Raw genomic sequence first — 57671 nt, 5'->3', positions numbered from 1 at the left:
AGAGATTCACCGGAACGCCTATGAAACGCAAAAGAAAATTGAGAAGCAGGAAGAAATAATCGTAGGGCTGAATAAGTTTGGGCTGGAAGAAGAAATAAATCCGGACCTGTTGAAAGTCGATGAGCAGCTGGAACAGTCCCAGGTTGAAGCGATTAAGGAACTGAGAGAAGAACGAAATACAGAAGAGGTGGAAAAAGCTCTTCATGCCATCCGCAGTGCTGCGGTTGATGAGAAGGAAAATCTCATCCCGCATATTTTAGAAGCTGTGAGGGTATATGCGACGGTAGGGGAAATATGTAATGTTTTAAGGGAAGAATTCGGAGAGTATTCAGGCATATAGAGGGGGAGTTATAGCATGGGAAAGATACGTGTATTGGTAGCAAAACCAGGCCTCGATGGGCATGATCGTGGCGCATTGGTTATTTCTCAAGCATTAAGGGATCATGGGATGGAGGTGATCTATACTGGTCTTCGACAATCTCCGGTACAGATCGCCCAGGCAGCCATCCAAGAAGATGTGGATGTAATAGGCCTATCATCATTATCAGGCGCACATAAGACACTCTTTCCAAAGGTTATAGATGAACTGGTGAAGAGAAATGCAGATGACATCCCTGTAGTGGGCGGAGGTGTCATCCCTACGGAAGATATCCCGTTTCTGCTGGAAAAAGGGGTGAAAAAGATATTCACCAGTGGATCTTCAACGGAAGCGTTGGCAAACTATATCAAGGATCTTATTCAACCCGATCGTCCCGGAGGACAGCGGCCGGAGAAGATTTCACATATTGGGATAGCGGTCGAAAATATCGATTCGGCGCTTCCTTTTTATTCAGACTCGGTAGGACTTGAACTGGAAGCTGTTGAGGAGGTACAAACGGAAGGAGTCAAAGTGGCCTTTTTAAAGATCGGTGAATCCAGAATTGAATTGCTGGAACCGCTGGATGACACGTCCCCGATCCGTAAATTCCTTGATAAGAAGGGAGAAGGCATCCATCACATTGCACTTGAAACAAGGGATATCAAAGAGCGGCTTCGTCAGCTTGCAAGCCAAGGCGTAAAACTGATTGATAACGATCCTCGACCTGGGGCACATGACACGCAAGTTGCCTTCCTTCATCCAAAGGCAGCTCATGGTGTGTTATATGAGCTTTGCCAACCGGCAGAAGGAAGTGAAGAATAATGGATATATTCGATAAGATCAATGAGTTGTATGATAAACGGCGTCAGGTGGAGCTCGGAGGGGGAGATGAACGGATTGACAAGCAGCATGAAAAAGGGAAGATGACAGCTAGAGAACGGATAGACTATCTTTTGGATGATGGTTCATTTGTCGAACTGAATCCATTCATTGAACACCGGTCGTCGGACTTCGGCATGGACACCAATAATGCAAAAGGGGAAGGTGTCGTCACCGGGTATGGAAAAATCTCTGGGAAACCAGTATATTTATTCGCACAGGATTTTACCGTCTATGGTGGAGCGCTGGGGGAAATGCATGGGAAAAAAATTGCGGCTGTAATGGATTTAGCCGCCAAGAATGGTGTTCCATTCATCGGTTTGAATGATTCCGGCGGTGCTCGTATCCAAGAAGGTGTTTCATCACTTGATGGGTATGGACAGGTCTTTTACCGGAACTCGATTTATTCTGGTGTAATCCCTCAAATCTCTGTAATCATGGGTCCGAGTGCCGGCGGTGCCGTGTACTCTCCAGCTATCACTGATTTTGTATTCATGGTGGAGAAGACCTCCCAAATGTTTATAACTGGCCCGAAAGTGATTGAAACAGTGACTGGGGAAAAAATTTCATCAGAAGGTCTGGGCGGGGCGGATATACATAATTCCAAAAGTGGAAATGCCCATTTCAAGGCGTCGAGGGAGGAAGAAGCATTAGATGCAGTATGCAAATTGATAGAGTATCTTCCAGCCAACAGTAAGGAAAAAGCTGATAAGCGGGAGACTCCTGAAATGGATGATTTCCGTCCCGACCTTACCGACATTGTGCCCTATAACGCTAGAAGCCCTTATGATGTCAAAAAAGTAATACGCCAGGTAGTTGACCAGGACAGCTTCTTTGAGATCCATAAAGACTTTGCGAAGAACATTGTTATCGGTTTTGCACGGATCAAAGGAGAGACTATCGGACTGGTATGCAATCAGCCGAAACATTTGGCAGGCGGACTAGATATCGATTCAAGCGATAAAGCAGCCAGGTTTATCCGATTCTGTGATTCTTTCAATATTCCCTTGATTACTTTTGAAGATGTTACCGGTTTCTTTCCAGGTGTCAAACAAGAGCATGGGGGTATCATCCGCCACGGTGCAAAGATACTGTATGCTTATTCAGAAGCAACCGTACCGAAAATTACTGTTATCACGAGAAAGGCATATGGAGGGGCGTATGTAGCCCTGAACAGTAAATCGATCGGAGCGGATCTGGTATATGCATGGCCGAACGCGGAGATAGCAGTAATGGGTCCGGATGGGGCTGCAAATATTATCTTTGCCAAGGAAATAGCTGAAAGTGAAAACCCGGAGCATACGAGACAGGAAAAGATAGATCTGTACCGTAAGAAATTTGCCAACCCTTATGTCGCAGCTGGTCTGGGAATGGTCGATGACGTAATTGATCCAAGGGAAACACGCATAAAGCTGGTACAGGCCTTGGAGATGCTGCATAATAAACAAGAGGAGCGGCCACAGAAAAAACACGGGAATATGCCGCTTTAATTCATCAAGTAATGGAGGAACATAGAATGGTCAGCATCAATGAAGAGAGACTGGTTGAAGAATTTTTTGACTTGGTACAAGTCGATTCGGAAACCAAAAATGAACGTGAAATAGCGGAAGTATTAACAAAGAAATTCACCGGCCTGGGAATCGATGTAGTAGAGGACAATTCCAAAGAACTCACCGGGCATGGTGCCGGCAATCTGATATGTACATGGAAGGGTACAACTCCTGGGGCGGATCCGATTTATTTCACCTCTCATATGGATACTGTGGTGCCTGGGAAAGCGATTAAACCGCAAATCAAGGATGGTTATATCGTTTCAGATGGTACAACGATTTTAGGAGCAGATGACAAGGCAGGCTTAGCTGCTATGATTGAATCCATACGTACGGTACAGGAAAATCAAATCCCCCATGGCGATATTCAATTTGTAATAACCGTCGGGGAAGAATCAGGGCTGGTAGGGGCCAAGGCGCTGGACCGTTCCCTGATTCATGCTGCATACGGATATGCACTTGATAGCAACGGAGATGTTGGGGATATTGTGGTGGCTGCACCGACACAAGCCAAAATCAATGCGATTGTCAAAGGGAAGACAGCACATGCAGGGCTGGCTCCCGAAAAGGGCGTTTCTGCCATCACTATTGCTGCGAAAGCTATCTCGAAGATGCCCCACGGTCGGATTGATGAGGAAACAACAGCAAACATTGGAAGATTCGAAGGGGGAAAGCAAACAAATATCGTTGTTGACCACGTCGAAATTTTAGCTGAAGCAAGGTCATTGAACCCTGAAAAAATGGAGCGGCAGGCAGCTAGAATGAAGGAAGCTTTTGAGGAGACAGCCCAGGATATGGGTGGATCGGCAGATGTTACGATAAAAGTCATGTACCCCGGGTACTCTCAGAAAGCTGGAGACAAAGTAGTGGAAACAGCCAGAAAAGCGGCCGAGAGCATCGGCAGAGAAAGTAAACTGCTCAAAAGTGGCGGAGGCAGTGATGCTAATATCATTGCTGGCTTCGGGATTCCTACGGTTAATCTAGCAGTGGGTTATGAAGAGATCCATACAACAAATGAGAGGATCCAAGTAGGGGAACTTGTAAAGGTGACCGAACTTGTCACTGCTATTATCAGGCAGACAGCTGAATAACAGAGATAGAAGGGCCCTTTTCCTCCGAAGGGTCCTTTTATGCTATAATAGGAAGGCGATCATACGTTTTCAAAGGGTGTTATTTACATGGAAGAAGAACGGCTGAAGAAAGGAAGGGTCATTTTTCATATAGATATGAACTGTTTCTATGCATCTGTAGAAATGGCTTTTAATCCCGAGCTGAAAGGCAAGCCTTTGGCTATTGCAGGAAATCCGCAAGAGCGGAAAGGTATTGTAGTTACAAGCAGTTATGAAGCAAGGGCGGAAGGTGTGAAAACTACGATGCCTTTATGGCAGGCGAGGAAACTATGTCCGGATTTAATTGTTATGCGCCCAAATTTTGAGCGCTACCGGGCGGCTTCCAGTCAGATATTTCAAATGCTGGCAGAAGTGACTCCTATCGTACAACCTGTTTCCATTGATGAAGGATACATGGATGTCACCAATGCTGACTGGTCTGGCACTCCCATCGGTTTGGCGGAGAAGCTGCAGGCTAAAATTCTTAAAGAACTTGGTTTGCCTTGCAGTATAGGTATTGCACCCAATAAATTCCTTGCCAAGATGGCTTCGGACATGAAAAAACCTTTAGGCATTACCATCCTAAGAAAGAGGGAAGTTGAGAAGGTGCTTTGGCCCCTTCCTGTTGCTGAAATGCATGGAGTAGGGGAAAAGACTGCAGCAAAACTGAAGGATGTATCCGTCTATACCATAGGGGACCTCGCCAATAAGGACGCTTATGCTTTAAAACAGATGCTTGGAATCAATGGGGTAAGATTGAAGGACAGAGCTAATGGGATCGACCAGCGCCCGGTAGACCCAGAGGCAGTTCATGAGTTTAAAAGCATTGGTAGTTCTCAGACTCTCCCACACGATACCGTGGATGAAAGGGAGATAAATAAGCTCCTTGGAATTTTGGGTGATAACGTGGAAAGGAGATTGAAAAGGAAGCAGGCTGCAGGGAAATCTGTCCAGTTGATGCTTAGATACCATGATAGAAGAACCATCACAAGGAGCAGAAAACTGTATGAGTATGTAGACGGGAAAGAGGAAATTGTCCAGGTTGCAAAGGAACTGCTGGACAAACATTGGGATCAGGAACCGATCCGTCTTCTTGGCATCACGTTACAAGATGTAGAGGAAAAAAAGAAGATTGCGAAACAGTTGGATATTTTCACTTATGAACAAGAAGCAGGCAAAGAGAAACTATACCAAGCGATTGATGAACTGAAAGAGAAGTATGGAAAGGACACCTTCGTCGAGAATCTACCCTCCTCATCTGAAGCTCGTTTACAGCCGGGAACCAGTCTTCAAAAGGATTTCTTGGATGATTTTAAAGTGAAAAAAAGGGAATGACGATTCTTCCCATTGCTTCTTTTTCTTAGATAGAAGACACACCTTACTAATAAAGGTGTGTCTTCTATTACTTCATCATTCTTTTTACTACTTTGTGTGTCAGTTTTCCTCCAGGATACCGGAATGGCAAGTCAAATTTTGTACTCTGTTTCAAGACACTTTTGCTGTGTGAAAAGGTTTGAAAACTGTATTCCCCATGATAGTTTCCCATACCACTCGCTCCTACACCACCGAAAGGAAGATGAGGATTCGCTAAGTGGTAAAGGGTGTCATTGATAGACCCTCCGCCGAATGACAAATATCTTATAATCTGTTCCTGAGCTTTCTCATTTTCACTGAAATAATATAATGCCAAAGGTTTTTCTTTAGTCTTGATCACTTCCACTGCTTCTTCAATATTTGAAAATGTAAGTACAGGAAGAATCGGACCGAAAATTTCGTCCTGCATAACAGGATCATCCCAGGAAATTTTATCCAGTATCGTCGGCTCGATGGAGAGTGTTTCTGAATTTGTATTGCCGCCATGAAGAATCGTACCGTTTGTTAGGTATTGCTCCAGACGGGAGTAATGTTTATGATTGATGATGCGTATGTAATCGGGATTCTTCAAAGGTTCTCTTCCATAAAAGTTTTTAATTTGTTTTTTCATCGCTTTAAGAAGTTTAAATTTCACTTTTTCATGTACGTAAAGATAATCTGGAGCTACACAAGTTTGCCCTGCATTGGTATATTTCCCCCAAACAATTCGTTTCGCTGCTAGATTAATATTAGCGTCTTTATCCACTATGACAGGACTTTTTCCGCCGAGTTCCAATGTTACGGGGGTCAAATGTTCACTTGCTTGTTTCATCACTATCTTCCCGACTTCTGTACTGCCGGTGAAAAATATATAATCAAATCTTTGTTTCAGCAATTGTTCACTAGTTTCCTTGGCTCCCTCTACAACGGTAATGTAGGAAGGATTAAAGGTGCTCTTGATCATCCTTGCAAGCAGGGAGGATGTGGCCCGGGAATACTCTGAGGGTTTGATCACAGCACAATTCCCTGCTGCTAGTGCCCCGATAACAGGGGAAAGTGCTAACTGAAGCGGATAATTCCATGGAGAAATTATCAGTGTAACACCATAGGGTTCAGCTAAAATGAAACTCTTGCTTCCTTTATGTGTAAGTGGAGATGCAGCCTTTACAGGTTCCATCCAATACCGAAGATTTTTTATCGCAAAATCAATTTCCGAATACAGGAAACCGAGCTCTGTCGTTAAGGTTTCATGTCGCGATTTATTCAAATCACTTTTCAGGGCTTGATAGATTTCGCTTTCAAATTCCTTCAGCATTTGTTTTAATTTCTGTAGCTGTTCCTTGCGTATTTCGTAGCCAAGCGTGTTTCCATGCTGGAAATATGTACGCTGATCGGCCACTATCGATTCCAATGAGTTCAAGAAAATCTCTCCTCTATCATAATGCCTCTATTTTTATGTGGGACAGGTCGGTGGCTATCTCTGTATCAGGGAATATTTTTCGGGCTTCTTCCAATAGCCAGTTGTCATCCTCCGCTTGATAACGAGAGGAAATGTGCGTGATGATCAGCTTCCTTGAGTTGCTTTGCTTTGCCAATCTTGCAGCCTGAGTGGTCGTTGAATGGAAGTATTGTTTTGCCGTCTCTTCCTTACTATGTTCAAAGGTCGCCTCGTGGACAAGCACATCTGAGTTTTTGGCAAACTCCTGGAATTTTTCTGGCAGTCGTGTATCACCAAAGATTGTGACCACCCGGCCTTTTTTCTTCTTCCCTATAAAATCTTCCCTCTTCAATAGTTGGCCATCATGTGTTTCAACTGAGTCATTCTCTTTTATCTTCTTATAGATAGGTCCTGGCATAATCCCTCGTTCCATCAATTTAGCCACAAGTAATTCACCGGGTTTATCTGCTTCCTTCACACGATATCCAAAACAGGGAATGCCGTGGTCCAATTTCTCTACTTCCACGGTAAAACTTCCCTTTGAGATACTTTGTCCTTTTTCAACTTCCTGTATGGAAAGGGGGTAGGTTAAATGTGTCCCGCTTGCCCGCAGATTCGTCTCGACAAATTCTTTGATACCCGGCGGCCCATGGATGGTCAACAGGTCATCCCCCCCTTGGAAGGAACGGCTGCTCAATAAACCTGGAAGTCCAAAAATATGGTCACCATGCATGTGGGTGATGAAAATATTATTAATTTTCCGTGGTTTGATGGAGGTGTGCAGGATTTGATGCTGTGTAGCCTCCCCACAGTCAAAGAGCCATATGCTATTCTGTTCCTCCAGCAACTTCAGGGCGATGGAGGATACGTTCCTTTCTTTGGATGGGACACCAGCAGATGTACCTAAAAATACTAATTCCATACCAACACTCCTTCAATTACTTCCATCCCCGTTTATATTGAACGGGCGCGTCCAAAGTCGTGCCAAGTTCGTCTGCGGCAGCTTTTGGCCAATAGGGGTTCCTCAGCAGAGACCGGCCGATAAATACAAGATCAGCACGATCGTTTTGGAGAATTTCTTCTGCTTGGATGCCGGTCGTTATCAAACCGACTGCTCCAGTAGCAATATCTGTTTCCTTTTTGATTCTCTCACAGCGGTTCAATTGATACCCAGGATAAGTAGGAATGGAAGCCGGTATGACCCCGCCAGAGCTACAGTCGACTAAATCGACCCCATCTTCTTTCATTCGTTCCGTAAAATAAAGAATGTCGTCCATGGAATTGCCTTTTTCATCATATTCATTGCTTGAGATACGGACAAAAATAGGACCATCCCATTCCGCTTTTACAGAGGCAATGATTTCTTCAAGGAAACGGTAGCGGTTTTTCCTGCTTCCCCCAAAGTCATCCTGGCGCAGATTTGTCAATGGAGAGAGGAATTGGTTGATCAGATAACCGTGAGCTCCATGTATTTCGATTATGTCAAAGCCAGCCTCTTTGGCTCTCCTTGCAGCATTTTTAAATGAATCGATAGTTTCCCTGATATCATTGATGGTCATCTCTAGCGGTTCTTTGAAGTCCTGATTGAACCTGACAGAGGAAGGGGCATATATGTCGGACTCCAGCTGCGCCTTTCTTCCCGCGTGTGCAAGTTGTATGGCTGTTTTCGCTCCGTATGCGTGTATTTCATCATTTAATTGTTTCAATCCGGCAGTATGTCCCTCATCCCAAATACCAAGGTCATTTGCAGATATTCTCCCTTCTGGTTGTACGGCGGTTGCTTCCACCATGACCAGGCCGGTCTGGCCCACAGCACGGGAAGCATAATGAGTGAAATGGAAAGGAGTTACTTTTCCGTCTTCGCGCTCACAGGAATACATGCACATAGGCGACATTACGATTCTGTTTTTAAGTGTTATCCCCTTAAAATCGGTAGGGGTAAATAGTTTAGACATATAGATCCTCCTTAATTACAACCATCTTTTTCTTCATAATACGTGTTTTTGTATTCCAACGCTTTATCAGGCAGATCGGTGAATATACCATCCGCCTTTAATTTCATACATTGCAGCATGTGTACTTTTTTGTTAACCGTATAAACGCGTACAGGCATTTGTTGCTTGTCCGCATGCATCATCACGTTACTGCCTAGCAACCGGTATTTGATGTGTAAGGCATCCGCTCCAAGCTTGGCTGCTTTAGTCACAGGATTTCCTTCTGCTCGAGATGTAAGCAGGGCGGCACTTATACTGTTCCCAATTCTCTTTATCTTCTTCACACTCTCCTCATTGAAAGTGGAAAGCGTGCAGTGTTTTTGCAGACCGAATCGTAATACCGTATCATAGACAATAGCTTCCAGATTGCTATAATCTATTTTATTATTTTTCAGTTCAATATTTAAATATAATGGCTTATCTACTGCCCATTCCAGAAATTCCTCAAGACTGGGAATGACTGTTCCAGTGAATTTTCTGGAAAACCAACTGCCGGCATCCAGTCTTCTGACTTCTTCAAACGTCAGATTTTTAATGAAGCCTCTGCCATCGGTGGTGCGTTTCACCTGTTCGTCATGGACTAGAACAGGTATGCCATCCTTGGTGAGCTGGACATCCGTTTCAATTCCTTCCGCTCCCAGCTCATAAGCCAGCTGGAAGGCGGGCATTGTATTTTCCGGCGCATAACCGCTCGCACCTCGGTGAGCAAAAATAGCAGTCTTCAATGTAGGCACCCCTTTATTGATTGTGTGTTATCTGCCGAAAAAAGTCAATTTACTGAAACGGGAAGTGTTGGTGGCAAGTACAGGGATTATTAGTATAATAGGACGGGTTTATTGAGGTCTTGATATAGTGGAACAACAATACTGAAGGGAGCGGACCATTCGTGGCACAGTACGGGAAAAGACCTTGCCAGTGTTTGTTAGTAATTGTTCCTCCCATCCTAAATCACTCATAATGTTTTAATAAAAACGATCAGAATGGAAGGCATATGTATGATGCGAAACAGATTGAAAGATAAAAAGGTTTTGGTCACAGGTGCATCAAGTGGCCTTGGTGCGGAATTAGCCTGGAAGCTTGCTGAACATGGTGCTGTTCCTCTCCTGGCTGCCCGTTCAGCTGATAGATTGGAGAAACTTTCGTACAGGTTGGAAAATGAGCTGGGAGCAACCAGCTATACCTATCCTGTTGACCTGACAGACCAGGAGGCAGTCTCCAGTGTTATGAGAGAAATAATGGATACTCACCCTGTTATAGATGCCTTGATCAATAATGCAGGGATAGGTTCCTTTAAATGGATAGAGGATATGGATATGGAAGAAGCTGCTTATATGCTGGAACTGAATGTCCATTCTCTCATCCGGGTGACCAAACAATTACTGCCTCACTTGCAAAAACAAGGGAGCGGGCATATTGTTAATGTGGCTTCACAAGCTGGGAAAATAGCTACTCCAAAATCAGCAGTATATGCAGCTAGTAAACATGCTGTACTCGGATTCACCAATGCTCTCCGGCTGGAAGTACAGAAAAAAGGGATTTATGTAACGGCTGTGAATCCAGGACCGGTATCCACCCGCTTTTTTGATTCAGCAGACCCTGAAGGCAACTATGTAGAAAGTGTCCAGCGTTATATGCTCGAACCTGGTGAAGTGGCTGAAAAAGTAATAAAACATCTATTTACAAAAAAAAGGGAGATTAACATGCCTTGGTGGATGGAAACAGGCAGCCGATTGTACAGCCAGTTCCCAGATATCATGGAAAAGCTGTTGAAAAGTCAGTTTAATAGGAAATAATAATCACCCACCAACGGCTACGGTTTAATCAAGATAGGTGTTGATGGTACTATCAAAAAGTAGAGAGGAGTGAGAATTTGGAGCTTACAATTACGTCAGAGGCTGCTGACCATTTGAACCGGATCAACCAGGAAGGGAAGTCATATTTGAAGTTATGGTATGATACCGAGGGGTGCGGCTGTGCAGTGAATGGGTTGCCGACCATCCGGTTCACTAATGAAAATAGCAATCGATCACTGGAAGTGAAAAGCGATAGGTATCCAGTGCTCATCGATTCGGACCAGGCAGTGTTTTTTGAAGAAAAAATGAAACTGGACGTTAGAAATGGTTCTTTCCGTCTAACCAGTCCAGAAGGTGTGCTAAATCCATTCATATCTCAACAGCAGGTGTGTGAATGGTAAGCAGAGGAATAAAAGCCGGGGGAAACCCCGGCTTTATCTGTGATTGGTATACTCTACAGGTTTGGTGATTTCTTGCAGTCTTGTATAGATGTCTTTTGGAAGTTCCGATATTTCCAGTGTGATGTTCTTCATGATTTGTTCCTTGGAACTTGCCCCAAAGACAACACTTGCTACTGCTGGGTGCTTCAGAATATAGTTGAAGGCTGCTTCTTGAATGGGTAAGCTTCCCGGAAGAGTGTTTTTCAGCAGCTCCTGAATCTCCCGCAGTTCCTCATAAGAGTAATCCAAGTAACCTTTGTTTGCTTTTTCTTCTATTTTCTCTGTGGATTGATCGGTCAAAATCCCTTTTGCCAATGGTCCTCTCGCCAATACAGAGATGGAGTTGGAATGCAGCAAGTCAAGTATCTCCTCTTCGGGTCTACGGTCCAAAAGGTTATACTGCATCATCACTGCATCAATATCAGCACGTCTTACATACTCGCGAATCACATTCGGGCGAATAGATGAAATTCCATACGCTCGGATCAACCCCTCTTTTTTCAGTTCCTCAAAAGCTTCGATGGATTCATCGATTGGATCATCAATGGTTCCGCCATGCAACATATAAAAATCGATATAATCGGTGTGGAGCCGACGCAGACTCTCCTTCAGGCCATTCTTGATATGATGCTTGGACGGATCCCAGAACCAGTCCTGCTGTTCCCTGTTAAAATGGTTTCCGACTTTTGATGTAAGGATGACCTGATCCCTTTTATCCTGGATCGCTTTACCAACAATCTCTTCATTACGACCAAAATCATACAGATCTGCTGTATCTAGGTGATTGATTCCTGCATCAAGTGCTGTATCGATCATGTCGGTAGCCTTACTCAGCTCAGTTCCGAGTGACATACATCCGAGCGTCATTTCGGAAACATAGATGCCGGATGTGCCTAATTGCCTTTTTCTCATCATGAACCCTCCGTTCTACATATGTGTTCCGTCTTTATTGTAGAATCGGCAACCGGATAACACAAATATTAAAAGGCTATGGGATAAATATGCTAAAATGTAAAAGAACTAATAGCAGTGAGGGTGAAAAATGTGGATAAATTCGAAGAAAGAACAATAAAAACAGAAAACATATTTGATGGAAAAGTGGTTCGCCTGCAGGTGGATGAAGTGGAGCTTCCGAACGGCAAAACTTCTAAAAGGGAGCTCATCAAGCATTCAGGCGCTGTTGCGGTTATTCCTATCACTAAAGACAACAAAATTCTCTTTGTGAAACAATATCGGAAGCCACTGGAAAAGACCTTGATCGAAATTCCGGCAGGCAAGATGGAAGAGGGAGAGGAACCGGAAGTAACAGCAGTAAGGGAATTGGAAGAGGAAACGGGTTATACAACCAACGACCTTTCATTAGTGACTTCCTTTTATTCATCCCCCGGTTTTGCGGACGAACTTCTGTATATCTACATCACCGACCAATTAGAGAAGCTGGACACACCTCCAGATGGAGATGACGATGAATTCGTGGAAATTATTGAGTTAACGCTCGATGAAGCAAAACGGTATGTAGAAGAGGAACGGATTCATGATGCCAAGACTAACTACGCTGTCCTCTATCTGCATGCATTGGGGAGGATGTAAATGCTGCGTGAGTATTTTGCTGATATGCATATTCATATCGGCAGGGATATGAATGGAGCTCCTGTTAAAATCACCGGGTCAAAGAGCCTGACACTTACCAACATACTGATCGAGTCAAGCAGAAGAAAAGGGATCGATCTATTAGGGGTGATAGATTGCCATGCACCAGCGGTACAACAGGAAATCAGGATGCTTATTGATCAAGGACAAGCAGTAGAGTTGGATGAGGGGGGGATCCGCTTTGAAAACGCTACGTTAATTCCCGGATCGGAGATAGAGGTATTTGACGAGAATTGCCAAGGGCCGATCCATGTCTTATGCTATTTTGAAACGCTGGACAAAATGGAAGAATTTTCACAGTGGCTCTCCGGACGTATGAAAAACATTAGCTTGAGTTCCCAGCGGTATTATGGAAAAGCGACAGAATTACAGTATAAGACAAAAGAGCTCGGAGGCTTATTCATTCCAGCCCATGTTTTTACTCCATTCAAAAGCCTATATGGAAAAGGAGTCATCCGGTCACTCGACGAAGTGCTGGATCCCGACTTGATTGATGCGATTGAATTGGGGCTAAGCTCTGATACCTACATGGCCTATGCAATAAGTGAACTGCATCCGTATAGTTTTGTTTCCAATTCAGATGCCCACTCCCTGGGAAAGATCGCTAGAGAATATCAGAAACTTCGAATGGCGGAACCTTCTTTTAAAGAATTCAGCTGGAGTCTACATCAGATCGAAGAAAGGGCCATCGTAGAGAATTACGGAATGAATCCTAAGCTGGGCAAATACCATACAACTGTATGCAGTAACTGTTTTGAAAATTTGCCTGCCCAAGCGTCGACCTGCCCGAATTGCGGCTCTACTAAAGTAGTGAAAGGAGTTGCAGAACGTATTGCTGAACTGAAAGACACAGAGGTACAAGCTGTCGGCAGACCTCCCTATCTCTATCAAGTGCCGCTTGAATATTTGCCCGGGCTTGGGCCTAAGACTTTTGAAAAACTACTGGACCGATTCGGCACAGAGATGAGTGTGATTCATGAGGCTGGAGGGAATGAACTTCAGCAAGTTGTCTCCGGAAATCTAGCGAAGATGATTCTCCAAATGAGAGACGGTAAATTGCCGATAAAAGCTGGTGGTGGCGGCAAATACGGTACAGTTGATATTAAAAAATAAGAGCGTTTGGTATTTTTAAGAGGAATCCCTCATAGATTCTAAATAGAACCTAGCAGGAATGGGGGATTCCTTTGTATAAAAACCGTATGTTAGCTTTCAACCATTTCAAGGATCACGCAACGATCTATCTCTTTATGACCATTTTATTTTTAACAGGAATTATATTTGGCGCCATTCTTGTAAACAGTATGAGTTTTGTGCAGAAACAGGATCTATTTTTTTATATGGAACGATTCTTTGGACAAGTCATTGATGGCGAGACGACGGCTAACATAGAAATATTGAAAAATAGCCTGTCCTATCACTTGAAATATCTGTTGTTGTTGTTCTTGTTGGGGCTTTCAGTTATCGGTCTGCCAGCTGTCTGGGTGTTGTTATTTGCAAAGGGAATGGTGGTGGGCTTCTCCGTCGGTTTTATTGTAAACCAATTAGGAACAGAAGGTATGCTGTTGGCTTCACTGGCAATTGCACCACAAAATATTCTGATTATCCCAGTATATATAGCTGCAGGGAGTGTCTCCATGATTTTTTCATTGACACTCCTTGGTAAACTGTTTACCCGCAAGATGTCCCAACCCGTTTTTCAGCCGTTCGGCCGGTATATGGTTTTTTTCCTCTGTCTATTGGTGGTCGCATTTCTTGCGGCTGTCCTTGAGGCTTATGTAGCAAATGAGGCGATGGAAGGCCTGATAAAATCTCTTTACCAATAATGAAAATCAAATTATAATTAGTATAAGTATAATCTGAGAAATAATACTTTGACACATCCTTGAACCGTGCATATAATAAAGGTGGGATATGAGGGAGGTTATCAGCCATGGAACATCGAATTGATCGCATAAAAAAGCAGCTGCATGCCCAGAGCTATAAACTCACTCCGCAAAGAGAAGCCATTGTACGCGTTTTACTGGAAAGGGAAGAAGAACATCTCAGTGCTGAGGAAGTTTATTTACTGGTGAAAGAGATAGCCCCGGAAATTGGTTTGGCCACTGTATACCGTACATTGGACCTGCTTTCAGAGTTGAAGATCGTTGATAAGATCAATTTCGGTGATGGCGTGTCCAATTATGACCTTCGTAAAGAAGGGGCAAAGCACTTTCATCATCATCTGGTATGTACAGAGTGCGGTTCCGTAGAAGAAATACTTGATGATCTATTGGAAGATGTAGAAAAGATTGTGCAAAACGACTGGGGATTTGAAGTGAAAGACCATCGTTTGACTTTTCACGGTATATGCAAACAATGTCAAGAAGCAACTGTTAAAGCAACCCAATAGCAGCCTTTTCTGCAGGAAGAGGCTTTTTTATTTTCTTTGAAATAAATTTGCGAGGGTCTATGCACCTATCCTTTACTGTGAAGCTCTCAGTTTTAGAGGTTTCAAAGCGGCAGGAGTTTTCCCATGCAGGCAAGTCACTATCAATAGAGTGGAAGAGCAAGGTTCGGCGAGAGTATCGGTTATTTTCATTTACAATTATTAGGAATAAGGTTACATTGAAAGGGGAATGATTCCCCATAAATTCCACATTATCCAATAATTAAGGTATAATGCGTTTCTTTTTTGGCATATCTTTTAATAGGATAGAATATTAGAAGAGGAGCCATACCTAATGAAGAGGATAATTTGGGATACATGCAAAGTTTTCATCATCTTTTCGGCTTGTACATGTCTATTTTATTTTGGTTTACAGATGATGCATGCTGAATATGAAAACTATCATCGGTACGATCCTCCAGAAGGTCCTGCAGTCAAGGTCTTCCAGGAAGAAGGGGATTTTCTCGGCCGTTTGAATCTGTTTTTTCGGTTAGGAGAGTAGTCATGCTGAATGAGGCTTTGAACGACTTTTTTCATTATCTGCAGATCGAGCGGGGGCTATCGGAAAACACGTTGAAATCTTACAAGCGTGATCTCGACAAATATATAAAATACGTAGAAAAGATCGAGCAGAAAACCTCCTGGAATCAAGTAACACGTCATGTCATCATCGGTTTTCTCCATTGGTTGAAAGATGATGGAAAGTCGTCTGCTACTATTTCCAGGCATATTTCTTCTATTAGAGCTTTTCATCAGTTTTTGATCCGGGAGCAGATTGTCAACCAGGATCCAAGCTTACATATTGAGACGCCCCGTAAAGAGAGAAAACTGCCAGATGTACTGTCCATGAAGGATATTGATGAACTTCTTTCCATCAAAGGGAAGTCTCCGTTAGCCATCCGTAACCAGGCAATGTTAGAGTTGTTGTATGCAACCGGTCTGCGAGTCAGTGAGTTAATTTCCTTGAACGTCAGTGACCTTCATTTGACCATGGGATTTGTACAGTGCCTAGGTAAAGGAGGGAAAGAACGGATCGTACCGATCGGGAAGACTGCTGAAAAGTCAATCCTCACATACTTGGAGGAAGCCCGTGGACTACTGGTCAAGCGCCGTCCGTATGAAAACACTCTGTTCGTCAATCATCATGGGAAACCTTTATCAAGGCAAGGGTTTTGGAAAATTTTAAAAGCAGCTGCAAGGGAAGCAGGCATTGAGAAGACCATCACTCCCCATACACTGAGGCATTCCTTTGCTACACACCTACTTGAAAACGGTGCCGACTTGCGAATTGTTCAGGAAATGTTGGGCCATGTAGATATTTCGACTACTCAAGTCTATACACATGTTACGAAATCACGCTTGACTGATGTATACAAAACCTTTCATCCAAGGGCTTAGTCAAGCGCTTAGTTTTTTTTATTTTTTAGTTGTCTGACATCCTACGACTTTAAAAAACAGACATAGTAATGAGACATAGTGGGAATATATTTATAGGAGGTTTTGATATGAAAAATTATAAACGTATTTTTTTAATTGTTATGGACTCTGTAGGGATCGGTGAAGCACCTGATGCAGAGCAATTCAATGATAAGGGAGCAGATACATTAGGCCACATTGCTAGCCATATGGGTGGACTGAATATGCCCAATATGGGAAACCTCGGCCTGAGCAATATCAGGGAAATTGAAGGGATAAAGAAGGTCGATGTTCCCAAAGCTCATTTCACTAAGATGCAGGAAGCATCCAACGGAAAAGATACGATGACAGGACACTGGGAAATCATGGGGTTGAACATCGAGCAGCCTTTCCGAACATTTCCTGACGGTTTTCCTGATGAACTCATTCAGGAGCTGGAGGAGAAGGCAGGAAGGAAAATCATTGGAAACAAACCAGCCTCCGGCACTGCAATTCTGGAAGAGCTGGGACAGGAACATATGGAAACAGGTGCCTTGATTGTGTACACTTCTGCTGATTCAGTCCTGCAGATTGCTGCGCATGAAGAAGTAGTACCGATTGAAGAGCAGTACCGTATTTGTGAAATAGCACGTGAGTTGACGCTTGATGAAAAATATATGGTTGGCAGAGTCATCGCTCGGCCGTTTGTCGGAAAGCCTGGCGCATTCCAACGGACATCCAACCGGCATGATTATGCACTCAAACCATTCGGGAGAACGGTGATGAATGAACTCCAAGACAGTGGCTACGATGTAATTGCCCTTGGGAAAATTTCCGATATCTATGACGGAGAAGGGGTTACTGAAGCAATCAGAACAGCTGATAATGAAGATGGTATGTCCAAACTTGTAGACTCTATGAAAAAGGACTTTACTGGACTCAGCTTCCTCAACTTGGTTGATTTTGATGCAAAATACGGCCATCGACGTGACCCACAGGGGTATGGGAACGCATTGGAGGCTTATGATGCAAGGCTCCCGGAAGTATTTGAGCAATTACGAGAAGATGATCTGCTGATTATCACGGCTGATCACGGAAACGATCCTGTACACCATGGCACTGACCATACGAGAGAGTTTGTCCCCCTACTGATTCATCATTCCGGTGTAGATAACGGCAAAGAATTGCCCATTAGGGAGACATTCGCAGATATTGGAGCTACTATAGCAGATAACTTTGATGTGAAAATGCCAGAATTCGGTAAAAGTTTTCTCTCCGACATTAACTAAGAAGGGACGATGAATGTTGAATAAAACAGAAATAGTGGAAGCCTCTAATTATATAAATGATAAATTGCCGGAACAGCCGTCAGTCGGTCTTATCCTTGGCTCCGGCTTAGGGGTGCTAGGTGATGAAATTGAAAATCAGGTGACCATCCCATACAACGAAATTCCTCATTTTCCTGTATCGACCGTTGCTGGACACAAAGGTCAGTTGGTTGCAGGTACACTGGAAGGAAAACAAGTCATTGCCATGCAAGGACGTTTCCATTACTACGAAGGGTACAGTATGAAGCAGGTAACCTTCCCGGTAAGAGTGATGAAGGAGCTTGGGATTGAATCGTTGGTAGTGACCAATGCGGCAGGCGGTATCAATGAAAACTTTGATCCGGGTGATTTAATGATTATTGAAGATCATATCAATAATATGGGAGATAACCCGCTGATAGGGAAAAATGAGGACGAGCTTGGTGTCCGTTTTCCCGATATGTCGCAGGTCTATGACCGGGAGTTCATTCAGCATGCTCATGACTGTGCCCAAAAAATAGGACTGAAAGTGCAGCAAGGGGTATATGTAGGTAACACAGGACCTACCTATGAAACCCCTTCTGAAATTAAAATGCTTCGCACTCTTGGTGGTGATGCAGTAGGCATGTCTACGGTCCCTGAAGTGATTGTTGCCGGCCATTCAGGAATGCGGGTATTGGGAGTTTCCTGTATTTCCAATATGGCTGCAGGTATATTGGATCAACCATTGACACATTCCGAAGTGATAGAGACAACAGAGAAAGTAAGAGGGGATTTTCTGAAGTTTGTCAGAGAAATCATAGATACATTACCACAATAAATGACGCTGAAAAGGTGGTTGAATTATGAGGATGTATGACATTATCGAGAAGAAACGAGATGGGGAAGAATTAACCCGGGATGAGATCCGTTATTTTATAGACGGATATACGAAGGGGGATATTCCAGATTACCAGGCAAGTGCCTTGATGATGGCCACCTATCTCAAAGACATGACGACGGAAGAACGTGCGGAACTAACGACAGCGATGGTGGAGTCCGGTGATCAAATAGACCTCTCTGCCATAGAAGGCATCAAAGTTGACAAGCATTCCACAGGGGGAGTCGGGGACACTACAACATTAGTACTTGCTCCCTTGGTTGCTTCAGTGGGAGTACCGGTAGCTAAAATGAGTGGACGTGGACTCGGCCATACTGGTGGGACGATTGATAAGCTTGAGGCTATTCCGGGATTCCATGTGGAGATCAGCAATGAGGAATTCATCAACCTTGTAAACAGGAACAAAGCTGCTGTCATCGGCCAATCAGGCAACCTGACTCCAGCAGATAAAAAGCTGTACAGTCTAAGGGATGTGACGGCCACGGTAAGCTCCATTCCACTGATTGCGAGTTCCATCATGAGCAAGAAAATTGCTTCGGGAGCAGATGCCATTGTGTTGGATGTCAAAACAGGTGCAGGAGCATTCATGAAAGATTTAGAAGATGCGAAGGATTTAGCTCAAGCGATGGTAGCGATCGGCAATCGCGTTGGACGTAAAACGATGGCGGTCATTTCTGACATGAGTCAACCCTTGGGCTACGCAGTAGGGAATGCTCTGGAAGTGAAAGAAGCCATTGACACCTTACAAGGAGATGGACCAGAAGATTTAACAGAACTATGCATCGCCTTGGGAAGTCAGATGGTCCTATTAGCCGGTCAAGCTGAGAACATGGGCGAGGCGAGAGAGAAATTAGAGCAGGCAATAGCGTCCGGAAAAGCTTTTGAGCAGTTCAAATTATTTATTGAATCTCAAGGAGGCGACCCTGCTGTCGTTGACAACCCAAGCCTATTGCCTCAAGCCGCACACAAAATCGAGCTTCCTGCTGAAAAGTCAGGCACAGTAGCTGAGATTATCGCAGATGAGATAGGTACATCCGCGATGATGCTAGGGGCTGGCAGGGCGACTAAGGAATCAAAAATCGATTTGGCCGTAGGTATTGTTCTCCATAAAAAAATAGGGGACTATGTGAAAAAGGGAGAACCTTTGTTGACCATTCATTCGAATCAAGAAAAAATAAGTGACATTAAAGAAAGGTTATATGCCAGCATTAAGATTACAGATAATGATCAAGAGGCTCCACCATTGGTGTATGATACAATCTCTCAATAGTATTTCATCGAGCACACAGTCTGACTGTGTGCTTTTTTATTCCACCTGTATAACGTATAGATTGCCCAACGGATGGCTATCCTAAAGGTATATTGATTGGTGGAGGTAAAACTATGAAAAAGTATGCTTTAATCACTACCCTTCTAATTTTTGCTGTTGCTCTGGTCCATCCAGTCCATGCGGAGGAAAAAGACCAAGGGTCCAACCTTGCAGAAGAGGCTAAATCAGCAATCCTGATGGAACGTGACACAGGAGAAATTTTGGTGGATAAAAATATCCATGAAAAGCTGGCACCTGCAAGCATGACCAAAATCATGACGATGTTATTAATCATGGAGGAGCTCGAAAAAGGTGGACTAGAATTGGAAGAGCTAGTTCGAGTGAGTGAGAAGGCTGCCTCTATGGGTGGTTCGCAAATTTTCTTGGAAGCTGGGGAAGAAATGGCTGTAAAAGACCTTTTAAAAGGGGTGGCGGTAGCATCCGGTAATGATGCAAGCGTAGCGCTGGCTGAACGGATAGCCGGCAGCGAGGAAGCATTTGTTCAGAAAATGAATGAAAAAGCAGAAGAACTTGGCTTGGAGAATACTAAATTTCAAAATACTACAGGACTCCCGGCAGACGAACACTATAGTACCGCACATGATATGGCAATGATCGCCCAGGAATTATTAGCATTCGAATCGATCACGGATTATACTTCCATCTATGAGGATTATCTACGTAAAGGGGAAGATAATGAATTCTGGCTGGTAAACACCAATAAATTAGTTCGATTCTATCCAGGGGTGGATGGTTTGAAGACAGGCTTTACAAATGATGCGAAATATTGCCTTACTGCTACTGCGAAAAAAGGTGATATGCGTGTAATCGCGGTTGTGATGGGAGCTGAAACCCCTAAAGAGAGAAATGCTGCCGTGTCCGAGCTGCTTGATTTCGCCTTCAATCATTATGAAACGACGAAGTTATATGATAAGGGAGATACAATCACTTCGTTGAATCTGTTGAAGGCGGAAAATGACCACGTAAATGTGATAACTTCCGAGTCTATCAGTACCCTCCACAAGAAAGGGCAGGAACCGGAAGATATCCGAACCACCATTAGGTTGGAGGAAGATATCAATCTTCCGTTGAAAAAAGGAGACCAAGTTGGATCACTTCTTATTGAAAATGATGATGAGGTGATTTCGGAAAGTGAATTAGTGGTGGAGGACGATGTACACCATGCCGGCTATTTGACATTATGGAAACGGACATGGGAGAAATTGGCGAAGCATAACTAATCAACACGAATTGCTTCTTCTTTTGTCACCAGGCAGGAATCCCCTGCCTACATAGAGAAAAAGAATATACCATGTACTGCTGAGGAGGAATGTTTATGGGGCTCTATTCCCTGTTCGAAGTAAAGCAAGATGTTCTGATTGTAAGGTTATCCGGGGAATTGGATCATCATGAGGCGGAATCGTTACGAAATGAATGGAAAGACAAACTTTATGAGAATACAGTGAAGCATGTCATTCTCAACTTGGAGGATGTAACGTTCATGGACAGTTCTGGATTGGGGGTAGTTCTCGGTCGTTACAAAGAAGTTTTGCAGCTAGGCGGCGAAATGGTCGTTTGTTCAATTTCGCCTCCTGTGAAGCGTCTGTTTGAGATGTCGGGGATGTTCAAGATTGTCCGTCTCGAAGAAAACGAAGCATTTGCTTTGGAAACGTTGGGGGTGGCTTCATGAAAAATGAAATGTTCATTGAATTTTCCAGTGTCAGTGAGAATGAGGCTTTTGCCAGGGTTACAGTCGGTGCCTTCATCACCCAACTCGACCCGACCATGGAAGAACTTACAGAGGTGAAGACAGTCGTCTCTGAGGCTGTTACCAATTCAATCATTCATGGATATAACAATGAAGCACATCATAAGATTTCCATTTCATGTGTCTTATATGAGGGAGAGATCTCTCTTACCATCAAGGATGAAGGAATGGGAATCCCGGATGTTGATGAAGCCAGACAACCGTTGTACACTTCAAAGCCTGAATTGGAACGATCAGGGATGGGGTTCACGATTATTGAAAATTTTATGGATACGGTAGAGGTAATTTCAAATCCAGATAAAGGAACAACCGTTCACATGACGAAGCAGTTGACGAATAGCAAAACGGTTTATAATTAGGGGTAAATCCTATGGATGTCCATGTAAAAAATAATAGTCGGAATGAGGCGTTGACGGATGAGCAGGTCAAGGAATATATCCGAAAAAGCCAGCAGGGAGATAAAGACGCCAGAAACATCTTGGTCGAGAGGAATATACGTCTAGTATGGTCTGTTGTCCAACGGTTTCTCAACAGAGGATATGACCCCGATGATTTATTTCAGATTGGCAGCATAGGACTGATCAAATCAATAGATAAATTCGATTTATCTTACGATGTCCGCTTCTCTACATATGCTGTTCCGATGATTATCGGGGAAATCAAACGGTTCATCAGGGATGATGGCAGTGTAAAAGTCAGTCGGTCACTCAAAGAAATTAATAATAAAATCCGTAAAAAGAAGGATGAACTCACCAAGCAGTTGGGAAGGTCGCCGTCTATTAATGAGCTAGCTGAAGCGCTGGAAATTTCTCCTGAGGAAGTTGTCCATGCTCAGGAAGCGTCAAGGTCACCTCACTCCATCCATGAAACGGTGTTCGAAAATGATGGCGATCCCATCACTCTCCTGGATCAGATTGCTGAAGACGACACAGGTTGGTTCGATAAGATCAGCTTACAAGAAGCAATAAGAGATTTGAACGACCGCGAAAGGCTGATCGTCTATTTAAGGTATTATAAGGACCAGACGCAGACAGAGGTGGCAGAGAGGCTTGGTATATCGCAAGTCCAGGTATCTCGTCTTGAGAAGAAGATTTTAGAGGATATCAAGAAATATATCGACTCTTAGTGGAAGGGCATCACTATTCGGTGATGCCCTTTTCGTTATTCTTTATCATAAAAAATGATGCACTATCTCATACTAAGAATAATGAACAAGCAAAGGACGATTCAGATGACAGATATTATCTATGTACGGATGAAAAAGAATACCGAGGTCAACCGTATGCGGGAGATTTTGTTGAAAGATATAGCATCTGTTTCAGCCTCTGATAAGGAAAAGAAGGAGCTGGAAAATACTCCCCTATATAGAATCACAAAAAAAGATAAAAATATTTTAGTTATCGACAGTTTTATGGTCATTGACCACCTTAACTCCTTGTACGATGGCCTAGAAATTCAGATGATTGGACCGGAACACACCATCATACGTATCCAAACAGAGAAAAAAGAGCCGTCAGTGTTGATTATTTCCATGGTTTGGCTCCTTCTATTCATTGGGATGGCCATGACCATCATGAATTTTCATTATGATGTCAGCATGCAGGAAGTGCATCAGAAGCTCCATTTCTTATTGACAGGCGAAGAACAAGAGTTTCCTTTATGGATTCAGGTCCCCTATTCATTGGGCCTGGGAGCAGGTATGCTATTGTTTTTCAATCACTGGTTCAAGAAGCGCCTGAATGAGGAGCCAAGCCCCCTGGAAGTGGAAATCTATAATTATCAGCAGGACCTTGACAATTACGTAAACCATCATGAAAACAGACTAAATGATCCGGGAAATTCTTCTTAATCTTGTACAGGCGGCCATTGGTCTTGCTGGAGGTTTCGCTGTTGGTGCAGGCTATGTTGCATTTTTGACTGTTTTAGGTGTCATACCACGGCTAGTGCAGCTCACCAAGTCTGAACGGTATATTACTGTTTTTACAGCTTGTGTCATAGCTGGGTCCCTGTTTGGTACCTATCTTTCATTCACCAATATCACTTGGGAACAGCCAGTAATCCTTTTGATCATCTGGGGGATTTGTCACGGAGTTTTTAATGGGATGCTTGCAGCCGGTCTTACAGAGGCACTTAATGTCTTCCCAATTTTATCGAGAAGAATAAGAATGGAGAGGCAGCTTTTGTGGCTGCTTATGGCTATTGTGTTCGGCAAGATTGCAGGTTCCCTTTTCCAATGGTTATATTTCGTAAAGTAACAGCATCTAAGGTTTGGAGTGGTCAACGTTATGGCAGAAACAACCAATAATAAGCAGCCAGTTCCAGGAAGGTTGCCAGATATAGAAGCATATATGCAGAAAAGACTCGGACTCGATACCTCCTTTGATCTCGGCTTTCGGGAACTTGTCTTATTGAAAAAAGAGGTCCAAATCTACTATGTCACCGGGCTTTGTGACAGTGCTATCATCCAGGAACTGTTGAAGTTACTAGTCGGGATCAACGACCATGAAAGCAATGCAAGAAAGCTTCCGGAGATTATCGAGAACCGCCTTATCCACCAGCAAGTGGAAAAAATAGAAACCATGGACGAGGCTGTCGATCAAATTCTCTCTGGTTTGATTGTATTATTTATCAATGGAGAAAAAAGGGGATTTGTCATTGATGTGCGACATTATCCCGGCAGGACCCCGGAAGAACCGGATACAGAGCGAGTGGTTCGCGGGTCCCGGGACGGCTATACGGAAAATGTGATCGAAAACACCGCATTAACTCGTCGAAGAATCCGTGATGCCAGGTTGCGCCATGAAATGTTGAAGGTAGGCGAGCGTTCCAAAACGGATGTATGTATCAGTTACTTGAAAGATGTTGCCGATGAGGGACTTGTAAAACTAGTCAAAGAAAAAATTGAGCAAATTGAGATCGATGGCATCACAATGGCTGACAAGGCTTTAGAGGAGTTCATTATCGAACGCAAATGGACACCGTATCCGCTTGTCAGGTATACAGAACGACCTGATGTTGCAGCGACACACCTTCTAGAAGGGCATGTCATGATTATTGTTGACACGTCACCCAGTGCAATCATTCTCCCGACTACTTTCTTCCATCACCTTCAACATGCGGAGGAATACCGGCAGGCACCTACAATTGGGACGTTCATCCGTTGGATAAGATTTCTGGCAGTCGGATTATCTATGTATTTGCTTCCTCTCTGGATGCTATTTGTGCTTCAGCCTGAATTATTACCGGAGAACCTGGCATTCATAGGGCCGAATGATGCCGGCAATGTACCGATTGCAGTGCAGATCATCTTGGGAGGTATTGGTATGGAATTTCTCAGGATGGCTGCCATCCATACGCCCACACCCCTTTCCACTGCAATGGGGCTGATTGCAGCCGTCCTTATCGGACAAATTGCCATCGATGTGGGAATGTTTACTCCCGAAGTTATTTTGTATATCTCCATCAGTGCCATTGGATCATATGTCACGCCAAGTTATGAATTGAGTGTAGCAAATAAGCTGCTGAGTGTTTCGTTGGTTATCCTGACAGCCTTATTCGGGCAGATTGGCCTGATGATTGGCATCGTGGTCCATCTTTTGTTCCTTATAAACATCCGTTCGCTGAAGACTCCCTATTTATGGCCGTTTATTCCTTTTAATGCCATGGCTTTCCTGCATGTTCTTTTCCGTATCCCTGTTCCTTTTACAAAAAGAAGGCCAGGGATTGTACACCCTAAAAATAATTATAAACAATCATTGAAAAAGAGCTAACCTGCATAGACCAACCGGAAAGTTGGTTGAAAGCTGACTTTCCGGTCTTTAGATGGGTTGGCTCTTTTGTTTTTCACTTCAATATGTTAAAGTTTTTATATTATTTGAAGCAACAGCGGGGGGAATAGAGATGATTGTTGATAATCACCCATATGAAGTGAATCAGGAAGGACATTTGGAAATTGGCGGGATGGATACAGTTGATTTAGCTGAAAAATATGGGACACCACTATATATATATGATGTGAAAGCCATTAGAGAGAACTGTCGGGCATTTGTTCAGACGTTCGAAGAGCTTGATATAAGAGCACAGGTTGCGTATGCCAGCAAAGCATTTTCTTCAATTGCAATGGTACAAGTTGCAAAACAAGAGGGGCTCAGTTTGGACGTCGTATCTGAAGGAGAACTATATACGGCTTTACAGGCCGGATTTCCAGTGGAGAAAATCCATCTGCATGGAAACAACAAAAGTATCGAGGAGCTTTCCATGGCGATTCAACATGATATCGGCTGTATAGTTGTTGATAATTTCCTGGAGATAGACATGATCGGCAAGCTGCTGGAAAAGTATGATAAGAAGATGGATGTATTAATGAGGGTCACACCGGGAATTGAATCAAAAACCCATAAATATATAATGACCGGCAATGAAGATTCAAAATTCGGTTTCAATCTGCAAAATGGACAAGCCGATGAAGCGTTCACAAAGCTGTTTGAACATCCATACATTCAATTTAAGGGACTACATTGCCATATCGGCTCGCAAATATTTGAAACAGAGGGTTTTTTACTGGCTGCAGAAGTATTATTCAAGCAGATTGCCGTTTGGAACGAGAAATATGATTTTGTTCCGGAAGTGCTGAATCTTGGTGGCGGATTTGGCATCCGTTATACTGGTGAAGATAGCCCGCTGCCGCTAAATCAGTATGCTGAAAAACTTGGTGCAGCCGTAACTGATTTTGCATCCAAGCTCGACATACCAGTTCCGGAGATATGGATTGAGCCTGGTCGAGCCATTGTCGGTAATGCCGGTATCACATTGTATTCGATCGGTTCCACGAAAAGTATACCAGGTGTCCGTGAATATATCTCAGTAGACGGGGGGATGACGGACAACCTTAGACCTGCCCTATACCAAGCAAAATATGAAGCGGTGATTGCCAACAAAGCAGATAAAGAGCCCACAGGGCAGTCGTCCATCGCGGGCAAGTGTTGTGAATCGGGTGACATGCTTATCAAAGATCTGCCGCTTCCTGAACCGGAGACTGGAGATATACTGGCAGTCTTTTCGACTGGAGCGTATGGATACTCCATGGCCAATCATTATAACCGGATACCAAAGGCGGCCGTCGTTTTCGTTGAAGATGGGAAAGATCAGCTGGTTGTGCAAAGAGAGTCCTACAAAGATGTAGTGAAAAATGATTTAACGTACGAGTAAGTAACTTTGAATATTTAAAGTTCCATGATTAAATGATAAAATGTATGAAGGTTCACCATAAAAATCAAAGGGGATATGAGAATGAGTAAAAATGGCTATATCTTAATGGAAAATGGTAACAGAATCGAATTTGAATTATATCCGGATGCAGCACCGAATACGGTAGCCAACTTCGAAAAACTGGCTAATGAAAATTTCTACGATGGTTTGACCTTTCATCGCGTCATTGACGGTTTTGTCAGCCAAGGAGGCTGCCCTAGAGGAAACGGGACGGGAAATGCCGGATATACCATAAAATGTGAAACAGAAGGAAATCCTCATAGACATGAAGCGGGTTCTCTTTCCATGGCCCATGCAGGAAGAGATACGGGCAGCTGTCAATTCTTCATCGTGCATGAACCTCAGCCGCATCTGGACGGTGTACACACGGTGTTCGGAAAAGTCACTTCTGGTTTGGAACATGCGAAAGCCATGAAAAACGGGGATGTAATGAAAGAAATCAGAATTACAACGGAAGCCTAGGTCACTAGTGGATATATACTGTGCAGTTCAATTTCATATTACTGATGTATCTTATTTTTGCTGCTGCACCTTTGAGCATAGTAATCCATGAGCTCGGTCACGCAGTTGCAGCCAGAATTCTAGAAGCAGAAGAAACAGAGCTGTCGATTGGTATCGGGAAAAAAATCGGCTCATTGAAGGCGGCGGGTATCCAAGTGAATTTTCATATTTGCTATTTCCTTGGCGGCTTGGCACAGAGCAGAAGGAGAGAACCTTTTACAGACCGTGAGAAAGTATGGGTATCTTTTGCCGGGCCATTAGCCAGTGCCACTATTTCACTCCTTGCCGGCCTTTATTTGCCCGTGACCGATAGCAATGAGTATTTACGCCTGTTTTTTCTATTCAATTTATGGCTTGCTGCTATTAATATCATCCCATTCAAAGTCAGGGGAAAAGAGACGGATGGATATATCATTTTAACAATCATTAAAAAATGCAGGTCCCTTTCTAAATATAAGCATAGGTAGCTGTATGATTACATAGAATGTTGGTCATGCTGTTACAGCAGCTGGGTTTGACAAATCAGCAAATATCATGCATAAATATATATACACACAAACTCACATGACCTCTCTGAAAGACAGAGGTATGATGTAGATTTTGTTAATGAGGGGTAACTATGTTAATTCGATATAAAAAATCACTGGAGAAGATTGCAATGGGCCTTTTATCCTTTATGCCGGAGGAGAAGAAGGATGTAAAGAAGCTCCAGGAGACAATTAAAGAATATGAGTCCAATCCGGACTGGCATCTATATCTCTGGAAGGAAGAGGATATATTAGGTGCAGTGGGCTTAAGAGTGGAAGATGATATCAATGCAATCATCCAGCATGTTTCTGTCAATCCTAGTTACCGGAACTGTGGGATTGGCAAGAGGATGATCAATGGGGTTAGAGAACAGTATCAATCCAAATATGTAGTGAGCACTACAGAAGAAATTGAGGAATTCTACCAGAAATGTGCAGAAATGGATGAAATATAACAAAACCAGCCCGATAATGGGCTGGTTTTTTCAGGTGATGAGGTGAGTCTTCGACTTAGTACCAGGCTGCACCTACAATAATCAAAAGAATGAACAATACAACGATTAACGCAAATCCGCCGTTGTAACCACCACTCATGATGACATGCCTCCTTTTTGTACTTCTCATAAATGTTTTGTGGTAACATTTATCTTACGTTAATAATCTATGTCAGGATTTGGTGTCCTGTATGGGCATCTGTGACAAAGTTGCCGTTTTTTATTGAAGAAATACGGTGAAAAATCTTGCTTTGCCATGTACCAGGGGGAATATGAGTGATGAACCAGTCATATCAAGTGAAATTGGAAGCCTTTGAGGGCCCTCTTGATTTACTACTGCATTTGATCAACAAGTATGAAATAGATATTTATGACATTCCGATGGCTCAGATAACGGATCAATATATGAATTATATTCACGCCATGCAACATTTGGAACTGAATATAGCCAGTGAATACCTGGTAATGGCTTCCACCCTGGTTGCGATTAAAAGTCAGATGCTACTGCCGAACCAGGAACCGGAACTCGAAGAAGAAGAGGAATATATGGAGGACCCGCGGGAAGAATTGATGGTACGACTGATTGAATACAGAAAATACAAGGAAGCTGCTGAATCACTAAAGGAAAAAGAGATAGAAGCCAATCAGATTTTCACCAGAGAACCGGTCTTTTTCGAGTACACACCTGATGAAGGACAGCCTGATTCCGAAGAAGTCACCATTCATGATATGCTTGGAGCGCTTGGAAAGATGTTGAGGCGTAAAAAATGGAATGAACCGATTGAAACAACAGTAGAACGTACAAATATACCGATAGAAGACAGAATGAAGGATATACGTGAAACGGTAAGGCAGTCAAGGAGTGGAACAGCTTTTGACGAACTCTTTACTCCTTATTCCCGTTCCGACCTTGTTGTCACTTTTGTCGCCTTGCTTGAGTTGATGAAAAATAATTTAGTGTACTGTACACAAACGGAACACTTTGACACATTATATGTTTACAGCATGGAGGAATAAGTGTGGAAGTTGCCAAATTGAAACCTGTGGTTGAGGGGCTGTTATTTGCCAGTGGGGAAGACGGGATAACGGCCAAACATTTATCAAAAATCATGGAGATCCCTGAATGGCAGGTCGTACATTTAATTGACGAACTAAAAGACGACTATGGAGCCGGGGATAGGGGGATAATGGTAATACAGTCTCATGAAGTCTATCACCTTACGACAAAACCAGAACACAGCAGTTATTACAAAAAAATGATGGAAACCCCAAAAACAACTAGGATGTCACAGGCTGCTCTCGAAACACTTGCGATTGTTGCTTATCAGCAACCGATAACCAGAACAGAGATTGAAGAAATCAGAGGAGTGAAGAGTGACCGGCCCGTCAAGACACTATTGGCCAGATCTCTCATTGAGGAGTCAGGTAGAAAAGAAAGTGTAGGGCGTCCTGTATTATTTTCCACTACGAAAGAATTTCTTACATACTTCGGTTTGACCTCCTTGGAAGAACTTCCCCCTCTCCCTGAGGACGCAGATGATTTCGACCAAGAGGCTGATATATTTTTTGAGAAGTTCGATGAATAAGATGATATCTTTATGGCTCCGCATCCGTGCGGAGTTTTTTTACACAATTAGAGGGGGAAACACATAGGCTGATGTGGGGTGATTTTATGGATGAGCAATTAAAGACACATTTGCAGGAATTGATTAATTGGGGGGAAGACACGAAAGAATCACTTTCCGCCTCATCACTATCAGAGCTAGAAATACAGCAATGGCTTGATCAAGTGGATCTTTGGCAATGGAAAGTTAATGAATTGCTTCAAGATGATCGGGAGCTCACTTCTTCAGAACTAAATACTATTAATGAAGAAGGAAAACGGATATTTAAAGACATAAAAAAGTGGAAGGACATGATGGCGAACAAGGAAGTTCCATACGGAAAGCATGAGCTGCCTACTCTGCCTTATGCATATAACGCCTTGGAGCCATATATCAGTGAAGAAATCATGCGTTTGCATCACCTGGTACACCATCAATCCTATGTGGATGAGTTAAATAAGGCGGAAAATGAACTTTATAACAAAGAACCGAATGATTCGATGGTAAAACACTGGCTGCGGGAGCAAGCTTTTCATGGATCAGGCCATTATCTCCATTCCATCTTTTGGAAGAATATGATACCTGATGGATCCGGAGAGCCGCATGGCATGATCCGCCGTCAAATTGAGAAGGATTTTGGATCATGGCCTGAATTTAAATCTTTCTTCACCAAGGTAGCCTCTTCTGTAGAAGGAGTGGGGTGGGCTGTATTGCTTTGGGTCCCTGCCAGCGGAAGGCTCGCTGTGCAATCCTTTGAAAAACATCAGTTATTTCAACTTGCAGACGGAATACCATTGCTTGTATTGGATGTTTGGGAGCATGCTTATTACCTGCAGTACCAAACGGAAAGAAAGCAATATATAGAAAACTGGTGGAACATCGTCAACTGGCAGGATGTAGATGAAAGGTTGATGAACGCAAGAGTGACAGTTTGATTCATAATCCTCCTGCAGATTGTTCAAAGGCATAACCATTTATTTGGCGCATATGTTTTAGAGATAGATTATCTGCGGGAGGAAGCATGCTATGAAACGAATAATAGCACTACTATGTATCCTATGTTGTTTTTTAATTCACCCTACATACGGACAAGCAGCACCCTCCGTATCTGCCAACAATGCTGTGCTCATCGAACAGTCGACAGGCAGGGTGCTTTATGAAAAACAAGCACATGAAAAGGAATTGATTGCAAGCATAACGAAAATCATGACAGCGATCATTGCTGTTGAATCCGGAAAAATGAATGAAACAGCTACCATAAGCAGGAAGGCTGTCTACACAGAAGGGTCTTCGATCTATCTTGAGGAAGGGGAGAAAATGCGTATAGAAGATCTTGTTTATGGACTGATGCTGCGCTCAGGCAATGATGCAGCAGTCGCAATCGCTGAGCATATAGGGGGTAGTGAAGAAGGGTTTGTTCATTTGATGAATGAGAAAGCTGAGTGGCTTGGAATGACAAACAGCAGTTTTGCAAACCCACACGGCTTGAATGCAGACAACCACTATTCAACCGCCTTCGACATGGCGCTGCTGATGAGATATGCCATGGGTCATCCTGCTTTCAAGGAGATAACGGGTGCGACTTCCTACCTATCGGAAAAACGTTCATACAGCTGGAAAAACAAAAATAAATTGTTGACGCAATTATATGAAAATACAACCGGTGGAAAAACAGGATTTACCAAAAAGGCCGGAAGAACGTTGGTATCATCTGCAGAAAAGGATGGCATGACCCTTATCGCTGTAACATTGAATGCTCCTGATGATTGGAATGATCATATCGGTTTATATGAATGGGGCTTTGAACATTATGAACTGGAAAAAATATTGCAAGAGGGACAGGATTTATACCGCCTTAGCAACTCAGGAGAATTACATTCTGGATATATCCAAGAGGAGTTGATCTATCCGCTTGCTGATGGAGAATTAGAGCAGCTGGACAAGCAGACGTACTTGCTTGACGAACAGCCCGGCAAAGAGAGCGGAAAGATTGGCAAGACGATTTATCATCTGAATGGCGAACCTATTGCAGAAAGGGGAATATACGCCGAACAAATCACAAGATCGGAGAACTTCGCACAGGAAGTCCTATCCGTATATAGACAGATTACAGGAGGCCAATAGGATGGTCAATATAATCTGGGCATTGATGGCAGTGATTGGAATTTTGTACGCCATGATAAATGGCACAATGGAACAAGTGAATGAAGCCGTGTTTGAAGGGGCCTCTGAGGCCGTGACACTGTCAATTGGATTAATAAGTGTGCTCGTCTTCTGGCTCGGACTAATGAGAGTAGCCGAAAAGGCAGGAATCCTTCGAGGGCTTACCAAACTTCTTCGACCGCTTGTCAGGAGGCTATTCCCTGATATTCCACCTGATCATCCGGCAATGGGATATATATTGTCCAACATGGCTGCCAATGTATTCGGACTTGGAAATGCAGCTACACCGATGGGGATAAAAGCTATGGAGCAGATGAAGCAGCTGAGCGGTGATGAAACTGCTTCGCGTTCCATGATTACTTTTTTAGCTCTAAATACTTCCAGTCTGACCATCATACCGACAACCGTGATAGCCATTCGTATGCAATATGATTCCGTCTCACCAACAGAAATCGTAGGAACAACGATTCTTTCCACCCTCGTCTCATCCATCAGTGCCGTACTGGTGGACAGATTCTATTATTATAAGAGTATCCGGAGGAATTGACATGGGAGCAATCACAGTTATCAGTACATGGTTCATACCATGCTTTATACTGCTAGTCCTTTCAGTTGCTACATGGAAAAAGGTGCCGACTTATGAAACATTTGTGGAGGGGGGGAAGGAAGGTGTTAAAATGGCGTTTTCCTTACTCCCTTTTTTAGTGGGAATGATTGTTTCTATTTCTATTCTACGAAGCTCTGGTGCATTGGAAGCTTTCATTAACCTGATTTCCCCTATGCTGATAGCGGTAGGTATACCGCCTGATATCATCCCTCTTGCTCTTGTCCGCCCGATCTCCGGCACAGCTGCTTTGGGGATGACGACAGAATTGATCAGCAGCCATGGACCAGATTCATTTATTGGAAGACTCGCATCGACCATGCAGGGGAGCACAGATACGACCCTATATATTCTAACCGTTTACTTTGGAGCTGTGGGTATCAAGAAGATGAGTTATGCATTGAAAGTTGGACTCATAGCAGATGTTATTGGTATAATTGCATCGATAATAATCGTAACCCTCGTATTCGGTTAAACTGTTTAGTAGCGTTAACTTATAGTTAGCGCTATTATTATGGATGAAAATATTTTTCAGATTGGATGATAGAATGAGCGATAAATTGGACAGGCTTCAGAAAGTAATCGCGCAAAGTGGTGTGACTTCCAGAAGAAAAGCCGAGAAGCTGATTGCTGATGGAAAAGTAAAAGTCAATGATAAAGTGGTCGATCAATTAGGTGTAAAGGTGTCTTCAAGTGACAGTATTGAAGTGGATGGTGTCCCGCTAGAAAAAGAAGAACCGGTTTACTATCTTCTTTATAAGCCACGCGGAGTGATTTCCAGCCTTCAAGATGATAAGGGCAGAAAAGTGGTTACCGATTTAATCGGCGAGATAGAAGAACGCGTTTATCCTGTAGGACGATTAGATTACGATACATCAGGGATTCTCCTGTTGACCAATGATGGGGACTTTGCCAATAAATTGATGCATCCTAGATACGGTGTAGAGAAAGTATATGTTGCAAAGTTGGAAGGGATACCTGATAAGAAAGAACTTGCCAAACTGAAACAGGGAATCAGATCGGAAAATGAAACGCTTAAGGCATTAAGGTATAAAATCCTCACCGTGGACAGGAAAAAGAATTCGATGCTCCTTGAACTGACATTGAATGAAGGGAAGAACAGGCATGTCAGGAGAATGATGGATGTCTTGGGCTACCCGGTACAAAAGCTGAAACGAGAGAGATATGGAGTGCTCACGCTGGATGGCCTTCAGCCTGGTGGTTATCGCCCCTTGAACCCTAAAGAAGTGAAACAAATGAGGAATCTTGCCATAAAGAATGTTGAAAAATAGTCAAATTCTGTTCTTTTATTTGATGATATACTTCAATGGGGAGTGATTGCTATATGAGCGTCGAAGAAGCCAGAAATAAAAAAAGCAATAAGAAAAAGAAGCGGCTGATTTTCAGAACAGCAATTATTGGTGTGTTACTGGCTGCTGTCGTATATGCCCTTGTTTCCAATGTCACCAATGACAACACTGTTTACGGGGAGGGGGACATGGCACCTGATTTTCAACTGAAACAGATCAATGAGAACAATGAAATGGAGACCATCCAGTTAAGTGAACTGGAGGGCAAAGGAGTCATGTTGAACTTCTGGGGTACATGGTGTCCGCCGTGTAAAGAAGAGATGCCATATATGGAACAATTATATCCCGAATACAAGGAAAAAGGTGTGGAAATAGTTGCGGTGAGTCTGGATGCAACGGAATTGGTCGTCCATCGCTTTATTGACAAATATGGACTTACATTCCCTGTACCCCATGATACTACTGGAGAAGTGATGGACTTGTATAAAGTCGGACCATTGCCGACAACATTCTTCATAAATCCTGACGGGGAGATAGAGAATGTGGTCGAGGGTGGATTGACACTAGAAACTATTGAAGGCCATTTGCAGAATATCCAACCACAGACATGAACAAGCCATAATTGAGAGGGATTGGAATGAATAAAATCAAATGTGAGTGTGGGCACGTGAACCCGGAGGGAACGGTGCTTTGTGAAGCCTGCGGGAAACCAATTGAGAAAAACCAGCATATAGACGGTAATAACGACAAGAAGCTCCTCAACATGCGATATGATGGGAGCGCCCGCAGGTCACAAACCTATAACAAATCAATCATTGATAAAATATGGAGTTTCTTTTCATCTGTAAAGGTGGGAGTTTGGCTGATTGTCATTACGCTTATTGCTTCTGCAGTCGGTTCCATCTTTCCCCAAGAGATGTATATTCCCGCCGATGCAGAAAACAGGGATCCTTCTGTATTCTATGAGGACCGCTATGGGATCTTCGGATTAATCTATTACCAATTAGGTTTACATAATTTGTACAGTTCTTGGTGGTACATGCTATTGATTGCATTAATTGGTATATCTCTTGTCATATGCAGCATTGACAGAGTTGTTCCGCTGTACAAAGCCTTGAAGATACAAAAAGCGAAACGGCATGAAACATTTATCAGCCGTCAGCGCCTGTATAGTGAATCATCTGATGTATCCAAAGATGAATTGCAAACAGTGAAAGACCGTCTAAAAAATCAGCGATACCGCGTGCGTGATGAAGATGGACATATTCTTGCCGAGAAAAACCGTTTCTCCAGGTGGGGACCATATGTCAATCATATTGGCCTGATTATCATTCTGATTGCTGCCATTCTCCGTTTCTCCGATGTGCTCTACCTGGATGAATATGTATGGGTAAGAGAAGGGGAGACCACTGTCCTTCCCGGCACTAATAGTGAGTACTATATTGAAAATAAGGACTTCGTTCTAGAGACACATGATGCTGATGATGAACGTTTTCGCGAGGCGATAGCCGAGCAAGGAGAAGTATTCAGCAATTTTCAGACCAACGTAGTGATCTATCAAGCTAAAGAATCCTCTGTGCCAGGTGGGGAACCTGAACTGGAGCCTGTGTTGGAAGAGGAAATTCGCATGAACCACCCTGCGAAATTTGATGAATATTCTTTATACCAAGCAGGATACCAGACAAATGAATTCCATCGTATGAGTTTCAAAATCCACGAGATGGATGATCCAGAAGAAGAAGCGATTGCTGAATTCACCGTGGATTTGACTTCTCCTGACATGCAGTATGAATTAGCAAACGGATTCCGTGTAGAGATTGCAGAGTACTTCCCTGACTACTACTTGGATGAAGAAGGGGAACCGGCTTCAGAGACCAACTACCCTCGAAATCCGGCATTTGTGATGATTGTCCACCCACCAGGTGAAGAAGAGCCAGAAGTTAGCTTTTTAGGGATTGGGCGCAATTTGGATGCTACCGGTGAAAATGATTACAATATCGGTATCACGGATGTACAGACGCGGAATGTCAGCGGTTTGACTGTCAGAGTGGACCATACCCTCCCGTTGTTCGGATTGGGAGCAACTATATTTATGATAGGTGTGATCCAGGGAATGTATTGGCATCATAGGAGAATATGGCTTCATCCCAAGGACAATGGTGTCCTGATGGCTGCCCATACCAATAAAAACTGGTTTGGTGTTCAGAAAGACATTGAAAAAGCAATTGATGGGACAAATATAAATATGGTGAAAGATCAACAGGAATTGGACGAGGAGAAATGACAGATTCCCATCCAGTCTGTTTCATCTAATATTATGGAGGGTAAGTTATGAGTTTGATTGAAATAAGTAGCACCATGCTTTATACGGCGTTCATCCTTTACTTGGTTGCCACCTTTTTCTTCGGGTTCACTATCAGGGATAAAAGGTCCGAATCATCAAAAGGAAAAGCAGGCGGAATCGGCATCACCCTTACATTGATCGGTTTTGCCGCTCAAATTGTCTATTTTATAACAAGATGGATGGCAAGCGGACATGCTCCTGTAAGCAACATGTTCGAATTCATGACGTTTTTGGGGATGTGTCTTGTGCTGGGATTCATTGTCCTCTATTTTATCTATAAGGTGACAGTGCTGGGCCTCTTTGCCCTGCCTGTTGCGATGATTATTATAGCCTATGCCAGTATGTTCCCTACGGAGATAGCTCCCTTGGTACCGTCCTTGCAAAGTCATTGGTTGTATATCCATGTAACGACTGTATCACTGGCGCAAGGGATACTTTCCATCAGTTTTGTCGCAGGGCTGATCTATCTGATCCGCCAAATTGATCAGACAGTAAGAAACAAGCGGAACATATGGCTGGAAGTCGTCCTCTATACGTTGTTTTTGTTTATCGGTTTTATTGTGATCACGACAACATTCAATATGATGAACTACAATGCAACCTTTGAATATACAGAACAAGGAGCTGCCGTCACAACGGAGTACCATTTGCCGGCAATTGCAGCACCTAACGAAGGCACGCTTGTTACCGAAGACGTCATGCAGCCATGGTTCGATGCACCTGGCTGGATGCATGGCGCTGATGCAGGTAGAAAGTTCAATACAGTAATCTGGTCCATCTTTACAGGTACAGTCATTTATCTATTGGTACGGTTGGCACTCCGCAAGAGAATTGGAGCGTTCATCCAACCCTATCTAAAAAATGTAAAACCTGACCTGCTGGATGAAATCAACTATCGTGCGGTTGCCATCGGATTTCCGCTTTTCACCCTTGGAGGGCTTATCTTTGCAGCTATCTGGGCACAAATCGCGTGGGACCGTTTCTGGGGATGGGATCCTAAGGAAGTATGGGCTCTGATTACATGGTTCTTTTACGCGGCCTATCTGCATTTGAGACTTTCCAGAGGCTGGCATGGTGAGAAATCTGCATGGCTGGCTGTCGGAGGGTTTGCCATCATCATGTTTAACTTGATTGTAGTGAACCTTGTTTTGGCAGGACTTCATTCTTATGCATAAGACTTTCAAGACACCAGTGTAAATCTTTACACGGTGTCTTCTTTTCTTATACATTTTCAAAAGGTTGGTTTATACTCATAATATAAGCGAAAGAAGGGGGAAGTAAGATGGATAAGAATGCCAGTATACTTGTTGTCGATGATGAAGAACGAATTCGCCGGCTCACCCGTATGTATTTAGAGAGAGAAAGTTACGAAGTGGATGAAGCGGAGAATGGTTCAGAAGCATTAGAAAAGGCCTTGAATAACCATTATGATGTTATTTTACTCGATATTATGATGCCAGAAATGGATGGTATAGAGTTTAGTGAAGAGCTTCGTAAAGAAAAAACCACACCGATTATAATGTTGACCGCTAAGGGCGAAGAAGCGAACAGGGTACAGGGTTTTGAAGCAGGTGCTGACGATTATGTGGTGAAGCCATTCAGCCCAAGAGAAGTGGTTCTGCGGGTAAAGGCATTACTCCGCCGTGTATCTGCTATCGACTTTCAGCAGCAGGAAGCAACTTCGAAAAATGTTTTGGTGTTCCCTCATTTGACCATTGACCATGATGCACACCGAGTGACAGCTGATGACAAGGAGGTTACACTTACCCCAAAAGAATATGAACTGCTTTGCTTCCTGGCAAAATCTCCAGATAAAGTTTTCAACCGCGAACAGCTGCTGAAAGAAGTGTGGGAATATGAATTCTTCGGTGATCTGCGAACCGTAGATACTCATGTTAAGCGACTGCGTGAAAAGTTGAACAATGTATCTCAGGACGCAGCAAAGATGATTGTTACCGTCTGGGGTGTCGGATATAAATTTGAGGTAGAGGATGCCTGATGTTCTGGCGTAGTGTCGTAGGTAAACTAGCGGCGACTATTCTGCTGTTAGTTTCCTTTGTGTTATTTATATTAACTATACTGCTTCTCCAGTTTTTTGAGAACTTTCATATCCAGGAGGCTGAGAAGGCCATGATGCAGACGGCAGATAAAGTTGCCGTTCTTGTGGAACAGTATCCTGATAAATCGCTGGTTAAGGAAACAACAGAGCGTATTGCAGATTTGGATACCCGTATCGCCATTATTTTCGCAGATGGTGAAATATGGGTATCGGATAGTTCCAATGAAAACTTAGCTGAATTCCAACAATCCTGGTTCGAGGAAGTCCCTGAACTTTCCAAAGTTACTGCAGGCGATCAAGAAGTAAAACAACAGATGATTTTGCCTGGAAGCGGGATAGAAGCGATGATAGCAGGAGCTCCTGTATCTGCCAGCGAGGCTGGTGTATATGTCTATCAATCATTGGATGTTATTGAGCAAACCAAAAAAGAAACCACGCAGATTATCTTTCTGGCAGCAGGGATCGCCATTATACTGACTATTATTTTTGCTGTATTTCTGTCTTCACGGATTACCTCTCCGCTTATAAAAATGAGGGAAGCAGCATTTGACTTGACCAGAGGAGAATTCAACACAAAGGTTCCTATTCTGACTCATGATGAAATCGGAGAACTAGCCATTGCTTTCAACCGGATGGGGAGACAGCTCAAATTTCATATTAATGCCCTCAGACAGGAAAAAGAGCAATTTTCAAGCATTGTAAGTTCTATGGCAGATGGGGTCATTACGCTCAACCGAAAGGGAGAAATGATTGTCATCAATCCTCCCGCTGAAATGTTCCTGGAAGACTGGTATTTTGAAAATGGGATTAACCTGGAGGAAGGAAATGGAAGGCTGCCGGATGAACTGCATGAAATCCTTCAGGAAGTAATTCAAGGAGAGAGAGAGAAACTTTATGAAATGAGCCTGCAGGGTAGAAACTGGGTTATGTTGATGACCCCCTTGTACGATCAGGCGGATGTCCGGGGTGCCGTCGCAGTCATCAGGGATATGACAGATGAAAGACGTTCCGACAAATTACGGAAAGATTTCATTGCCAATGTATCCCATGAACTCCGCACCCCTATTTCCCTATTGCAGGGATACAGTGAAGCGATTGTCGATGGGGTTGCCGAAACAAAAGATGAGAAAAATGAACTGGCACAGATTATACACGAAGAATCTTTGCGGATGGGCAGGCTTGTTAATGAATTGCTTGATTTAGCAAGGATGGAGTCAGGGCATATTGAATTGAATAAAACCCAGGTGAACATAGAGGACTATACCGAACGTATCATCAAAAAATTCAACGGTCTGGCAGAAGAGAATCATATTGATTTGCGATTGGAAAAAAATCTCCGTCATTCTCATATCATGTTTGACCCTGACCGTATTGAACAGGTATTTACGAACCTCATTGACAATGCTATTCGTCATACACGGGAGAATGGCTTCGTCAAAGTTTATGTGGAATGCGGGGAAGATGCTCTCTATGCAGAAGTGGAAGACAATGGAAGCGGCATACCTGAACAAGATCTTCCTTTTGTTTTCGAACGCTTTTATAAAGCAGACAAGTCAAGGACAAGGAATAAAGAGAAGAAAGGGACCGGGCTTGGCCTGGCAATTGCCAAGAATATTGTGGAGGCGCACAATGGGACAATTAAAGTCCAAAGTATCGAAAGCCAGGGAACTACATTCAGTTTCACTCTTCCTCTGGCATAATCATCTTTCCAGTTCCTAAAAAGTGTGGTATGATTCTATCAGTAATTGAATTGAATACATGGAAGGAATTCCGGTGCTTGACGCTTAATAGGGAATCCAGTGGGAAGCTGGAACTGTCCTCGCAACTGTAATTGACAGATGAAATAAGCATGAACCACTGTATGGGGTGCCATATGGGAAGGGGCTTAGAGTAAGAAACTGTCATAAGTCAGTAGACCTGCCGAATTCTGATGTTTCAATGCTTCGGGGATATGAGCGTTTGAGACAACCGGATACCAATATATCATTTGTGTATGATTATGTTCGATTGTCGAAAAAGCCATCTCTTGCAAAGGAGATGGCTTTTTCTCTCTTTAAACCAGTTTCCTACTGTTTAAAACATCGCTCCTATTCTTAAATTACAGTGAAATACAATAGAGGAGGTATGGAGTAAAATGAAAGAAAAATCATGGTGGCTTTGGCTAGGTTCCCTATTAATGGTGATTGGGCTGCTTTCAGGATGTGCAGATGAAGACACGGGGCAAACTGACTCAACTGCAGATACCGAACAAGGAGAAGCACAGCAGTCAGAAGAAAATGAAGAAAAGGTGCTCATTACACTTTCAGAGAATGAAGGGGAAGAAGTCTTTACAGAGGAAGAGGTAACGATAGAAGAAAACGCCATTCTTCTCGATGTAATGAAAGAGAACTTTGAAATCGAAGAGGAAAATGGTTTTATTTCATCGATTAATGGTATTGGCCCGCAGGAAGGCGAAGAAAGGTCCTGGATGTACTACGTAAACGGGGAAATGGCTATGGTTGGAGCGCAGGAATATGAATTGTCACCAGGAGACGAGGTCACTTTTGATTTACAAGCGTGGGAATGATGTAAGTGAACACCTATAGGTTGACACTGCTTGCATTGCTCGCTGCCATGGCAGTTGTCGGAAGAGCTGCTTTTGCCTTTCTTCCAAATGTACAGCCGGTAACATCCATTATCATTATATGCGGCATTTTCCTCGGTCCTCTTTCTGCTGTACTGCTGTCTCTAATAACAGTGTTTTTATCCAATATGTTGTTGGGGATGGGGATATGGACCGTTTGGCAGATCGTATCCTGGGCTTTGATCGGATTGCTCAGCGGTTGGATTGGGAAACTGCATAGAAGGATGCCTGTGGCAGTTCTCGTAGGGTTTGCTATATTCTGTGGCTATTTATACGGATTCGTTGTCTCGCTGACAACCTACCAAATTACCGGCAAATTCTTGCCATATTATATTGCTGGTCTTCCATTTGATACATTCCACGCCCTGGGTAATGGTATTTTCATACTTATTTTTTATCCTTTGACAGCTGTTTTTTTCAAGAAATTCAAAAAGAACCACTTGTCCGTTTAGCTTTGGCTTGATGGATTTTGATTGAGGTTGTTGCGTTAAGCGGCAGCCTCTTGTTTTGCTGTCGTTTTGACTTTTTATATCAGGCATTTTATCATTAAGTCAGTTACTAGAATAAGAGAATGCATTTGAATAATACACTTGGATGTGCGTCCTTCCGGGTTTCACAATACGCAGCAATTCAGCAGGGAAAATCTCTTGTGCATTACTGGAAAGGAGGGCAGCAGATGATTTTAGAAGGCCTCATATTACATAGTATCAGTCAAATCAGAGAAGAGAGGACCATTTCGTCCATTTATCATTTGCTTAGTGGAAAAAAGTCTATTCAGACAGTACAAGATGCACATATTTATTCTCTAGAACCCTTGTTTGGGGTCTATAAGCGTCTGGATAAACGTTTCTTTTATGAGGTGTTGGAATATCTGCTGTCTCTCCGTTACATCCAGGTGTCCAGTAAGCGAGAATCTGCTTATTTGTTGACAAAAGAAGGGGAAAGTTGGCTGCATAACTCCAGATCAAGTCTAGGTCTTGAAAAGCTGAATGGTTTAAAATACCATGAAACCGGACAAGTGTTCTTGGAGCGCCTTACCCTCTTCATTCAAACATTGACCAATACCAGAAATGGCCACTTTTCTTTTATACCGGTGGTTGATAAGCCATCTATAGAAGCATGGGTGAAAAGTTTCTATCAAAGAACCCGGAACAGAGAAATAGAAATGCTGGAGGAGATGTATAAAGAGCTGTACCAACTGCTCCATCGACTTACCGATGAAGAGGCAGGAATTTTTACGGATCGGTTAAGCGGCTATAAAAGGTATGGCATGAGTCTTGACCAACTAGCGAATAAATATAGCCTTTGTACGGTCGACGTACACTTGAGGTTAACCACAGTAACCCACCATCTGATGGACCTGGTTCTCCGAGAACCTCATGAATTCCCAGTGCTTCACCTATTTCTGCGGGATTTGAAAGGGGAGCATGTGCTTTCCAATTCGGCGGCTGTAACGTATAGACTGCTGAAGAACGGTTTGGATATTAGCCAGATTGCCGTTAAGAGAAACCTAAAGGAAAATACCATTCATGACCATATCGTGGAAATTGCTCTTCATCATCAAGATTTTTGCATTGATATTTATTTCAACACGGGGGAGAAGGAAGAAATTACCCAGGCTATCCGGAAAGCCGGTTCTCACCGGCTTAAAGATATTAAGCAGCTGGTAAATGATGAGATAAGCTATTTTAAGATCCGGTTGTTGATTGCAAGGGAAAAAACCATCAGAAATGAGGCATAGTTAGTGGAACTTGAAGATAGTCTGAAGCATCATTTTGGATATGACACATTTCGCCGCGGGCAAAAGGAAATCATTCATGATGTATTAGCAGGCAACGATGTACTGGGAATACTTCCCACAGGATCAGGTAAATCCATCTGCTATCAGCTGCCAGCAAAATTAATGGGAGGTACCACGATTGTTGTGTCTCCGTTAATATCCCTGATGGTGGATCAAGTCAAACAGTTAAAAGCAATGCGTTTCAAGGAAGTAGTAGCTTTAAACAGCTTCATGAACCCTGTGGAGAGAAGAAATGTGTACCAACAGCTTCCTCATTATAAGTTGATTTATCTCTCTCCAGAGCTGCTGCAATACAAGGAAGTTTTGGATAGATTACGAAAACTGGATATCAACTTGTTCGTAATAGACGAAGCTCATTGCATATCCCAGTGGGGACATGAATTCAGGCCGGATTACTTGAAACTCGGTGACATTATTGAAGAATTGGACAACCCACCTGTACTAGCCTTAAGCGCTACAGCCACTCCACAGGTTCAACAGGATATACTCTCATCCCTAAAGAAAACCGGTGTACATAAACATATATACCCCATGGATAGAGATAATATTGCCTTCTGCATAGAAACTGTGAAGGATGATAAGGAAAAGCAAGTCTATATCTCGCAGTTGCTGAAAAAATTCAGAGTGCCTGCTTTAATATATTTTTCAAGCAGAAAAACAGCAGAAGAAACAGCAAAGTCGTTAGCCGGTCATCTGGACGGAAGAGAAATTGCCTTTTATCATGGCGGAATGGAACAAAGCGACCGCATCTCCATCCAGCAGCAGTTCATGAATGGTCAGTTGGATGTCATTTGCTGTACGAGTGCCTTCGGAATGGGCATCAACAAGGCAAATATCCGGCTGGTAATACATTATCATATGCCTGGACAGATAGAATCCTTCATCCAAGAGGTTGGCAGGGCAGGCAGAGACGGCAAGTCCTCTGTCAGCGTACTATTATATGGCGAGAATGATTTGTTTCTTCCTAAAATGATCGCAGAGAAGGAATTGCCTTCTACAGAAGAATTAAACAAGGCTGCCAATATATTGACCAACTTGTACCTATCTGATCAATCCCTGCCAGAAGAAGAGGTTGAATTGGAGAACCTTTTCCAACTGACGGAGAGCCAATGGAGATTTCTTCGATATCAATTGGAAAAGCATGGTATCATAAAAGGTAATCAGATTTTTTACGAGGAGGATGACTTCTCTACCGCATTTCGATTCATTGACGCCCACAGGAGGGAAAGGAAGACGTTGAAGGACGAAAAGCTGACGGAAATGCTCTACTGGGTTCATACAAAAGACTGTCTTCGCAAGCATTTGTATAAGAGCTTTCAACCATCATACAGTGAAGCTGTCTATCATTGTTGCAACAACTGCGATTTTTCCTTTTCTGATTGGAAGCCAGAAGTAAACAGGGTGGAAATCAATAACCACACTTCCTGGCAGGACCGGTTGAAAACCTTGTTATTGGCAGGTCAAAATGAAACAAAGTGAGATAGTCCGCCATTTGACAGATGCAGAGTTAAGAAAGCAGCTGTTCATCTCCCAGCTATTTCTTTTGATAATAGCCTTCCTGTTAAGTATATTTTTGTTTGACACATTATCCGAATGGATGGTCTATTGGCATTGGGATAGCGGCGAAATCTTCCAATATGGGGTGATTCCCGGTTTAATCATTGTTTCAGCTGATCTGATATTGATGATCCTCCTGCCCAAGAGTTGGTATGATGATGGAGGAATAAATGAGCGGATTTTCAAAAGGCAACCGTTATTGACTGTCATCATCCTTGTCCTACTTGTTGCTGTTTCAGAGGAGCTCCTGTTTAGAGGCGTATTGCAAACAGTGTTCGGTTATATACCCGCAAGTATCCTGTTCGCGTTAGTCCACATAAGGTATTTATACAAACCTGTACTACTTATATCTGTATTATTTGTCAGCTTTTATATAGGCTATCTGTTCCATATTACGGATAATCTCGCAGTTACCATTACAGCCCATTTTACAGTGGATCTTCTGCTCGCTTTGGTTATCCGGCTCCAAAAGTGAGGTGCTGTTTACATTGAAGGAAGATGTTCATGCTAATGATAAAGAAATAAAGAGTAATCAGGAAAGAGGCCAAGATGGGAAGGATCTCACAGAACCTGATGAAAGAGAAATGGATATTCTTGATCTTCCTCCCAGGAAAGAAGTACACGGAGGTTCAAAAAGTAGGATCCGCTTGAAGGTCAGCCTGCCATTATTTCGTCTGATCGTAGTAATTCTACTCATCCTAGGCCTGTCCGCGGGTCTTTACTGGGCTGGCAATGAAGGGCTGCTTGGCTCACTAAGCCATGCTTTTACGTTTTCTGCAAGTTAATCACCTCATGTGAGTTCAACAATCATATAATAAGCATATAGTGTATTAAGTGATTTTTGTAGACTCCAGACAGTTCGCTGATCGAGGTGGATGGTAAGTTTAGAGGGGGGATGCTGTATGCGTATTGAGCGAGTGTCCGAAAATCAATTTGCGATTTTTTTAACATTTGATGACTTGATAGAGAGAGGTTTTACCAAAGAAGAACTGTGGCATGATGCGTTAAGTGTCCGTAATCTGTTTAGTGATATGCTTTATGAAGCCAGTTCTGAATTGGATTTTGAGTTAGAAGGAATGCTTCTCGTCCATGTTTATTTAATGCAAGCACAGGGTATGCATGTCATGGTGACGCAAAATTTCGAAAATCAGGAGTGGGATGAGGATTATATTGAGATGAAAGTTACTTTGGATGAAAGTGAAGAGTTGATATTCTCCTTTGACACATTTGAAGACATCATTCAGGTTTCCTCTTATTTAGCTTCTATGTCAATTGAAGGAGGCCAAGTTTATTTCATGGATGGTCTTTATTACATGCTGTTCAGTGAAGATGATCTCTATTTGCAGGATAAAGAAAGTGTGATTGCTGTCATGTCCGAGTTCTCCATTCCCAGTATTATTACGTCACATCGGCTTAAAGAATACGGGAAGGAGATATTCAAGGCGGATGCAGTCAGCGAGATTATAAGACTGTTCTATAAATGAGTCAGTAAGCAAAAGAGTGGAAACTTCATGCATCATAAATCACCTCAACGGTAAAAGCACTGGGTATTTTGACTTGGATAATTATTATAGGAAAACAGTTACATTTTATTGCATATTTACCGTTAAGGTGTATACTAATCTCTGAGTACAGCTAAATTAAAACACGTATGGATATTCTAGGAGGTAAATTCATGGTAGCCGATAAAACAGCAGATTCTACCCAAGAAAATCAAACGATGGATGTTCTAAGTTCCACACGAACTGTTGTCAGAACCGCGTTGGAAAAATTGGGTTACCCTGATGAGGTATATGAGCTATTAAAAGAACCAGTACGGATGATGACTGTAAGAATTCCAGTACGGATGGACGATGGGTCGATTAAGATTTTCACCGGATACCGGGCACAGCACAATGACGCTGTCGGACCTACCAAGGGCGGTGTGCGATTCCACCCTAATGTCACGGAAACAGAAGTGAAGGCGTTATCTATATGGATGAGTTTGAAAGCGGGCATTGTCGACCTCCCATATGGTGGCGGCAAAGGTGGCATTGTATGTGATCCACGTGAGATGTCCTTCCGGGAGTTAGAAGGTGTCAGTAGAGGGTATGTCCGGGCAATCAGTCAAATTGTCGGTCCTACAAAGGATATTCCAGCACCAGATGTCTTCACTAATTCTCAAATCATGGCTTGGATGATGGATGAATACAGCAGAATTGATGAATTCAATAATCCTGGTTTTATTACAGGCAAACCAATAGTACTGGGTGGTTCACATGGTAGAGAATCTGCTACGGCCAAGGGTGTAACCATCTGTATCAACGAAGCAGCCAAAAAGAAGGGTCTTGATATGAAAGGAGCCCGTGTTGTTGTTCAAGGATTTGGCAATGCCGGGAGCTTCCTGTCCAAGTTTCTTCATGATGCAGGTGCCAAAGTAGTAGGTATTTCGGATGCATATGGTGCTTTGCATGACCCGGATGGTCTTGACATCGATTATCTCTTGGACAGAAGAGACAGCTTTGGGACAGTTACCAAGCTTTTCAATAACACTATATCCAATCAGGATTTACTTGAACTTGACTGTGATATTCTAGTCCCTGCAGCAGTTGAAAACCAAATCACTAAAGAGAATGCCGACAAGATAAAGGCCAGTATTGTTGTGGAAGCAGCCAATGGACCAACTACGATGGAAGCTACGAAAATCTTATCAGACAGGGGAATCCTGTTGGTACCGGATGTGTTGGCTTCAGCTGGGGGAGTAACCGTTTCTTATTTTGAATGGGTACAAAATAACCAAGGTTACTATTGGACGGAAGAAGAAATCTCTGAAAAGCTGAATGAAATCATGGTTAAATCCTTCAATTCCATTTATAATACTGCACAAACCCGCAGAGTTGATATGCGCCTTGCTGCTTATATGGTCGGTGTCCGAAAAATGGCGGAAGCATCACGGTTCCGCGGCTGGGTATAAGTATCGATGAATACGAGGATAAAAACTCTTATCTAGTGAAACCGGATAAGAGTTTTTTGTGATGTGAATAGGTGAAAGGAAGTGGATTTTTTGCAAAAAGAGAAAGTAATCATCATTGGGGCTGGGCCATGCGGCATGTCCTGTGCAATAGAATTACAACAGCGAGGACTTGACCCATTACTCATCGAGAAAGATAATGTGGTGAATTCGATATATAACTACCCGACCCATCAAACATTCTTCAGTTCCAGTGATAAGTTGGAAATTGGCGGAGTGCCTTTCATTACAGAAAAACAAAAGCCGGTCAGGAACCAAGCACTTTCCTACTACCGTACAGTGGCTCAAAGAAAGGAACTGAGGATCCATACTTACGAAGAAGTGAGAACGGTAGAAAACACCAACGGCACTTTTATTGTCCATACTGATAAAGAGGAATATGAGTCAAGTTATGTGGTTATGGCAACAGGGTATTATGACCAGCCAAATTATATGGGTGTACCAGGTGAAGAACTTGAAAAGGTTATGCATTATTTCAAGGAGGCACATCCATACTTCAATAAGAGAGTGGTTGTCATTGGTGGGAAGAACTCAGCAGTAGACGCTACGCTGGAACTCCATAAAGCTGGTGCAGAGGTTACCGTGCTGTACCGTGGAAGTGAGTATTCAAAAAGCATTAAACCATGGATTCTTCCTGAGTTTGATTCCCTTGTCAAAAAAGAAGCTGTACATATGGAGTTCAATGCAACTGTTGAAAGGATTACAAATGACAGTCTGATTTATAACGTAGATGGGGAGACTTTCACGATTGAAAATGACTTCGTGTTTGCAATGACTGGATATCTTCCTGACTATCAGCTTCTGAAGGATGTAGGAATTTCCATTGAAGAAAATACAGGTTCTCCAGTATATAATATAAACACGATGGAGACCAATGTGGAAGGCATGTTTGTTGCCGGTGTTGTGGCAGCGGGTTATAACAATAATAAGATATTCATTGAGAATGGTCGATTTCACGGCGCAACCATCGCTGAGGAAATTATGGGAAGGATTTCTCAAGCCTAATAGAAAGAGACAGCCGTACGGCTGTCTCTTTCTATTGCTCCTTGAATGATTCCTGTAGTACGGAAAAGTTTGAGGTCTTCTCCAATTCGATTAGAAGTTTAATTCTTGCCTTTGGGCCTGTCAGACCATTAGAGAAAATGACACCCATTTTATACAGCTCTTTTCCGCCTCCCCGATAACCATATGTTGGTTGAACCACTCCTTGGTAGCTGCGGGAGACCAATACAACCGGTATTCCTTTATCCAGTAGTTTTGCTAGTGGCTCAACTGTTTCCTTAGGAAGATTTCCCTGTCCGAAAGCTTCAATGACCAAGCCATCTATATCTGTATGCAACAAAGCTTCAAATATATCTCTACTCATTCCTGCATAAGCCTTTAGAAGAAAAACTTTTTTTGATATTTTTCCGACAGACTTGGTTTTTCGCGGAAACACCGGATGGTGAAATAGAACCGTTTCTTTTGTAATACTGCCAATAGGGCCTTGCTGAGGACTCTGGAATGTAGCAACATTGCTAGTAGATGTTTTGGTGACATTGGCTGCCGTATGGATCTCATCATTCATCACTACAAGTACACCTTTTCCACCGGCTCTGTGGTCTGCAGCTACGCGTACAGCGCTGATCAAATTATATAATGCGTCCGATCCAATTTCATTGCTCGATCTCATCGCTCCAGTTAGTATTACCGGCTTCTCGGTACCTAGAACCAAATCCAGGAAATAAGCGGTTTCCTCCAGTGTATCGGTTCCGTGCGTAATTACCACCCCATCATGGTTAGAGTAATTTTCCTTCACCGTTTTGGCCAGTTGAAGCATATGGTGTGGGGTCATCTGCGGAGAAGGTAGATTTAACGCGATTTTTTCATGGATATTGGCAGTATGCCGGAAATGGCCGGCAATATCTGTCAATGGATGTTCGCCCGTACTGTTAACCTCGCCTGTTTCCTTATTCTCCAGCATGGAGATGGTGCCACCCGTATGGATCATTAAGATGTCTTTCATTCTTATCACCATTTTCTATGTGTCTATTTTCTTTATTCCATTCTAATGATACGATAAATAAAACTTGCTTGGAAAGAGGTTTGTAGAATGTTTGCTATATTTTCTGCCGGGTTGGCCCCCGCGATGGCTTTGATGTCTTTTTTCTATTTGAAGGACCGCTTTACCGAGCCGCTTCATCTGATTATAAGGACCTTTGTGTATGGAGCACTTCTAGTTTTTCCCATCATGTTCATCCAGTATGTGCTGCAATCAGAGGCGATAAGCAATAATAGTGTTATTGAATCTTTTTTGTTTGTTGCATTCTTCGAAGAGTTTTTCAAATGGTTCATATTCATCTATACGATTTACCATCATTCGGAGTTCGACCAGCACTATGACGGAATCGTTTATGGTGTTGCCATCAGTCTGGGGTTTGCATCGGTGGAGAACATTTTATATCTCATTACCAACGGACTTGAGTATGCAGTGATACGAGCAGTTTTCCCAGTCTCCTCCCATGCTTTGTTCGGGGTCATTATGGGCTACCATCTAGGCCTAGCGAAAGTGTTGGGCAGGAAGGAAAAGGGGAATATATTGTTGGCACTTCTGCTCCCGATTTTGCTGCATGGTACTTATAACTATATCTTGGATACAGCGACGAACAATTGGTTGATATTGCTCATTCCTTTCATGATGGTTTTATGGTTTTTGGCGCTAAGAAGGGTGAAGTCTGCTAACGCTCCGATATCTGTGACACATGTCAGCCGGCATTTATAATGCCGGCTGATTTTTTTACGCAAATATAAGAGAGTGGATGATGGAAGAAGTGGGCGAAGAAACCTCTAAGGTACGTAAATAATCCTCTCTCTTGACACCCTGAACAATAGTTAGGCAAGAAATTTTCTATATTGGTATTTCATGTGTTGTGAATAAAAAAGAAGAATATCCAAAAAATAGATATCAGAACAAAATGCTAACGCAGGAGGATTCACTATGACCTATAAGAAGCTGGCCATTTTCAGCATACTTCTATGCTTAACCTTCATAGGTTTGCAAACCGTATTTCCAACGAAAGAGGCAAATGCCTTCAGTGAACAGGTGATTCAGCAGGGAGCAGTAGGAGATGATGTGATTGAACTGCAAGCAAGATTGCAGTATTTAGGTTTTTATAATGGACAGATTGATGGAGTATTTGGCTGGGGAACTTATTGGGCTCTCCGTAATTTCCAATATGAATTCGGAATGGAAATAGACGGACTAGCAGGGCCAACGACGAAAGAAAAGCTTACATCCGCAAGTGAGTATAATGAAGCCTATGTAAAGGAGCAGATAAACCAAGGAAGAAAGTTCACTCATTATGGAGGTACAGAGAACCAATCACAGCAGACGGACGGTAATGTCGAGCATGAAACTCAAGAAGGCCAAGGTGGTGCTGACACAGCAGCTGTCAATGTCCCTCAGGGGTATTCACAGAATGATATACAATTGATGGCTAATGCTGTATATGGGGAAGCGCGAGGCGAACCTTATGAAGGGCAGGTTGCCGTTGCCGCCGTTATTTTAAACCGAGTAGAGAGTTCTACTTTTCCAAATACGGTTTCCGGCGTAATTTTTGAACCTAGAGCATTTACCGCAGTTGCAGATGGACAGATTTGGCTCACCCCTAATGAAAGGGCGAAAGAGGCGGTACTTGATGCGATCAATGGGTGGGACCCTTCCGGTAATGCGGAATATTATTTTAACCCTGATACAGCAACTTCCGGATGGATTTGGACCAGGCCACAAATCAAAAAAATAGGAAAGCATATTTTCTGTAAGTAGAAAGGTGGAAGCAAAATGATTAGATGGGTTATCATAGCTGTATTAACGGTAGGGATTGCCGGTACAGCATTTTGGGGATATCAGGAGCATCAAGAAAAAAATGCAATACTGATCCAGGCTGAAAACAACTATCAGCGTGCATTTCATGAACTTACTTATCGGATGGACCTGCTTAACGATGAAATCGGTACGGCTGTAGCCATGAACTCCCCAACCAAGCTGTCTCCGCAATTAGTGGATATTTGGAGGCTTACCTCGGAGGCATTGTCCGATGTAGGACAACTTCCACTTGGATTACTTCCATTCAATAAAACAGAAGAGTTTCTATCAGACATTGGAGATTTCACTTATCGAACAGCTGTAAGGGATTTGGAAAATGACCCACTATCAGAAGAAGAAACCAAGCTGCTAAAGGATTTATATCAGCAGTCAGGTGAAATCAAAAATGAATTAAGGCAGGTACAGCATACAGCGCTGGAGAATAACCTCAGGTGGATGGATGTGGAGATGGCTTTGGCCAGTGAAGAGGAGCCGATGGATAATACGATTATTGATGGACTGAAAACGGTGGATAATGCTGCAGGGGAATATTCGGAAAGTAACGGGAACAGTACGGCTATTACCGGTGTATCGGCTGAAGAACATGAATACAAATCCATCAATGGGCAAGAAGTGAATGAAGAAAAAGCATTAAGAAAAGGAAGGGATATATTTGCGACAGACAATCAAGAAAATATGACCATCACCCGCAGCGGTGACGGTGCTGATATACCAATGTACAGTCTCTCCTACCAAAATGAAGAGAAAAATGCCTATATGGATATGTCTGTACAGGGCGGCTATCCGATAACTGTTCTAGTTGACCGGCCCATAAAGGAGAAGAAATTGAGTCTGCATGAAGGCATGGAAAAGGCTAAATCATATATCGAGCAGTTCGATTTTGAAAATATGACGGCTGTACAAAGCAGCGAATATAATAACATTGGTGTTTATTCTTTCATTTATACGGAGAACGATGTGAGAATTTACCCGGATACAGTGGAAATCAAAGTTGCTTTGGATAACGGTGATATTGTGGGATTGAGCTCTCGGAATTACTTTATGAACCATACAGACAGGGAATTGAAAGAACCGGAGATTTCGATGGATGAGGCAAAAGCAGAAGTTAACCCTGGAGTGGATATTCAGGAAGAGTTCTTGGCAGTCATTGATAATGACCTTGGAGAAGAGGTTTTGACCTACGAGTTCCTTGGTGTGTTGGATCAAGAGACCTATCGGATATTTATCAATGCAATGGATGGCAGTGAAGAAAAAGTGGAAAAATTGGATGGCAAGGAGCTTAATTACGCACTAAACTAAGAGAGAAGGCAGCATGCCCTTCTCTCTTCCCTCTTCTTCCATGTGAGAGTTCCTGTATGGATACAAGGATTTGACGTGACAGATAAGCGTACTGCCGTTGACATTCCTAGCACATGAAGTAGAAATTATACTATTTCCTGGCAGGTATGTTATTATTTATTGGGAGCATTGGCAATAAAAACTTGGCAAAAAGACGCCAAGTTTTTTACATGCAGTTCATAAATTTTTTAGACAGTGAGAGGAATGAAGCAAAGCAATGAACCAGAGAGAAATAGCGATAGCAATAGATGGTCCAGCTGCAGCCGGGAAAAGTACGGTTGCAAAAATGGTGGCTGAAAAGCTCGGATATATATACATAGATACAGGTGCAATGTACCGTGCCCTGACAATGAAAGCCCTTATTGAAAGAGTGGATCTGGAGGATGAAAACGGGCTTGTGGAGCTGCTTGGCGGAACGGCGATTACGTTGGAGCAGAGTGTGAATGGTCAGATTGTTATGCTTGATGATCGGGACGTAACCTTGGACATACGAACCAATGAAGTGACCAACCATGTTTCTTATGTTGCCAAGCATAGAAAAATCAGACAAGAAATGGTCAGAAGACAACAGGAGCTGGCGTCCGATCGCGGGGTAGTCATGGATGGCAGGGATATCGGTACCCATGTACTGCCGGAAGCCGAGGTGAAAATCTTCTTGGTTGCTACCGTTGAAGAGAGAGCGAAACGTAGGTATGAAGAGAACTTGAAGAAAGGCTTCACCTCCAGTATGGATGAATTGAAGGAAGAAATAGCTCAAAGAGATCAGATTGATTCTGAGAGGGAAGCCTCGCCATTATTAAAAGCCGCTGATGCTAAAGAGATAGATACTACATCACTGACCATCGAACAGGTAGCTGAGAGGATTCTAGACGAGGCATCCCAAGCTATTACCCGACAGGGTAGATGAAGAAAGGGGGGATGGAGATGAGTTTATATACATTTGCAAAAAATTTGGTGGCAGTTATACTATTTCCTGTTTTTAGAATCAAGATAATCGGGAAAGAGAATATACCAAAGGAAGGTCCCGTCATCATTTGTTCCAATCACACATCTAATTTTGATCCTCCCGTAGTAGGGATCACCTCACCGAGAGATATATACTTCATGGCCAAAGGGGAATTGTTTGAAAAACGTTTTTTGGGTAAATTATTATTGAAGATACATGCATTCCCTGTAAAACGGGGCATGAAGGATAGAAATGCATTGAGAAGAGGGTTGGAAATCTTAGAAGAGGGCTACACGCTTGGCTTATTCCCAGAAGGGACAAGGAGTAAAACAGGTGAGCTTGGCAGACCGCTTGCCGGTGCGGGATTTTTTGCTTTACGATCTAAAGCAACAATTGTTCCGTGTGCGATTATCGGACCTTATCAGCCTGGGAAAAGGCTGAAGGTGGTATATGGAAAACCGATGGATATGGAGAAGTTGAGGAATTCCAAAGCGTCCGCTCAAGAAGCTGCTGACGCCATAATGGAAGAAATTAAATTCCTTAAGGAAAATCATTCCCCATGAACTACTTTACTTGACAAATTATTGTAATTATTAGAAGTTATAAAAAAGGGGATTTTTATCTTAGTGATCAAATGATGGTCATGGAGATTTGAACTGTATTTAGGAGGGCATGGTATATGAGCGAAATAAACAATGAAGTAACTGAACTGAATGTCGGGGACACAATTACAGGAACTGTGGTGAAAGTGGAAGAAAAGCAGGTCCTTGTAGATATCGGCTATAAGACAGAAGGAATCGTCCCGATCAGTGAGTTATCCAGTCTGCATGTAGAGCAGACAAGCGATGTAGTACAAGAGGGAGATACGCTGACCCTGAAAGTGAAAAAGGTGGATGATGATGATATCATCCTGTCCAAAAAGGCTGTAGACGCCGATGATGCTTGGAAAGACCTTGAAGAGAAATTTGAGAGCGGCGAAATTTTCGAGACGGAAGTGAAGGAAATCGTCAATGGCGGATTGGTTGTTGATGTAGGAGTACGCGGCTTCATCCCAGCTTCCTTGGTAGAAACGTATTACGTGGACGACTTTTCCGACTATAAAAATAAAACACTGACCGTTAAAATTGCTGATCTCAATAAAGAACAAAACCGAGTGATCCTCTCCCATCGTGCCGTTGTAGAAGAAGAGGCGGAAGCCCAGAAGCATGAGGTCCTTCAATCCTTGGAAGAAGGCCAAGTATTGGAAGGTACCGTACAACGTCTGACAAGCTTTGGGGTATTCGTTGACCTTGGCGGTGTAGATGGACTTGTCCATATTTCCCAGCTGGCCCATGAACATGTCGAAAATGCATCTGATGTAGTTTCGGAGGGAGATAAAATCAAGGTGGAAGTGCTTTCCGTCGATCTGGACAATGAAAGAATTTCTCTTTCCCATAAAAATACACTTCCAGGACCTTGGTCAAATATTGGTGAGAAGATTTCTTCCGGAGATGTACTTGAAGGTACTGTCAAACGTCTAGTTAATTTTGGTGCGTTTGTGGAAGTGCAGCCTGGAGTGGAAGGGCTTGTTCATATATCACAAATTGCCAACAGGCATATTGGAACACCTCAAGAAGTATTGGAAGTCGGACAACAAGTTAACGTCAAAGTTCTAGATGTAAATGAACAAGAAGAACGCATTTCATTAAGTATCAGAGAATTAGAAGAAGAGGAAGCAGCGAAAGACTACAAGCAGTACGAGAAAGATGACGAACAAACTGGTTTTCAGCTTGGTGATCTACTCGGAGACAGTCTAGACAAATATAAAAAGTAATTGAAATGTAATTGGCTCTTTCCACTGGAAAGGGCTTTTTTTTATGATATATACTATCCCACTTTCTGTTTGGGGACTGGGAGGCCATTCTCCCTCTTTGGATGTTCCGACAACCAAGTATAAAGGGTTCAGGTTTCTGCAATACTGCATAAAGGAAGGTGATAAGGTTGGATGGATTAATCTTTTATTGGATGGTATGGATTTTATGGACGTTGATCACTTTTTTTATGGACAAGGGTAGAAAAAGGACCTGCTTGGGAGCTTGGTCACTGCTGTGTATTGTCTCGGCAGAATGGACGGTACGCCTTCCGTACTTTTCCTTTTCGGTTGCATCACTCCTGGTGATTGTTGGTGCTATTTGGCTACTTTGCAGGAGCAGGTACCTGTTTTATCATTTATTTTCTGCATTCACTTTAATGATTGGCTATTCAGCAGTCCGTTATTGGGAGCAGATCACTCCTGTATGGTTTATTCTGCCCCGTTATGTAATATTCTCTTTTTTCCTTACACTGCTTATATTGTTCATGGTTAAAAACTTCTACAGCCAAATTGGTGTCTGTTTATTAGGAACGTCTTTCGGTGAGGTACTCTACCATGTGACCATGGCTGGCTATGGTATGCAGATGAACATAGGGGAAAAGGGGTTTCTGGATGTCCTGCTATTTTCCTTAATGATCCTTACCAGCATTCACTTGCTCAAGGTGGGCAGGGCTAAATTATATGCATCACTGCAGACTAAACAAAATATTGAGGTGGCAAAATGAACGAATATCTACTGCCGATTCTATTCGGAATCATTGCAGGAACTTTATCGAGAATATTGATGCTTCGAACGGACTATCGGCAATACCCAACATATCTCCATGGGAAAATCATCCATGTTTCGCTTGGATTCATTGCAGCTGCCTTGGGCGCAATGGCAGTCCCTGCAGTGATGGAAAAAGAGTTTACCGCTGTTACATTGTTGACAGTCGCTGCTACACAGTTCAGGGATGTGCGGAATATGGAAAGGAACACGTTGACAGAAGTAGATGATTTCGAACTTGTATCAAGGGGAAAAACATACATAGAAGGTATCGCAATTTCGTTTGAAAGCAGGAATTATCTGGTGATCCTCACAGCCTTTATTGGTACATTGTTTTTCCTGGTGTGGAATGTGTATGCAGCATTTGCCGGCGCCTTTTTATCGATATTGGCAGGAAGGATGCTGATGAGCGGGTCTACAATCAAAGATATTGTGAAGATTGACTACCATGAGCTTCATTTCGAAGGGGCAGGCCTCTATGTAGACAATATCTATATTATGAATATCGGTCTGCCTGAGAGGCAGGAGGAAATTTTGAAGTATGGGATGGGGTTTGTATTGACACCGAATAACATGAATTCTGTGTCCACTATTGCGAACCTTGGGCAACGGCAGGCAATCCTCCACGATGTATCTGTTTCACTCGGTGTTTTTCGTGATTCCGGTACCCCGGCGTTAGCCCCGTTGATAAAACGCGACCTGGATGATGGGCGTATCGGCGTATTTATCCTCCCACAGGTCAGGGATGTGGAGAAAGCTAAAGAAATCATCGGAGCCGTACCGGTACTGGAAAATGCAATCCGTATGCCCTCTGACTCTAACACCCATCAAAGGAAGGGGAAAACCAAATGATGCTGGAAAAAGCAGTTTTGGCAGTGATTACCACCAATCAATCAAAGATTGCAGGTGGAGCACCTATTTTTGTTTGTCATGATAAAAAGGAACTTGAATCGGTCGCTGCCAATCTTGAAGCAATCACCGATGGAATTGCGCATGCTCTCAGTGATGAATTGTTCATTATTGTAAAGCATTAAAATAAATTGTTAATATCTTCTACTTTTGCTAGAATAAATAAAGTTAGCCTATATAGATCGTAGAGAGAAAGGATGTTCCTTTCATGAGGAAATCAGTAGTAGCCATTGTCGGAAGACCCAACGTTGGAAAATCGACGATATTCAATAGATTGGTCGGAGAGCGGATCTCCATTGTAGAAGATATACCAGGTGTTACCCGCGACCGAATTTACTCCCAGGCGGAATGGTTGAATCACACCTTCAACCTTATTGATACAGGCGGGATCGAAATCGGGGATGAACCATTGCTGGTACAGATGCGGCAGCAGGCTGAGATTGCCATAGATGAGGCAGATGTCATCATTTTTCTCTTGAATG

General features: G+C 43.0%; 65 protein-coding genes and 1 riboswitch (2 of these 66 only partly in view). Of the genes, 58 read left to right on the top strand and 7 right to left on the bottom strand.

What is annotated here, in order from left to right; genetic code table 11:
- The 5 genes from ACFOGI_RS01880 to ACFOGI_RS01860 form a co-directional block, all read left to right on the top strand.
- On the top strand, positions 1-340 hold the final stretch of the coding sequence (locus tag ACFOGI_RS01880; RefSeq protein ID WP_390267555.1) for an acyl-CoA mutase large subunit family protein. The gene continues 1307 nt to the left of window position 1, outside the view; only the last 340 of its 1647 coding nucleotides appear in the window; its start codon lies beyond the left edge, outside the window; it ends in the stop codon at positions 338-340.
- A gap of 15 nt (positions 341-355) precedes the next feature.
- Positions 356-1180 carry a methylmalonyl-CoA epimerase gene (gene mce / locus ACFOGI_RS01875; protein ID WP_390267552.1) on the top strand — a complete coding sequence of 275 codons (825 nt, stop codon included), beginning with the start codon at positions 356-358 and terminating at the stop codon, positions 1178-1180.
- Positions 1180-2727 carry an acyl-CoA carboxylase subunit beta gene (locus ACFOGI_RS01870; protein ID WP_390267549.1) on the top strand — a complete coding sequence of 516 codons (1548 nt, stop codon included), beginning with the start codon at positions 1180-1182 and terminating at the stop codon, positions 2725-2727. The genes mce and ACFOGI_RS01870 overlap by 1 nt, the downstream gene beginning before the upstream one ends.
- A gap of 26 nt (positions 2728-2753) precedes the next feature.
- On the top strand, positions 2754-3878 hold the full coding sequence (locus tag ACFOGI_RS01865) for a M20/M25/M40 family metallo-hydrolase (RefSeq protein WP_390267546.1): 1125 nt from the start codon (positions 2754-2756) through the stop codon (positions 3876-3878).
- An 87-nt stretch (positions 3879-3965) separates the two neighbouring features.
- Entirely contained in the window at positions 3966-5231 is a 1266-nt protein-coding gene (locus tag ACFOGI_RS01860; RefSeq protein WP_390267543.1) for a DNA polymerase IV, read from the top strand.
- Between the two features lie 67 nt (positions 5232-5298).
- Here ACFOGI_RS01860 and ACFOGI_RS01855 read toward each other — a convergent pair whose 3' ends face one another.
- The 4 genes from ACFOGI_RS01855 to ACFOGI_RS01840 are packed head-to-tail and all read right to left on the bottom strand — an operon-like array spanning position 5299 to position 9406.
- Positions 5299-6669 (bottom strand): aldehyde dehydrogenase, encoded by a 1371-nt coding sequence (locus ACFOGI_RS01855; protein WP_390267540.1) that lies wholly within the window; start codon positions 6667-6669, stop codon positions 5299-5301.
- 16 nt (positions 6670-6685) lie between these two features.
- Entirely contained in the window at positions 6686-7609 is a 924-nt protein-coding gene (gene rnz / locus ACFOGI_RS01850; RefSeq protein WP_390267538.1) for a ribonuclease Z, read from the bottom strand.
- A 16-nt stretch (positions 7610-7625) separates the two neighbouring features.
- A complete protein-coding gene (gene namA / locus ACFOGI_RS01845) occupies positions 7626-8642 on the bottom strand; it encodes an NADPH dehydrogenase NamA (RefSeq protein ID WP_390267535.1) in 1017 nt (338 codons plus the stop codon).
- Between the two features lie 11 nt (positions 8643-8653).
- Positions 8654-9406, bottom strand: coding sequence for a glycerophosphodiester phosphodiesterase (locus tag ACFOGI_RS01840; RefSeq protein ID WP_390267532.1), 753 nt, complete (start codon positions 9404-9406; stop codon positions 8654-8656).
- 270 nt (positions 9407-9676) lie between these two features.
- Between ACFOGI_RS01840 and ACFOGI_RS01835 the strand changes: the two genes are divergently transcribed.
- The gene (locus ACFOGI_RS01835; protein ID WP_390267529.1) at positions 9677-10474 is read left to right on the top strand and encodes an SDR family NAD(P)-dependent oxidoreductase; all 798 of its coding nucleotides are present in this window, start codon (positions 9677-9679) and stop codon (positions 10472-10474) included.
- Positions 10475-10551: 77 nt separating this feature from the next.
- On the top strand, positions 10552-10875 hold the full coding sequence (locus ACFOGI_RS01830) for an iron-sulfur cluster biosynthesis family protein (protein ID WP_390267526.1): 324 nt from the start codon (positions 10552-10554) through the stop codon (positions 10873-10875).
- 33 nt (positions 10876-10908) lie between these two features.
- Here ACFOGI_RS01830 and ACFOGI_RS01825 read toward each other — a convergent pair whose 3' ends face one another.
- Positions 10909-11826 carry an aldo/keto reductase gene (locus ACFOGI_RS01825; protein WP_390267523.1) on the bottom strand — a complete coding sequence of 306 codons (918 nt, stop codon included), beginning with the start codon at positions 11824-11826 and terminating at the stop codon, positions 10909-10911.
- A gap of 132 nt (positions 11827-11958) precedes the next feature.
- Here ACFOGI_RS01825 and ACFOGI_RS01820 point away from each other — a divergent pair, with 132 nt between their 5' ends.
- From ACFOGI_RS01820 to ACFOGI_RS01725, 20 genes are all read left to right on the top strand, one after another.
- The gene (locus ACFOGI_RS01820) at positions 11959-12504 is read left to right on the top strand and encodes an NUDIX hydrolase (RefSeq protein ID WP_390267520.1); all 546 of its coding nucleotides are present in this window, start codon (positions 11959-11961) and stop codon (positions 12502-12504) included.
- Positions 12505-13677, top strand: a complete 1173-nt coding sequence (locus tag ACFOGI_RS01815; protein ID WP_390267517.1) for an endonuclease Q family protein — start codon at positions 12505-12507, stop codon at positions 13675-13677.
- Positions 13678-13748: 71 nt separating this feature from the next.
- Complete coding sequence (spoIIM, locus tag ACFOGI_RS01810; protein ID WP_390267514.1) at positions 13749-14387, top strand: stage II sporulation protein M; 639 nt, start codon at positions 13749-13751, stop codon at positions 14385-14387.
- 107 nt (positions 14388-14494) lie between these two features.
- A complete protein-coding gene (gene fur, locus ACFOGI_RS01805) occupies positions 14495-14953 on the top strand; it encodes a ferric iron uptake transcriptional regulator (protein ID WP_390267511.1) in 459 nt (152 codons plus the stop codon).
- 331 nt (positions 14954-15284) lie between these two features.
- Positions 15285-15491 (top strand): YqzK family protein, encoded by a 207-nt coding sequence (locus ACFOGI_RS01800; RefSeq protein WP_390267508.1) that lies wholly within the window; start codon positions 15285-15287, stop codon positions 15489-15491.
- A gap of 2 nt (positions 15492-15493) precedes the next feature.
- The gene (xerD, locus tag ACFOGI_RS01795; RefSeq protein ID WP_390267505.1) at positions 15494-16387 is read left to right on the top strand and encodes a site-specific tyrosine recombinase XerD; all 894 of its coding nucleotides are present in this window, start codon (positions 15494-15496) and stop codon (positions 16385-16387) included.
- A gap of 107 nt (positions 16388-16494) precedes the next feature.
- Positions 16495-17673, top strand: a complete 1179-nt coding sequence (gene deoB, locus ACFOGI_RS01790) for a phosphopentomutase (RefSeq protein WP_390267502.1) — start codon at positions 16495-16497, stop codon at positions 17671-17673.
- 16 nt (positions 17674-17689) lie between these two features.
- Positions 17690-18511, top strand: a complete 822-nt coding sequence (locus ACFOGI_RS01785) for a purine-nucleoside phosphorylase (RefSeq protein WP_390268061.1) — start codon at positions 17690-17692, stop codon at positions 18509-18511.
- A 25-nt stretch (positions 18512-18536) separates the two neighbouring features.
- Positions 18537-19841, top strand: a complete 1305-nt coding sequence (locus ACFOGI_RS01780) for a pyrimidine-nucleoside phosphorylase (RefSeq protein ID WP_390267499.1) — start codon at positions 18537-18539, stop codon at positions 19839-19841.
- A 113-nt stretch (positions 19842-19954) separates the two neighbouring features.
- Positions 19955-21121: a D-alanyl-D-alanine carboxypeptidase family protein gene (locus ACFOGI_RS01775; protein WP_390267496.1), complete on the top strand. Its 1167-nt coding sequence runs from the start codon at positions 19955-19957 to the stop codon at positions 21119-21121.
- Positions 21122-21216: 95 nt separating this feature from the next.
- Positions 21217-21570, top strand: coding sequence for an anti-sigma F factor antagonist (gene spoIIAA / locus ACFOGI_RS01770; protein ID WP_390267493.1), 354 nt, complete (start codon positions 21217-21219; stop codon positions 21568-21570).
- Positions 21567-22007 carry an anti-sigma F factor gene (spoIIAB, locus tag ACFOGI_RS01765; RefSeq protein ID WP_390267490.1) on the top strand — a complete coding sequence of 147 codons (441 nt, stop codon included), beginning with the start codon at positions 21567-21569 and terminating at the stop codon, positions 22005-22007. The genes spoIIAA and spoIIAB overlap by 4 nt, the downstream gene beginning before the upstream one ends.
- 11 nt (positions 22008-22018) lie before the next feature.
- Positions 22019-22774 (top strand): RNA polymerase sporulation sigma factor SigF, encoded by a 756-nt coding sequence (gene sigF, locus ACFOGI_RS01760; protein WP_390267487.1) that lies wholly within the window; start codon positions 22019-22021, stop codon positions 22772-22774.
- Positions 22775-22879: 105 nt separating this feature from the next.
- Positions 22880-23497, top strand: coding sequence for a stage V sporulation protein AA (locus ACFOGI_RS01755; protein ID WP_390267484.1), 618 nt, complete (start codon positions 22880-22882; stop codon positions 23495-23497).
- Positions 23475-23903, top strand: coding sequence for a stage V sporulation protein AB (locus tag ACFOGI_RS01750; RefSeq protein WP_390267481.1), 429 nt, complete (start codon positions 23475-23477; stop codon positions 23901-23903). Before ACFOGI_RS01755 ends, ACFOGI_RS01750 begins: the two co-directional genes overlap by 23 nt.
- A gap of 30 nt (positions 23904-23933) precedes the next feature.
- Positions 23934-25418, top strand: a complete 1485-nt coding sequence (locus ACFOGI_RS01745) for a spore germination protein (protein ID WP_390267478.1) — start codon at positions 23934-23936, stop codon at positions 25416-25418.
- Between the two features lie 130 nt (positions 25419-25548).
- On the top strand, positions 25549-26856 hold the full coding sequence (gene lysA / locus ACFOGI_RS01740) for a diaminopimelate decarboxylase (RefSeq protein WP_390267475.1): 1308 nt from the start codon (positions 25549-25551) through the stop codon (positions 26854-26856).
- 81 nt (positions 26857-26937) lie between these two features.
- Positions 26938-27378, top strand: coding sequence for a peptidylprolyl isomerase (locus tag ACFOGI_RS01735; protein WP_390267472.1), 441 nt, complete (start codon positions 26938-26940; stop codon positions 27376-27378).
- Positions 27379-27449: 71 nt separating this feature from the next.
- Positions 27450-27884 (top strand): site-2 protease family protein, encoded by a 435-nt coding sequence (locus ACFOGI_RS01730; protein ID WP_390267469.1) that lies wholly within the window; start codon positions 27450-27452, stop codon positions 27882-27884.
- Positions 27885-28036: 152 nt separating this feature from the next.
- The gene (locus ACFOGI_RS01725) at positions 28037-28399 is read left to right on the top strand and encodes a GNAT family N-acetyltransferase (RefSeq protein WP_390267466.1); all 363 of its coding nucleotides are present in this window, start codon (positions 28037-28039) and stop codon (positions 28397-28399) included.
- Positions 28400-28454: 55 nt separating this feature from the next.
- Here ACFOGI_RS01725 and ACFOGI_RS01720 read toward each other — a convergent pair whose 3' ends face one another.
- Positions 28455-28538: a YjcZ family sporulation protein gene (locus ACFOGI_RS01720; protein ID WP_390268058.1), complete on the bottom strand. Its 84-nt coding sequence runs from the start codon at positions 28536-28538 to the stop codon at positions 28455-28457.
- Between the two features lie 179 nt (positions 28539-28717).
- Between ACFOGI_RS01720 and ACFOGI_RS01715 the strand changes: the two genes are divergently transcribed.
- The 21 genes from ACFOGI_RS01715 to ACFOGI_RS01615 all read left to right on the top strand — a co-directional run bounded on the left by ACFOGI_RS01715 (position 28718) and on the right by ACFOGI_RS01615 (position 48518).
- Positions 28718-29455 (top strand): segregation/condensation protein A, encoded by a 738-nt coding sequence (locus ACFOGI_RS01715; RefSeq protein WP_390268056.1) that lies wholly within the window; start codon positions 28718-28720, stop codon positions 29453-29455.
- Positions 29456-29457: 2 nt separating this feature from the next.
- Positions 29458-30024: an SMC-Scp complex subunit ScpB gene (gene scpB, locus ACFOGI_RS01710; protein ID WP_390267463.1), complete on the top strand. Its 567-nt coding sequence runs from the start codon at positions 29458-29460 to the stop codon at positions 30022-30024.
- A gap of 86 nt (positions 30025-30110) precedes the next feature.
- Positions 30111-30977, top strand: a complete 867-nt coding sequence (locus ACFOGI_RS01705; RefSeq protein ID WP_390267460.1) for a superoxide dismutase — start codon at positions 30111-30113, stop codon at positions 30975-30977.
- 91 nt (positions 30978-31068) lie between these two features.
- Positions 31069-32166 (top strand): D-alanyl-D-alanine carboxypeptidase family protein, encoded by a 1098-nt coding sequence (locus tag ACFOGI_RS01700; protein ID WP_390267457.1) that lies wholly within the window; start codon positions 31069-31071, stop codon positions 32164-32166.
- Between the two features lies 1 nt (position 32167).
- The gene (locus tag ACFOGI_RS01695) at positions 32168-32752 is read left to right on the top strand and encodes a nucleoside recognition domain-containing protein (RefSeq protein ID WP_390267454.1); all 585 of its coding nucleotides are present in this window, start codon (positions 32168-32170) and stop codon (positions 32750-32752) included.
- A gap of 1 nt (position 32753) precedes the next feature.
- A complete protein-coding gene (locus ACFOGI_RS01690; RefSeq protein WP_390267451.1) occupies positions 32754-33284 on the top strand; it encodes a spore maturation protein in 531 nt (176 codons plus the stop codon).
- Between the two features lie 73 nt (positions 33285-33357).
- Positions 33358-34101, top strand: a complete 744-nt coding sequence (locus ACFOGI_RS01685) for a pseudouridine synthase (RefSeq protein ID WP_390267448.1) — start codon at positions 33358-33360, stop codon at positions 34099-34101.
- Between the two features lie 53 nt (positions 34102-34154).
- The gene (resA, locus tag ACFOGI_RS01680; protein ID WP_390267445.1) at positions 34155-34730 is read left to right on the top strand and encodes a thiol-disulfide oxidoreductase ResA; all 576 of its coding nucleotides are present in this window, start codon (positions 34155-34157) and stop codon (positions 34728-34730) included.
- Between the two features lie 26 nt (positions 34731-34756).
- Complete coding sequence (gene resB, locus ACFOGI_RS01675) at positions 34757-36403, top strand: cytochrome c biogenesis protein ResB (protein ID WP_390267442.1); 1647 nt, start codon at positions 34757-34759, stop codon at positions 36401-36403.
- Between the two features lie 47 nt (positions 36404-36450).
- Positions 36451-37638, top strand: a complete 1188-nt coding sequence (ccsB, locus tag ACFOGI_RS01670) for a c-type cytochrome biogenesis protein CcsB (protein WP_390267439.1) — start codon at positions 36451-36453, stop codon at positions 37636-37638.
- Positions 37639-37745: 107 nt separating this feature from the next.
- Positions 37746-38462 (top strand): response regulator transcription factor, encoded by a 717-nt coding sequence (locus ACFOGI_RS01665; RefSeq protein WP_390267436.1) that lies wholly within the window; start codon positions 37746-37748, stop codon positions 38460-38462.
- Positions 38462-40222, top strand: a complete 1761-nt coding sequence (locus ACFOGI_RS01660; protein ID WP_390267433.1) for an ATP-binding protein — start codon at positions 38462-38464, stop codon at positions 40220-40222. Before ACFOGI_RS01665 ends, ACFOGI_RS01660 begins: the two co-directional genes overlap by 1 nt.
- A 54-nt stretch (positions 40223-40276) precedes the next feature.
- Positions 40277-40461, top strand: a riboswitch (cobalamin riboswitch).
- A gap of 195 nt (positions 40462-40656) precedes the next feature.
- Positions 40657-41088, top strand: coding sequence for a DUF4430 domain-containing protein (locus ACFOGI_RS01655; RefSeq protein ID WP_390267430.1), 432 nt, complete (start codon positions 40657-40659; stop codon positions 41086-41088).
- Between the two features lie 5 nt (positions 41089-41093).
- Entirely contained in the window at positions 41094-41597 is a 504-nt protein-coding gene (locus ACFOGI_RS01650; RefSeq protein WP_390267427.1) for an ECF transporter S component, read from the top strand.
- A gap of 224 nt (positions 41598-41821) precedes the next feature.
- Positions 41822-42886 carry a helix-turn-helix domain-containing protein gene (locus ACFOGI_RS01645; RefSeq protein ID WP_390267424.1) on the top strand — a complete coding sequence of 355 codons (1065 nt, stop codon included), beginning with the start codon at positions 41822-41824 and terminating at the stop codon, positions 42884-42886.
- 3 nt (positions 42887-42889) lie between these two features.
- A complete protein-coding gene (locus ACFOGI_RS01640; protein ID WP_390267421.1) occupies positions 42890-44425 on the top strand; it encodes a RecQ family ATP-dependent DNA helicase in 1536 nt (511 codons plus the stop codon).
- The gene (locus ACFOGI_RS01635) at positions 44412-44978 is read left to right on the top strand and encodes a CPBP family intramembrane glutamic endopeptidase (RefSeq protein WP_390267418.1); all 567 of its coding nucleotides are present in this window, start codon (positions 44412-44414) and stop codon (positions 44976-44978) included. The genes ACFOGI_RS01640 and ACFOGI_RS01635 overlap by 14 nt, the downstream gene beginning before the upstream one ends.
- A 13-nt stretch (positions 44979-44991) precedes the next feature.
- Positions 44992-45288 (top strand): hypothetical protein, encoded by a 297-nt coding sequence (locus tag ACFOGI_RS01630; protein ID WP_390267416.1) that lies wholly within the window; start codon positions 44992-44994, stop codon positions 45286-45288.
- 117 nt (positions 45289-45405) lie between these two features.
- Positions 45406-45987: a genetic competence negative regulator gene (locus tag ACFOGI_RS01625; RefSeq protein ID WP_390267413.1), complete on the top strand. Its 582-nt coding sequence runs from the start codon at positions 45406-45408 to the stop codon at positions 45985-45987.
- Between the two features lie 191 nt (positions 45988-46178).
- Positions 46179-47456, top strand: coding sequence for a Glu/Leu/Phe/Val family dehydrogenase (locus ACFOGI_RS01620; RefSeq protein ID WP_390267410.1), 1278 nt, complete (start codon positions 46179-46181; stop codon positions 47454-47456).
- 90 nt (positions 47457-47546) lie between these two features.
- The gene (locus ACFOGI_RS01615; protein ID WP_390267407.1) at positions 47547-48518 is read left to right on the top strand and encodes a YpdA family putative bacillithiol disulfide reductase; all 972 of its coding nucleotides are present in this window, start codon (positions 47547-47549) and stop codon (positions 48516-48518) included.
- A gap of 31 nt (positions 48519-48549) precedes the next feature.
- Here the strand turns inward: ACFOGI_RS01615 and ACFOGI_RS01610 are convergent, their stop codons facing one another.
- Complete coding sequence (locus ACFOGI_RS01610) at positions 48550-49518, bottom strand: asparaginase (protein ID WP_390267404.1); 969 nt, start codon at positions 49516-49518, stop codon at positions 48550-48552.
- A gap of 87 nt (positions 49519-49605) precedes the next feature.
- Between ACFOGI_RS01610 and prsW the strand changes: the two genes are divergently transcribed.
- The 10 genes from prsW to der all read left to right on the top strand — a co-directional run.
- Positions 49606-50274 (top strand): glutamic-type intramembrane protease PrsW, encoded by a 669-nt coding sequence (gene prsW / locus ACFOGI_RS01605; protein WP_390267401.1) that lies wholly within the window; start codon positions 49606-49608, stop codon positions 50272-50274.
- 216 nt (positions 50275-50490) lie between these two features.
- Positions 50491-51318: a spore cortex-lytic enzyme gene (gene sleB / locus ACFOGI_RS01600; protein WP_390267398.1), complete on the top strand. Its 828-nt coding sequence runs from the start codon at positions 50491-50493 to the stop codon at positions 51316-51318.
- Between the two features lie 15 nt (positions 51319-51333).
- Positions 51334-52677 (top strand): germination protein YpeB, encoded by a 1344-nt coding sequence (gene ypeB / locus ACFOGI_RS01595; RefSeq protein ID WP_390267395.1) that lies wholly within the window; start codon positions 51334-51336, stop codon positions 52675-52677.
- Between the two features lie 256 nt (positions 52678-52933).
- Positions 52934-53623, top strand: coding sequence for a (d)CMP kinase (gene cmk / locus ACFOGI_RS01590; RefSeq protein WP_390267392.1), 690 nt, complete (start codon positions 52934-52936; stop codon positions 53621-53623).
- A gap of 17 nt (positions 53624-53640) precedes the next feature.
- Positions 53641-54225, top strand: a complete 585-nt coding sequence (locus ACFOGI_RS01585) for a lysophospholipid acyltransferase family protein (protein ID WP_390267389.1) — start codon at positions 53641-53643, stop codon at positions 54223-54225.
- Positions 54226-54341: 116 nt separating this feature from the next.
- A complete protein-coding gene (gene rpsA, locus ACFOGI_RS01580; RefSeq protein ID WP_390267386.1) occupies positions 54342-55475 on the top strand; it encodes a 30S ribosomal protein S1 in 1134 nt (377 codons plus the stop codon).
- A gap of 158 nt (positions 55476-55633) precedes the next feature.
- A complete protein-coding gene (locus tag ACFOGI_RS01575; RefSeq protein WP_449366608.1) occupies positions 55634-56239 on the top strand; it encodes a YphA family membrane protein in 606 nt (201 codons plus the stop codon).
- Positions 56236-57132 carry a YIEGIA family protein gene (locus ACFOGI_RS01570; protein WP_390267380.1) on the top strand — a complete coding sequence of 299 codons (897 nt, stop codon included), beginning with the start codon at positions 56236-56238 and terminating at the stop codon, positions 57130-57132. The genes ACFOGI_RS01575 and ACFOGI_RS01570 overlap by 4 nt, the downstream gene beginning before the upstream one ends.
- Entirely contained in the window at positions 57129-57314 is a 186-nt protein-coding gene (locus ACFOGI_RS01565; protein ID WP_390267377.1) for a capping complex subunit for YIEGIA, read from the top strand. The genes ACFOGI_RS01570 and ACFOGI_RS01565 overlap by 4 nt, the downstream gene beginning before the upstream one ends.
- Before the next feature lie 83 nt (positions 57315-57397).
- Positions 57398-57671, top strand: the 5' end (the start) of a protein-coding gene (gene der / locus ACFOGI_RS01560; RefSeq protein ID WP_390267374.1) for a ribosome biogenesis GTPase Der. It continues 1037 nt past the right edge of the window; only the first 274 of its 1311 coding nucleotides appear in the window; the start codon lies at positions 57398-57400; its stop codon lies beyond the right edge, outside the window.

The sequence above is a fragment of the Virgibacillus xinjiangensis genome (assembly GCF_042643145.1).
GTDB classification, from domain to species: domain Bacteria; phylum Bacillota; class Bacilli; order Bacillales; family Amphibacillaceae; genus Virgibacillus_O; species Virgibacillus_O xinjiangensis.
The sequence above is the reverse complement of the archived record's forward strand: the minus strand, read 5'-3'. Positions and strand labels throughout refer to the sequence as shown.

Coding starts and splice junctions, on each gene's coding strand:
- ACFOGI_RS01800 (WP_390267508.1), top strand. CDS start 15,285: ATGAAGAGGATAATTTGGGATACATGCAAAGTTTTCATCATCTTTTCG.
- resA (WP_390267445.1), top strand. CDS start 34,155: ATGAGCGTCGAAGAAGCCAGAAATAAAAAAAGCAATAAGAAAAAGAAG.
- resB (WP_390267442.1), top strand. CDS start 34,757: ATGAATAAAATCAAATGTGAGTGTGGGCACGTGAACCCGGAGGGAACG.
- xerD (WP_390267505.1), top strand. CDS start 15,494: ATGCTGAATGAGGCTTTGAACGACTTTTTTCATTATCTGCAGATCGAG.
- spoIIAA (WP_390267493.1), top strand. CDS start 21,217: ATGGGGCTCTATTCCCTGTTCGAAGTAAAGCAAGATGTTCTGATTGTA.
- ypeB (WP_390267395.1), top strand. CDS start 51,334: ATGATTAGATGGGTTATCATAGCTGTATTAACGGTAGGGATTGCCGGT.
- ccsB (WP_390267439.1), top strand. CDS start 36,451: ATGAGTTTGATTGAAATAAGTAGCACCATGCTTTATACGGCGTTCATC.
- ACFOGI_RS01750 (WP_390267481.1), top strand. CDS start 23,475: ATGATCCGGGAAATTCTTCTTAATCTTGTACAGGCGGCCATTGGTCTT.
- ACFOGI_RS01695 (WP_390267454.1), top strand. CDS start 32,168: ATGGTCAATATAATCTGGGCATTGATGGCAGTGATTGGAATTTTGTAC.
- ACFOGI_RS01705 (WP_390267460.1), top strand. CDS start 30,111: ATGGATGAGCAATTAAAGACACATTTGCAGGAATTGATTAATTGGGGG.
- sleB (WP_390267398.1), top strand. CDS start 50,491: ATGACCTATAAGAAGCTGGCCATTTTCAGCATACTTCTATGCTTAACC.
- sigF (WP_390267487.1), top strand. CDS start 22,019: ATGGATGTCCATGTAAAAAATAATAGTCGGAATGAGGCGTTGACGGAT.
- cmk (WP_390267392.1), top strand. CDS start 52,934: ATGAACCAGAGAGAAATAGCGATAGCAATAGATGGTCCAGCTGCAGCC.
- ACFOGI_RS01665 (WP_390267436.1), top strand. CDS start 37,746: ATGGATAAGAATGCCAGTATACTTGTTGTCGATGATGAAGAACGAATT.
- ACFOGI_RS01685 (WP_390267448.1), top strand. CDS start 33,358: ATGAGCGATAAATTGGACAGGCTTCAGAAAGTAATCGCGCAAAGTGGT.
- namA (WP_390267535.1), bottom strand. CDS start 8,642: ATGTCTAAACTATTTACCCCTACCGATTTTAAGGGGATAACACTTAAA.
- ACFOGI_RS01835 (WP_390267529.1), top strand. CDS start 9,677: ATGATGCGAAACAGATTGAAAGATAAAAAGGTTTTGGTCACAGGTGCA.
- ACFOGI_RS01725 (WP_390267466.1), top strand. CDS start 28,037: ATGTTAATTCGATATAAAAAATCACTGGAGAAGATTGCAATGGGCCTT.
- ACFOGI_RS01735 (WP_390267472.1), top strand. CDS start 26,938: ATGAGTAAAAATGGCTATATCTTAATGGAAAATGGTAACAGAATCGAA.
- ACFOGI_RS01655 (WP_390267430.1), top strand. CDS start 40,657: ATGAAAGAAAAATCATGGTGGCTTTGGCTAGGTTCCCTATTAATGGTG.
- ACFOGI_RS01610 (WP_390267404.1), bottom strand. CDS start 49,518: ATGAAAGACATCTTAATGATCCATACGGGTGGCACCATCTCCATGCTG.
- ACFOGI_RS01570 (WP_390267380.1), top strand. CDS start 56,236: ATGAACGAATATCTACTGCCGATTCTATTCGGAATCATTGCAGGAACT.
- ACFOGI_RS01700 (WP_390267457.1), top strand. CDS start 31,069: ATGAAACGAATAATAGCACTACTATGTATCCTATGTTGTTTTTTAATT.
- ACFOGI_RS01585 (WP_390267389.1), top strand. CDS start 53,641: ATGAGTTTATATACATTTGCAAAAAATTTGGTGGCAGTTATACTATTT.
- ACFOGI_RS01720 (WP_390268058.1), bottom strand. CDS start 28,538: ATGAGTGGTGGTTACAACGGCGGATTTGCGTTAATCGTTGTATTGTTC.
- rnz (WP_390267538.1), bottom strand. CDS start 7,609: ATGGAATTAGTATTTTTAGGTACATCTGCTGGTGTCCCATCCAAAGAA.
- ACFOGI_RS01745 (WP_390267478.1), top strand. CDS start 23,934: ATGGCAGAAACAACCAATAATAAGCAGCCAGTTCCAGGAAGGTTGCCA.
- ACFOGI_RS01860 (WP_390267543.1), top strand. CDS start 3,966: ATGGAAGAAGAACGGCTGAAGAAAGGAAGGGTCATTTTTCATATAGAT.
- ACFOGI_RS01755 (WP_390267484.1), top strand. CDS start 22,880: ATGACAGATATTATCTATGTACGGATGAAAAAGAATACCGAGGTCAAC.
- lysA (WP_390267475.1), top strand. CDS start 25,549: ATGATTGTTGATAATCACCCATATGAAGTGAATCAGGAAGGACATTTG.
- mce (WP_390267552.1), top strand. CDS start 356: ATGGGAAAGATACGTGTATTGGTAGCAAAACCAGGCCTCGATGGGCAT.
- ACFOGI_RS01715 (WP_390268056.1), top strand. CDS start 28,718: ATGAACCAGTCATATCAAGTGAAATTGGAAGCCTTTGAGGGCCCTCTT.
- ACFOGI_RS01635 (WP_390267418.1), top strand. CDS start 44,412: ATGAAACAAAGTGAGATAGTCCGCCATTTGACAGATGCAGAGTTAAGA.
- ACFOGI_RS01780 (WP_390267499.1), top strand. CDS start 18,537: ATGAGGATGTATGACATTATCGAGAAGAAACGAGATGGGGAAGAATTA.
- fur (WP_390267511.1), top strand. CDS start 14,495: ATGGAACATCGAATTGATCGCATAAAAAAGCAGCTGCATGCCCAGAGC.
- ACFOGI_RS01565 (WP_390267377.1), top strand. CDS start 57,129: ATGATGCTGGAAAAAGCAGTTTTGGCAGTGATTACCACCAATCAATCA.
- ACFOGI_RS01775 (WP_390267496.1), top strand. CDS start 19,955: ATGAAAAAGTATGCTTTAATCACTACCCTTCTAATTTTTGCTGTTGCT.
- spoIIAB (WP_390267490.1), top strand. CDS start 21,567: ATGAAAAATGAAATGTTCATTGAATTTTCCAGTGTCAGTGAGAATGAG.
- ACFOGI_RS01825 (WP_390267523.1), bottom strand. CDS start 11,826: ATGAGAAAAAGGCAATTAGGCACATCCGGCATCTATGTTTCCGAAATG.
- ACFOGI_RS01645 (WP_390267424.1), top strand. CDS start 41,822: ATGATTTTAGAAGGCCTCATATTACATAGTATCAGTCAAATCAGAGAA.
- ACFOGI_RS01815 (WP_390267517.1), top strand. CDS start 12,505: ATGCTGCGTGAGTATTTTGCTGATATGCATATTCATATCGGCAGGGAT.
- ACFOGI_RS01690 (WP_390267451.1), top strand. CDS start 32,754: ATGGGAGCAATCACAGTTATCAGTACATGGTTCATACCATGCTTTATA.
- ACFOGI_RS01660 (WP_390267433.1), top strand. CDS start 38,462: ATGTTCTGGCGTAGTGTCGTAGGTAAACTAGCGGCGACTATTCTGCTG.
- prsW (WP_390267401.1), top strand. CDS start 49,606: ATGTTTGCTATATTTTCTGCCGGGTTGGCCCCCGCGATGGCTTTGATG.
- ACFOGI_RS01625 (WP_390267413.1), top strand. CDS start 45,406: ATGCGTATTGAGCGAGTGTCCGAAAATCAATTTGCGATTTTTTTAACA.
- ACFOGI_RS01620 (WP_390267410.1), top strand. CDS start 46,179: ATGGTAGCCGATAAAACAGCAGATTCTACCCAAGAAAATCAAACGATG.
- deoB (WP_390267502.1), top strand. CDS start 16,495: ATGAAAAATTATAAACGTATTTTTTTAATTGTTATGGACTCTGTAGGG.
- rpsA (WP_390267386.1), top strand. CDS start 54,342: ATGAGCGAAATAAACAATGAAGTAACTGAACTGAATGTCGGGGACACA.
- ACFOGI_RS01865 (WP_390267546.1), top strand. CDS start 2,754: ATGGTCAGCATCAATGAAGAGAGACTGGTTGAAGAATTTTTTGACTTG.
- ACFOGI_RS01870 (WP_390267549.1), top strand. CDS start 1,180: ATGGATATATTCGATAAGATCAATGAGTTGTATGATAAACGGCGTCAG.